The organism is Clostridium sp. DFI.1.208 (assembly GCF_024463855.1).
Lineage (GTDB): Bacteria > Bacillota_I > Bacilli_A > Erysipelotrichales > Erysipelotrichaceae > Clostridium_AQ.
Genome location: NZ_JANGCA010000021.1, coordinates 1 through 57,671 on the forward strand (window position 1 = coordinate 1; position 57,671 = coordinate 57,671).

Sequence of the window (57,671 nt, forward strand, 5' to 3'; positions counted from 1 at the left end):
TCATAGATATAAAAAAGGATATATGAAAGACTAAATGCAATTGTAAGTGTAAATTCAACTAGATTGTTGTGTAAGAGTCTTTTCTACTTAGCTACTTTGAAAGTGGAATTTAACTTTTCACTTCAGCTCAAAAAGATTCTTGTTTCTTTGCTTTTACTGGTAAGAAATGGTATATTATTATTGGAAATTCGACAATGCAGGATATGAAAGAAGGTTAAACATGGCAAGAAAAATTGGAATTGACTTGGGAACAACAAATTTATTGATTTGTGTAGATAACAAAGGGATCCTGGTGGATGAACCTTCCATCATTACAGTAGATGCCTCAACAAAAAAATGTATAGCAGCAGGTCTTGATGCAAGAGATATGCTGGGGCGTACACCGAAAAACATGATTTGTATCCGTCCGTTAAAGGATGGTGTGGTTGCGGACTTTGAAGCAACCGACATGATGCTGAACTATTTTCTAAAGAAATGTGATCTAAAGGGCATGTTTAAAAAGAACGTGATTTTAATATGTCACCCGACAAAAATCACCTCTGTAGAAAAAAATGCAATCCGTGACTGTGCATACCGTGCCGGAGCAAAAAAGGTATATCTGGAAGAAGAACCGAAGATTGCCGCTCTTGGTGCAGGTCTGGATATCGGAAAGGCAAGTGGGAATATGGTGCTGGATATCGGTGGAGGAACCAGCGATATTGCGGTGCTTTCTCTTGGTGATATCGTATGCTCTACCTCTATCAAGACTGCAGGAAATAAGATTACGCAGGATATTCTGGAAAATGTACGTATTCAAAAGAAAATGTATATCGGAGAACAGACGGCCGATGAAATTAAGCGCCGTATTGCGAATGCGCTGGTTGTTAAAGAACCGGAAACCATTACCATTTCAGGACGTGATGTGGAAACCGGTCTGCCGCATTCCATTGAAATTAACAGCAATGAAGTGGAAAGCTACATAAGAAGCAGTTTGCAGGAAATCGTTCATGCCACGAAAACAATTCTGGAGGTTACACCGCCAGAGCTGGCTGCGGATATCGTTCAGCATGGACTTGTCCTTACCGGAGGCGGGGCACTGTTGAAAAATCTGGATCAGCTGATGCGTAACGAGCTTCAAATTCCTGTATATGTTGCTGAAAATGCATTAAAATGCGTTGTAGACGGCTGTACCATCATGCTTCAGAATTTATAATTACAAATGCTTTAAGAATCGCTAGACTGCGGTTCTTTTTTGTTTGCCTTTGACTGTTCGCATAAAAGCGTTATCAAGTATTCGTTACGAATGCTCATAAAAGTACGATTAATGTATATGCAAAGCACTTTAAAATACATAGGAGTGCTATCTGTCTGCTGTTCCATATGCCAGCAGATTCCTTTAGATGATGTGATTACAAGCTTTTTTCTAAATCCATGGTGAATCGCAGCTCTGCACAGCGCAATGCCCGCGCATCTTTTGGCGGCGAAGGTTTAAAAATGGAAGGAGAATGTGTATAATGGAGATAAAGGAAGTGATACGATGTTAAGTAAAGCATATATCGTTCCGCACCCTCCGATTATCCTGCCGGAAATCGGCAAGGGACAGGAACGTGTCATTCAGAATACAGTGAATGCCTATCGCATGATTGCCCATGATATAGCATCGACGAAGCCGCAGACAATCATTGTGTTTTCTCCGCATGCCCCAAGCTATCGGGACTATATACAGATATCCGATGGTGCGCAGGCCGTTGGCAGCTTTGAAGCCTTCGGTGTGAAGGATGTGGATATGAAGGTGTTGTACGATGAAGAATTTGTTGATCTGCTGTGTCATGCGGCAGCTACGCTGGGCTTGCCGGCCGGTACGCTGGGCGAGCAGAAGCAGACGCTGGACCATGGAACCATGGTGCCGCTGCATTTCATTTTGCAGGAATATACCGATTTTCGGCTTGTGCGTATTTCAGTCAGTGGATTGGATCGTGAAACGCAGGTGGCTTTTGGAAACTGTCTGCGCAGAGTCATCGATGAGTCGCAGCGCAATGTTGCAGTGATTGCCAGCGGTGATTTATCTCATAAGCTGAAGGAGGATGGTCCGTATGGCTTTCATCCCATGGGTCCTGTATTTGATGAACAGCTTGTAAATATCATCAAAAGCAATGACTATGCGCGCTTACTGACGATGGACGAGCAAATTGTTGAGGACAGTGCAAACTGTGGCTTTCCTGCATTCCTGATGCTATACGGTGTACTGCAGGCGTATCCGATTGATTCTCAGTTCTTGTCCTATGAGGGGCCGTTTGGTGTCGGCTATGCAACGGCGATCATCAGCGTATTGAAAAAGGATCCGTATGTCGCACTAGCACGGGAATCTCTGGAGGTATACATTCGGTCACGCACGGTGCTGCCTTTACGAAAATCTCTGCCGAAAGACCTGCTTACCCGGCAGGGTGGCGTCTTTGTTTCCCTGAAAAAATTCGGAGAGCTTCGTGGATGTATCGGTACAATCGCACCGGTACAGGAAAATCTGGCACAGGAAATCATATCCAATGCGATATCTGCAGGAACCAGAGATCCGCGGTTTCTGCCGGTTGAGGAAAAGGAGCTCCCATATCTGGAATACAGCGTGGATGTATTGAAGGAGGCTGAGCAGATTGACAGTCTGGAGGAGCTGGATGTCAAGCGCTATGGTGTGATCGTCAGTGATGAGCATCGGCGGGGCTTACTGCTGCCTGATCTGGAGGGTGTGGACACACCGCTTCAGCAAATCAGTATTGCCCTGAACAAGGCCGGCATGGACCCGGATGAGCCGTTTTTGCTGGAACGCTTTGAGGTCGTCCGTCATCATGAGTGCGGTATGTGAGCTATGTCCGCATACCTGTCATATACCGGAGGGTAAAAGCGGATTTTGTGGTGTCAGAACCTGTAGAAACGGCAGTATTGTTTCCTCTTCCTTTGGGAAGATATCGTCCATGGCTCTGGATCCGATTGAGAAAAAACCACTTCGCCGTTTTCACCCTGGCTCACAAATCCTTTCAATCGGCAGCATGGGCTGTAATCTGCGCTGTCCGTTCTGTCAGAATTATGAGATTTCGATGCAGGAGGATGCTGCATTTTGTGTCCGACTGCAGCCGCAGGAGATTGTGGATATCGCTCTGCAGCAGAAGCAGCTGGGAAATATCGGCATCGCTTATACGTATAATGAGCCGCTGATCAACTTTGAATTTGTTCTTGCGGTTTGCAAGCTGGCACGCCAGCATGGGCTGAAAAACGTCATTGTCACAAATGGCTGTATACAGGAGCATAAGCTGCTTGAGCTGCTTCCCTTTGTTGATGCAATGAATATTGATGTGAAGGCCTTTCATGAGGAAGGCTATCGCAGACTGCTGGGAGATTTTACAACCGTATGTCGCAATGTGGAGCTGGCCGTTCAGCATACACATGTTGAAATCACCTCGCTCATGGTGCCGGGATTGCACGACGATGTTGATCGGATCGAGGAGGAAGCGGCTTGGCTTGCCTCTTTGCATCCGGATATTCCGCTTCATTTGACAAGGTTTTTCCCCATGTACCATATGCAGGGGGAGCAGGCAACGAAAAAGGAGCTGATTCTGGAGGCTGTTGCGGCAGCATCCAAATGGCTGCGGTATGTCTATGCTGGAAATATATGACAGGAAACAAACGTAAAAAAATGCATATACTACTATGGAACAAGGGTGTTCTTCTGTAACGGGGAGGACCCCCTTTTTTAAGGAGGATGGCTTATGTGTGGTATTGCAGGAATCGTAGACGGGGAGCACCGGACGAAGTATAGAAATCAGCAGGCGGTGGAAGCCATGCTGCATACGATGAAACGACGAGGACCTGATCAGCAGCATATATATACAGATGAGGCGGTAACGCTGCTGCATGCACGACTGAGTGTTATGGACTTGCAGCATGGAAGGCAGCCAATGCAGTTGAAAAGTGATTCACGCTATGTAATGGTCTATAATGGGGAGCTGTATAACACGGAGGAGCTGCGCAGTAGGTTGCAGGAAAAGGGATATACATTTCAGGAAACCAGTGATACTGAGGTACTGCTGCAGGCTTTTATAGAATGGAAGGAGGCAGTGGTGGAAAAGTTGAACGGTATCTTTGCCTTTGCTATATGGGATAAAAAAGCGCACAGATTGTTTATGGCAAGAGATCGTATGGGAGTAAAGCCGCTGTTTTATACGCTGCAGGACGGGGCAATGCTGTTTGCTTCAGAGATCAAAGCACTGCTGGCACATCCCAACATCCCTGCGATTCTGCACGCGGATGGCATTGCGGAAATCATGCTGCTTGGTCCGGGCAGAACACCGGGCTATGGTGTATTTCATAATATACGGGAGATAAAGCCGGGGCAGTATGCGTGGTATGATCATAAGGGAATGCGGCTCACAACCTATTTCCATTTACAGGATAGGGAGCATCCGGATGATTTTGCGACTACGGTACAGACGGTACATGATCTGGTGACAGATTCCATACGGCGGCAGCTGATCGCCGATGTGGATGTTGCAACGTTTCTCTCAGGAGGTCTGGATTCCAGTATCATATCAGCAATAGCAGCTAAGGAGTTCAGAAAGCAGGGGAAAACGCTGCATACCTTTTCGGTAAACTATGAGGATAATGAGAAATACTTCCACTCAACGAAATTCCAGCCCAATTCTGATCAGCATTATATTGAGGTTATGCAGAGCTATCTGCAAAGTGAGCATCACAATATTATCCTGAAAACTGAGGATTTGGTGGATGCTCTGTATACGGCAGTGGATGCCAGGGATTTACCGGGAATGGCAGATGTGGACAGCTCCCTGCTGCTGTTTTGCAGTGAAATCCGTAAATACTGTACGGTTGCCTTATCCGGAGAGTGTGCGGATGAGATATTCGGTGGGTATCCGTGGTATCGTGATCCGAAGATTCGTGCCACCTATGGCTTCCCATGGGCACAATCCACAAAGTATCGTATGAGTTTTCTGAATGAGGAGCTTGCGGAACAGATCAACGGCATCACCTATGTCGATCAGCGTTATCAGGAGACACTGAAGCAAAGTGATATCCTGTGCGGACGGACTAAGGAAGAAAGGCGTCTGCGTGAAATGGTCAATTTGAACATGAAATGGTTCATGCAGACGCTGCTGGATCGAAAAGACCGTATGTCCATGTACAATTCTCTGGAGGTGCGGGTGCCCTTCTGCGATATGCGCATTGCGGAATATATGTACAGCGTTCCCTGGGAGTACAAGGATTATCAGGGCTATGAAAAGGGACTGCTGCGGGAGGCGGTCAAGGGTCTTCTTCCGGACGAGGTGCTCTGGCGGAAAAAGAGCCCGTATCCGAAGACCTGGCATCCGAAATATCGTGAGCTTGTCAGTAAACAGATGGAGGAGCTGCTTGCACAGGGAAATGAGCCCCTGCTGCAAATCGTAAAAAAGGAAAAGCTGCAGGAGCTGCTGCATGAGGACCGTTCGATTCCATGGTATGGACAGCTTATGAATACACCGCAGACGATTGCATACCTGCTGCAGGTGAATTACTGGATGAAAGCATATCACGTCCAGATTCAGGTTTAGAATCTGTATACATGAAGGATGAGGAAGCAGTGAGGAAGAGGAATCCGAATCACTGTTTTTCTATGCTTATTTCTATAAAGTGAATGAAAAAGGCTTCTTATAATAATACTGGGGAAGTTCTTTAAAAGGAAAAAGTACATCGTTACCAAAGGGAAGTATTTTTATAAGCAGCTGCATACAAGGATACCCATAGGATTCTACAGCATAAAAACGCATTCACATACAGGGAATGCGTGCACGATTGACAACGTGATTCATTTGTGTGAGCGAATCTGATGAATAATCAGGTATAAAAAAGCTACTGCACACAAGGCGATAAGTATGTAGGAAATGATTTCACTTCGATGCGATGTGTATTTACCGCCGATTTCTGCTATACTGGCAAGGTTCAATGGTTCCATGGGACTCCTTCATAATTAAGCTGTTTTTCTGTTTTCATTATATCATAGTTTTTACCGATTCCCATATCATCATGCAAAATCGAGTAAATTTTAAGAAAACTTAAGAGGTAGGAGCTTTCTTCTGTTCTCTGCTCATGATGATCAGTGCTGTAAATATAATGCAGCATCCTATGACCTTTGCCGGTGTCAGGGCTTCCTGCAGAAACAGCGTTCCACAGACAACAGAGGTGATCGGTTCAAACAGACAAAACAGTGATGCTGTACTGGAGCCAAGGTATTGAATCCCCTTCTGCAAAAGAACAACCGCAAGAAAGCTGGAAACCAGCGACAGCAGAAGAATTAGCCCGTATGCATTCCATGGCAAAATAAATTGGATAGAGGAAAACAGGAAATGATAGACAAGTGTTTCAAGCAAGATAAAGACGGCAAGATAAAAGGATATCTTATAAGCGTTCTGATGAGAAAGCCGTGTTTTCTCCAGCTGTACCATGTAAAAGGCATAGGTAAGTGCCGAGCCTGCTGCCAGCAACAGACCCAGCATGCTGCCGGCATTGCTTACATCAAAAAAGCATAGTGCCCCCAGCATTGCCAGAGAGAGAGCTATCCGCTTCCGTCTGCCAAGCAATTCGTGATATACAGCAAAGCAGAGCAGGGAAACAAATACCGGATATAGAAAATGCAGTGTCGTGGCACAGCCGACATCAATATAGGAATAGGAGGTGAACAGCAGAATGGTCGTCAATCCGCTTCCGAATATGGCGATGATGGCGGTATTGCGCAGATCGCGTGCAGAAATGGAAAAGGAAATATGTCTGCCCTTCATGATTGTGGCAAGCATGGGGATAACAAACAGAGACCGATAGAATACTACGGTCATGGAATTGGCTCCGTATCCGTAAACCGCTCTGGTAATCAGCGGTGTGATGCCGAATAAAACAGCAGATAAGACCGTATATAGAATACCTTTTGTATGCATTGTATCACCCTCACGTTATCCTATTATATATCATATGGTATTTGTGTGGAAGTATTTTTCAACTTATGGTATTCTAAAAATGTAAAGAAAGGATACGAAAATTATGTTTGAACTGAATAATGTTACATTTAAGCATATTCTTCATATACAGCATGTGTGTCTGGATCGCTGCGTTACCTGCATCACCGGTCCTAGTGGCAGTGGAAAAACCACGATGCTGCGTCTGTTGAACCGGTTGAATGAGGCAGAGCAGGGAACGATTTTGTACAAGGGGGAGGACATTCAGAAAATGAATCCCATGGAGCTGCGAAGAAGGGTCGTCATGCTTGGGCAGACGCCGGTGATTTATCCGGGAGATATCGAGGAAAATCTGCAAATCGGTTTGAGACTGAGCGGGCGGCTTCCGGCTACAAAGCAAAAGCTGAAGGAGTACCTGGAAAAAGTGGATTTGCATAAGGAGCTGCAGGAGAGCTGCGGGCGTCTGTCAGGGGGAGAAAAGCAGCGGCTTTGTCTGGCGAGGGTGATGCTGATGGATGCTGAGGTTTATCTGGTGGATGAGCCAAGCTCGGCTCTGGATAAAGAAACAGAGAGCTTCGTCATCGAAAATCTTGTACGCTTTGTGACGGAGCGAAATCGCCAGCTGATTATGGTAACGCACTCCGCAGAGGTATCGGCAAAGTATCCGAAAAGTCTTTTGCGCATTGAAAACGGAGATACGAGGGGGTATGTATATGAATGATTCCGTTATGGATCTATCCATTGTTAATCTGGCTATCGCCTATATCTTCGTATTGGTTCTGCTCATCATCTTCCGTGCAAGAGGTATCCGCAGAGAGAAAATGATTCTGATCGCCACAACGCGAATGACAGTACAGCTGACAATCATGGGCTATATTCTGCTGTATGTATTTAAAAATCCAAGCTGGTGGCTCACACTTCTCATGCTGGTAATCATGCTGGGCTTTGCCATCTACAATGCCGCAAAACGAGTCCGCTATGATATGAATCATGATTTAAAGCGGCTGATGGGTGTTTCTATGACGATCGGCTATCTCTGTACCGCAGTCGTTTTTATGCTGCTGGTATTGCAGGTTCGTCCCTGGTTCAATCCGCAGTATTTTATTCCGATATCCGGTATGATCATTGGCAATTCCATGACCGGTATCGCATTGGGCGCCAATCGTCTATGTGCGAATATGCAGGATCATCGTGAGAAGATTGAAAATTCTTTAATGCTTGGGGCTACTCCGAAGCTGGCTGCTCATGATGAAGTGAATGACGCCTTTGACAGTGCCATTCTGCCGACGATGAACAATATGATGACGATGGGGATCGTGTCACTTCCCGGTATGATGACCGGTCAGATGCTGTCCGGAACCTTTCCCTTGACAGCAATCAAGTATCAGATTGGAATCATGCTTGCGATTCTGGGCTGTACAGCTGTTACCGTTGTTGTTTTTGTAACGCTGGGATATAAGACCTTTTTTACCCGTCATGCTTCTTTGAAGTGATTCCTGCCGGATGCATTGTCCTTTACAGAGCATTCTGTGGAAAGCGAAGGCTGGTGTGTTTGCGGTATACTCTTCGTGGAGGTGATGCTTATGCAGGCATGGGAAGCAATACAGAGAACCGTGGATTATATGGAGGAGCATTATGAGGAGGAGCTGACAATCGAGCAGCTATCAGCGATTGCACATCTGTCAAAGTTTTATTATCAGCGGCTGTTTTACCGACTGACAGGATATACTGTCAGTGAGTATCTGCGCAGCGTACGGCTGAAAATGGCGGCAGGATTGTTGAAGGCGGGTAACGAAAAAATCATGGACATTGCCATGCGCTGTGGATTTTCCAGTCACAGTGCCTTGACCAGAGCATTTCGACAGTGCTATGGGATATCTCCGGCAGATTATCGTACATCAGATATCCATCTGGATCATGTGATCAAGCCGGAGCTGCGCATGCAATATACGCTGGTGGATGAAGGCGTACCTTTGATTTGCGACGATATGGTTCTTGAAATTCAGCTAAGAGTTCAACAGGAGGCACTCTGGTTCAGCGGCTACACGAAAGAGGATGAAAGTGCCAAAATTGCACATCCGAAGGAGAATATGCTGGTGGCGCTCTGGGATCGGTTGGAGCAGGATGAGGTACTCCAGCATGCGGCACTGGATGAAGGAAATGATATTCTGACACCTTCACAGACTCCGGGAGCTTTTACGTATATGGCTGCTGTTCAAACAGCTGCGCCTGTAGAGGGATATACCGCCTTTCAGATGCCGAGGGGAACCTATGCGGTCTGTGAATATGAGGCAGAAAGCTTTGAGGACCTCGTACAAAAGGCATTGTATAAGGCAAGTGCCTATCTGTTTGAGGTATGGCTGCCAAGACATGGCTATGCATGTGAGGCATTTCTCATTCAGCGCTATATTCATCCCAAGCAGGAGGATTGCAGGCTGCAGCTGTGGGTGAAGCTATCCGATTCTTCAACCCGGTGAAAAAGCGCTTCGGAAGATGTCTGAAAGACACTGTTTTTTCAGCCTGATACAGGCGGGAATCAGCAGTGTTTTTTCTTTACTTTTTAAAGTGCTTACGTTATCATATACATACAGGCGGTATAAGCTTACATATCTGAAGTTCAGGTAGGGAGGTATGCGAAAATGAAAAAGAAATATGCAGCTCTGTTCGTCAGCGGTGCATTGCTGATTAGTAATGCAGGCCTTCTGAAAGCAGAGAGCTTTGAAGGAAGAGAAAGTGAAATGAATGCCAAATGTGCAGTCATCAAGGATACGAAAACACAGGAGGAGTGCAGCAGATACAAGGAGTATCTGCAAAGCAAATCCGATAATCTGGATAAGGAAATCAGCGATATCAAGAGTCAGATTGCCAGTGTTAAGGGGGACGTGGAAAAGGTCAGCCAGCTGATAGCCGACAACAATAAGAAGATCGCAGGCTATGAAAAAGAAATCAGCAGTATACAGGCAAGTATCGATCAGACACAGAGCTCGATCAGTGACTTAAAGGCACAGATCAAGGAAAAAGAGGAAAGCATTAAGGAGCGCGATAAGCAGATGCGTGCGCGTCTTTTGGAAATGCAGGCCTATACCGGCAGTAATTATTATATCGATTTTTTGATGGGCTCGACCAGCTTTACGGACCTGCTGAGGAGAACGGAAATCGTCGGCGAGCTGAACAAGTATGAAAATGATCAGATCAAAACGTTGAATAAGGAAAAGAAAAAGCTGGATCAGGATCGTAAGATCGTTGAGGAGCAGAAGGAGCTTCTTGTTGTTCAGCAGAAGGATGTAAAATCCAGTAAGGCCAAGGTGGAAGCGCTGAATGAGGTAAAAAAGGATTTGCTGAGTGATTATCACGCAAAGGAAGCAAATCTGGCTACACAGAAACGTGAGGCACAGATGGCACAGGCAAATCTGCCGAAGGTGGATCTGTCACTGGCTGCTGATTTTGATGAGCCTGAGCAGAAGCCGGAAAAACCGGATACTCCACAGAATGGCGGAAATGAAGCAGGCAACAGCGGGAATACCGATTCCGGTGATGGGAATACAGATAATGGAAATACCGATTCTGGAAATTCCGGCAGTGATAACAATGGGAATTCCGGCGGGAATAGCGGAAATAATTCAAATAACGGCTCTTCCGGCGGTACTGCACAAAGCTCCAGCTTTATTGCCCCGCTGCAAAGCGGCTGGCATTATGAAGCAGGAACCTGGTCCTATCCGGGCGGTGGCGGTCATATGGGAATGGATTTCTCTACCGGCTCAACGACAGGAATCCCGGTAGTTGCACCGGCAAATGGTATCATCATTCATACATATCAGGGCTGTGGCTATGGTGCCTTGAATAACTGGTGTGGTATTCCGGCAGGCGGTGGAAACAACGTTGCGCTTTTGACAAGAGTGGACGGTGTCGTATATGCTATGCCGTTCTATCATTTAAGCTCTGTTGCGGTAAGCGTGGGGCAGCGTGTGAATCAGGGACAGGTGATGGGATATTCCGGAAGCTCCGGTAACAGCTCCGGTCCGCATTGCCATGTTGAAATCATTCGCGTTGGTTCCATGACGATGACCGCAGCACTGAATCAGTTTAACCGCACGGGAGATTTAACATTTGGTACCGGCTGGAATGCAGATGCACCGAATGCATGCGGCTCAGCACCGTGCCGTGAGAAACCGGAATATTTCTGGCTGCGTTAGATATAAATGAGTGACAGCTTACGATAGGCTCGTTCTTACTTTCGGGTAGTTTATAAAAAAGATTTCAAATCCATTGGAGAGTACAATAGATTTTGAAATCTTTTATTTTTGTTTGCCCAAAATCGAGTAAGAGCCTTACGCTATAGGCTGTTTTTCTGCTTTTGACACCTCTTCTTATATTTTACTACACGGTTCTTCATGTGGCTTTCCAGCATAGCGTTATGGAGGATATTTGATTTTGATCTAGCTTTTTCTATCTCGCTGGAAAGCCTCCGGTGTCATGGGGGGACCCGTTATTCGTAAATATGGCGATGCAGCTAGGTTCGATGTTAATTTCATAACGACTAGCTCTCTTTTTTTTGTAAAAGCTGCTTCCCACCACCTTATGATTGCGTTTTCTTTCAGCCGCTTCATACAAAACAAGGAGGGTTTCAGAAAAAAAGGAGTTCTGTAAGTAAACTAATTTTCAAATTTTGGTTTACAAATATAAAAAAGTTTGATACTCTAAGTATCGAGAAAAGGAGCTGTTACGATGTCGATACGTAGTGAATTGATACGAGAACTGGAGTTAAACAGAACAAAGCCGGTTTCCGGACAGGAGCTGGCACAGCGACTGCATGTCAGCCGCAATGCCGTATGTAAAATGATTCATACCCTGAACGAGGAGGGGTTTGAAATAGAATCCTTTCCCCGCAAGGGCTATCGGATGGCAGAGACTTCAAACAAGCTGTCCGCTGAGGCAATCTCGGTCTATCTGAAAAAAAAGCTGCCAGTGTATACCTTTGAACAGGTAGATTCCACCAATCAGCTGCTGAAAAAAATGGCTATCGATGGCAGTGAGCATCTGACACTGGTTGCTGCGGAAGAACAATGTGCGGGCAGAGGCAGATTTGGAAGACCGTTTTATTCTCCGGCACGCACCGGAATCTATATGAGTCTACTGCTGCGCATGCCGCAACAGCTGTCCGATGCTTCGATGATTACCATTTATGCTGCGGTTGCTGTGCATCGTGTATTGAAGCAGCTATATCAGGCAGATACACAGATAAAATGGGTGAATGATATCTTCTATGAGGGAAAAAAGCTATGCGGAATTCTTTGCGAGGCTATCAGTGATTTTGAAAGCGGCAGACTGGAGGCTGTCGTTGTCGGAATTGGTCTTAATACCACCACAATGACATTTCCAGAGGAGTTGAAGGAGATCGCAACATCCCTGCGCATACAGGCGGTGAATCGAAATGAGCTGATTGCCTGCATCGTGAATGAGCTGTTAGCCTTACAGCGCGAAGAGCAAAGCATTGTGCTTGCGCAGTATCGGGAAGCCTCTCTGGTTTTACATAAAGAAATCACGTGGTTGCAGAACGGGAAGCAGCTCTGCGGATATGTGAAGGATATCAATGCTGTGGGAAATCTGATAGTAGAAAGTGAAGATACAACCTATATTCTCAGCTCAGGTGAGGTTTCTGTAAAGGCGGTGACCGCATGAAGCAGATGACAACTGCTAAACTGGCTTTGTGCTCGCTGTTCACAGCACTGATCGCCATTGGAGCCTTTCTGCAAATTCCCCTGCCGAATTTTGATTATTTCACGCTTCAGTTTTTCTTTGTCCTGATGGCAGGCATGCTTCTGGGAGCACGTCTGGGTGCCCTATCCGCTGCGTTGTATGTGCTGATCGGCTTGCTCGGTCTTCCGGTATTTGCAGCAGGTGGTGGAATTTCCTATGTTCTGCGTCCCAGCTTTGGCTTTTTGCTTGGCTTTATCGTCACAGCATTTTGCAGTGGCTGGATTATGGAGCATGGACAAAGAAACTGGCGGACATGCTTTCTGGCATCGCTGGTGGGGCTTTTGGCAACCTATGGCATCGGCCTGGCATATAAATACATGCTCTTAAACTATTACACGGGAACAGAGATTTCATTTTATCTTCTGCTGTTATCCTGCTTTCCTCTGGATTTGCCGGGCGATATCATGTTCAGCGTCCTTGCGGCTTATGCGGCATTGCGTTTTCCCGTGTCTGTACGCCATGGAATAAAGCGGGAGGGTGTCTATGCTAAGCAAATACAAAAATAAGGTTCTGCAGGGAGGAATGCTTACCCGGCAGGAGGCTTTGCAGCTGGTGGATGCGGAACTGCAGGAGCTAAGCAGTGCAGCGAATGAGATTCGTGCATATTTCTGTCAGAATCAGGTAGATCTTTGCTGTATTATCAATGGGAAAAGTGGAGCCTGTTCGGAAAACTGTCGTTTTTGCGCTCAATCTAGGCATACACAGCATGCAGCTCGCAAGCATGGTCTATTGCTTGAAGAAACCATTTTACAGGATGCCATAAGACGCGAAGGGGAAGGTATTCGCCGCTATTCCATCGTGACCAGTGGACGGCGCCCTACCGAAGAGGAGCTGCTGAAGCTGGAGCATATATATCGTAGGCTGCACATGCACACCAATCTGGCTCTATGCGCATCGCATGGGCTGCTCACATATGCAGATTTCAAACGGCTGAAAGCAGCAGGGCTGACGCGCTACCATAATAATCTGGAAACAAGCAGAGCGTTTTTTCCATCCATCTGTACGACCCATACCTACGATGATAAAATCCGTACCCTGAAATCAGCAAAACAGGCCGGGCTGGAAATTTGCAGCGGCGGGATTCTTGGAATGGGAGAGAGCTGGGAAGATCGCATTGATCTTGCGTTGGAGCTGCAAGCACTGCAGGTGACATCCATTCCTCTCAATTTTCTGACCCCTATTCCCGGTACGCCCTTGCAAAATCAGCCGGTGCTGCAGGAAACGGATATGGAACGCTCTGTTGCTATCTTTCGATTTCTCCATCCACGTGCCTTTCTGCGTCTGGCGGGGGGACGGGGATTGATACAGGATAAGGGAAAGCGCCTGCTGGAATGTGGTGTGAATGCCATGATCAGCGGAGATATGCTGACAACTGCAGGCGTTCAGACAGCGGATGATTTGGAAATGCTGAAACAGCTGGGGAAAACGGTGGCCGCAGTATGAACAAGGGAGTCTTTATCACCGCGACTGCCACAGATGCCGGAAAGACCTATGTGAGTGCAGGACTGCTCAAACAGCTGCTTGCAAACAATATCTGTGCGGGCTATTACAAGGCGGCGGCAAGTGATGCTTTTCGGCAAGGCAACCGCTGGATAGCCGAGGATTTGCACACGGTTTTAAAAATCAGTAAGGCGAATCCCCGTGACTGCTGCGTATCCTATACCTATCATTCCCGTGTTTCCCCGCATCTGGCAGCGGTTTGGGAACAGCAGCCTATGCAGCTGTCTGTGATTGCACAGGATTTGCAGAAAATGAAGGCATCCCATGATTTTCTCATAATAGAAGGGTGCGGTGGAATCGTATGTCCTTTGCAGCTGCATAAGGATGCGATCATGCTGCATGATGTCATACGTATGAGCGGCTTTCCAATCGTCATTGTAGCAGATGCCGGGTTGGGTGCCATCAATGCCTGTGTTCTGACAGCCGGCTATGCGCGGTCCTTGCAGCTTCCGGTTGCCGGTTTTCTGCTGAATCACTTTGATGCCGCCAGCTCTTTGCATCTGGATAATAAAGCCGTAATAGAACAGCTGAGTGGTCTTCCAATCTTGGGCTGTATCGCGGATGATCAGCCTGTCAGCTTGGATTTACCATACTTTTTTCACCACCTGAGCACATGCGGAAGGAATACCTCCTTTCCATATGAAGAAATTTCAAATCTTACAAATTCTTAAACTGCTTTACATTCCACTTTTGCTAGGGTATCATTATTAGGTAAGAGAAATATGAGTGATGAGCCTATGAAAAAACTTTACAGATATATTAAATTCCATCTAAAAATGACCTATAAAAATATCGTCCGGCATTTTGGCCTGACATTTTCCGCATCGGTTGCAGTAGCGATAACCCTGATTCTGATATCGGTATTCATGCTGTTAACGAGCAATCTGAACAGCTTTACGAAGCATATTGAAGAGCAGGTTACCATACGGGCAAGTATTGATACCATTGTAAAGGATAAGCAAAAGCAGCAGCTGCTGCATGCAATCGAACAGATGGATACCGTTAAGCATGTGACCCTTTCCACCGGAAAAGAAGAGCTGGAAAATTACAAAGCGGAATTTCAGGAGGATTCCTCCATGTTTGATATGTATGAGGGAAAAGCCACGCCGATTCGCGACACCTTTCTGATTGAGGTGAAAAACGGAAAGGACATCCAAAAAACTGCGGATTTGATCAAGGAAATGAAGGGAATCGTATCTGCGGAATATGGCGGTGACTCCACCAGCAGCATGATTTCCACCTTTGAGAAAATTCGGGAGGGTGGTATGCTGTTCATCGTCTTCCTGATTGTAATTGCAGTTTTCCTGATCTCTAATAAAATCAAGATGTCCATTTATACGAGAAAACAGGAAATTGCCATTATGCGTTTTGTCGGTGCCAGTAACTGGGCAATCAAATTTCCAATGATGCTGGAGGGTGTGTTCATTGGCTTACTGGGAAGTCTTGTCCCTGTACTGCTGACGATCTTTGGCTATCAGTATGTATTTGACACACTGGGCGGTACCTTCATGAGCAATATGTTTGTACTGCAAAAGGTATATCCAATGACACTGGAAATATCAGGCGTTTTAATTCTGATTGGCGTACTTGTCGGTCTTGTGGGAAGCTTTTTCTCCACTACCAGATATCTGCATTGGAAGCGCTGATGCATGCACAGCAGAAACATAGCGGATCATCATAACAGAACGTACACTCGAGCCTGTCTTCCTACTGACTATAGAAAGCTTATGAAAAAGGAAATCCGAATTTCTATTGCGTTATACAATGGATTGGATTTCCTTTTATTTATTCATAAAGCAGGTGCTTCTTCAACCATTTATCTGCTGCTGTACGCTGAGTCTTCATATAATGATCCATATCCTGTCAAAGGCAAGGCTATCATGATAGCCTATAAAGTCAAAAGGGCACTGGAATATGTTTCTCATCCTTATCCATCCTACGTTCATTTCCATATCCTTTCATTTTACCCTGTGCTTTTATGCGATGACTTATATCCTGAAGCCGGAATCTGCGCTATTCGGTGGCTTTTTCTTTGCCTGCCATCTTTGCCATGTGCTATAATAAACGCATGAAACTACAACATGATAAAAAGAAATTTACAGAACAGCTGTTAAGCTGGTACGATCACAATGCACGTGTCCTGCCATGGAGAGATGATGCTTCTCCTTATCGCGTCTGGGTGAGTGAGATAATGCTCCAGCAGACGCGCGTAGAAGCAGTAAAGCCTTATTTTGAACGCTTTTTACAGGCATTGCCATCTCTGGAGGCTTTAGCGCAGGCAGATGAGGACACACTGCGTAAGCTGTGGGAGGGCCTCGGCTATTATAACCGTGTCCGCAATATGAAAAAATGTGCAGTGGAATGCATGGAGCACCATAACGGTGTACTTCCGGATACCTATGAGGAGCTGTTGAAGCTTCCGGGAATCGGTGCCTATACAGCTGGAGCTATCGCTTCGATTGCCTATAAGCGCTGTGTTCCGGCAGTAGATGGGAATGTTCTGCGTGTGTTCAGCCGTGTGCTTGTCAGCGAGGATGACATTTTGAAGGAGCGCACAAAGAAAAAATTTCAGAGCATTATACAGGAATATATACCGGGAAACAGAAGTGATGCCTTTAATCAGGCTCTGATGGAAATCGGCGCACTGGTATGCGTGCCAAATGCGGCTCCCCGCTGTAATATTTGTCCGCTGGCAAGTGAATGCATGGGCTATCAGAGCGGAGCGGCACACCGGCTGCCCAACAAGACGGCTGGAAAAGCCAGAAGAATTGAAAAAAAGACAGTGCTCGTGCTTTTGTGTAAAGATAAAATTTATCTGCATAAACGAGAAGAGCAGGGACTGCTTGCAGGGTTGTATGAATTTATGATGCTGGATGAACAGAAAAGCAAAAAAGCGGTAATGCAGGAATTTCAGGACCATCTTCTCCGCGTGGTCCCCTTGCGAAAAGCAAAGCACATTTTCTCTCATGTGGAATGGCATATGAACGGATTTCTGTTGGAGCTGGAGCAGGAGGTCGTGGAGGGGATCTGGTGCACGAAGGATGAGCTACTGGAAACCTATGCGATACCTACGGCGCTCAGGGTGTACAAGGAAGCCCTGCTGGCATGGATGGGAGGTAATTCTTTATGACGCTATATGAAGAGCTAAATACCTATACGCCCTGCAATATGCAGGAGGAAGCAGATCGAAAGGTTATGCTGCGCTATCTAACGGATTTTTCCAATGTCTACACAAGAGATAATGTATATGGACATATAACCAGCAGTCCATGGATTATCAATGCGGATACGTCAAAGGTACTTATGATCTATCATAATATTTATGATTCCTGGGGCTGGTGTGGCGGTCATGCGGATGGGGATCAGGATTTGATCCATGTGGCATTGAAGGAGGGAAAGGAAGAAACCGGACTGAAAAAGCTGCAGCTGTTAAGTGAATCCATTCTGGCAATCGATATTCTGCCGGTTCCTCCGCATGTGAAAAGAGGGGCATTTGTATCCTCTCACGTTCATTTGAATGTTACCTATCTGTGTCAGGCAGATGAGCAGGATACGCTGTGCAGCAAGCCGGATGAAAACAGCGGTGTCAAATGGATTGCAGTGGAGGAAATCGATCAGTATGTGACAGAGGAGGATATGAAGCCGGTATACCGGAAGCTTATGGAAAAAAGCCGCAGTCTTCTGCGTGCAGGTTTATGTGAATAAGCATGTACAAAAGAGCATGCGTATCCCAGCGAGTGCAGAAGCAGCTTATGAAAGCAAGGGATGGAACAGACCTTCACATACCGGGCAGCTGTTTGTTTTTCGATGAAAATGTTTAAAGATGACAGGGGAGCAAAAGCACTGAAAAGCATGAAAATCATCTAGGAAAGGGAAGACAAACATGTGGAAAAGGATTATACTGTATATGTATATCAGGAAAGGTTGGTCTTAATATGAACATGCTGGAACAAATTAAAGGTGGACTTGTTGTGTCCTGTCAGGCATTGCCTGATGAACCACTGCATTCTTCCTTCATCATGGGAAGAATGGCACTTGCGGCAAAGCAGGGAGGTGCCGTAGGAATTCGTGCGCAGAGCAAGGAGGATATCATCGAAATCAAAAAAGTCGTTGATCTGCCTGTCATCGGAATCGTAAAGCGCAGCTATCCGGATAGTGATATTTACATCACCGCAACCAAGAAGGAGCTGGATGAGCTGTTTGAAACAGGCTGCGAAATGATCGCTATGGATGCGACGCTTCGTGATCGTCCAAATGGGGAAAAGCTGGAGGATCTTGTGAACTATGTGCATGAACACGGCGTTCTCGCCATGGCAGACTGCTCAACATATGAAGAATGTGTGAATGCGGAACGCATTGGCTTTGACTGCGTATCTACAACCTTATGCGGATACACGCCATATTCCAAAAATGTGGATGGTCCAAATCTTGAGCTATTCAAAAAGCTGGCGGAAACGATCAAGGCTCCGATTCTTGCGGAAGGAAAAATCAATACGCCGGAGGATTTGGCTGCTGTGTATGAGGCTGGTGCTTACAGTGCAGTCGTCGGTGGTGCTATCACACGTCCAAAGCAGATCACCGAGCGTTTTGTGAAGGTCTTGAAAAAGTAAATAAGGAAGTATCGCGATAAAGATACCAGTGCTTATGTGCAAGCATGCACGTTTAAGCTCCTCGGTATCTTTTTCTTTATTGCTCGTATTTGGCTGAAATTATCTGAAGCAGGGGATAAAATCCAGGAAACTGGGCGAAAAAACCGCACATTCTGACAAACTTTGACATATGGTATAAGGAATGTGGGGTTATGCATATGAACATGAAAGTAATGAAATTTGGCGGTACCTCCCTGCGCAGTGAAGCGACCAGGAAATATGTGTACCGTCATGTGCTGGAAAGCAGCAAGACAAATAAAGTGATTGTTGTGGTATCGGCCATGGGCCGCTATCCGGATGCGTATGCTACGGATACCCTGCTGTCCATGGGCAGTGAATTTCTCACCAGACAGGAAAAAGCCAGACTGGTTTCTATGGGTGAGCAGCTATCTGCATTAAAGATATGCAGTGAACTTCTGGATATGGGAATACGGGCGTATGCGCTCCCTTTTTTCGATTGCGGAATCCTTACCGATGAGAACTATGACTATGCGAAGGTGCTGAAGCTGGATCATACCGGAATCCGCAAGAAGCTGAACAGCTATGATGTGCTGGTTGTCGGCGGCTTTATCGGTATCTCCCCCAGCGGTCATGTGACGACCCTTGGCAGAGGCGGCAGTGATTACAGTGCGGTACTGTTTGCGGATATGCTGGATCTCAAGGAAGTGGATATTTATACTGATGTGGATGGTGTCTATGACAAGGATCCCAAGCTGAATGAATATGCTATCAAATACGATAAACTGACCTACGACGAAATGCTGAATATGAAATCAAGGGTATTGCATGACCGCTGTGTCAACTATGCAAAGGACCATCATATCCGCATATATTTAAAGGGAACCTTCTCCACAAGTCTTGGAACGATCGTTGAAGATTAAATCTTCTTACAATTCACGAACAATCGTATCAAATATTGGATTGTTTATAGGGATTGTGTTACAATAACAACGAGGTGATCCGCTTGAAGAACATTATTTTGGTAAAGTATCTGGATGATGATACCAAGGCGAGAAGAATTGAAACGGCACTGGCTGAAACCAGAGTGGATTTTCAGGTAAATCTGGAAAAGCAATGCGTCATTGTGGAGGGAAACTCCGATATGGTAGCCGTTGCCAGAAAGGTTATCAATGACCTTGGCTTTATGATTATATAAGAAAGGGCAGCTATGTCGAGGTTGCCTTTTTTCTTGGATGGGAGCGTATATGATTGAGATAAAAACAAAGGATAATGAGCAGGACTACAGATATGTGCGTATTGAGGTATTCATGAAGGAACAGGGGTTTCAGAATGAATTCGATGAACTAGATGCGATTGCCGTACATATTACTGTTTATGTGGATGGCATTCTTGCGGGCTGTGCACGCTGTTTTCCAAAGGAAGATGAGAAGGCGTGGGTCTTTGGACGAATTGCGGTGCTGCCGCAGTTTCGACATCAGGGTCTGGGCGGTGTTCTGCTTTCCGAGATGGAGAAAATCGTTCGCAGTCAAAAGGGAAGCCGCTGTATTTTGGATGCACAATGCCGGGCCTGTGCGTTTTATGAAAGCTATGGCTACACTGTATGCGGAGAAGAGCATATGGATGAGCATGTTCCTCATGTTCAGATGGAGAAGCTGCTGTAGGCAGGTTTTGCAAGGGCTGTAATGGAAAATGGAGCATTGTATTTTATTGGATGCAAGCAATGAGGGGGCAAAGGAAAATGCGATGGAATTCAGGATATGCAGGAAGCTAGCGATGCGTTGCCATCTGTAAAAATACAGGGATGGAAGGAAGCAGAAGAGCCAGTGTTCTGTAACGGAGAAAGAAAAGCGGACCTGTTTTTATCCTGTGAAGGAGCAGGCAAGGTCTTGCTGTGATGCCGGTTTATGACTGCAAGCGTCTGTATGAATTTATACAGGGGAAGGAAAAAGCAGTCGCCTTGTGCTAATCATGCAAGGGAACTGTCATTGGGATGGAAAGCATTCCATTGCTACAGCAGCCATTCTGTTTACTGAAAAATATCACGCCGCTGTGTTTCGCTTTGTGCACTTCTGTGTTCGCAGGAAATTTGCCTTTTCAAAAAAGTTAAATATGCTAGTTTATTCACAAAGTTAAAAAAGTGTGCTATACTATGCAATAGGTGATAAACATGACAGAGAAAAATGTGCCAAAGGCAACGCTGCAGCGATATCCTGTCTATCTGAAGGCATTGCGCAAGCTGAAAAGTTCAGGTGTAGAAAGAATCATGTCCAAGGAACTGGCCAGTGTCGTCAATATTGAACCGACGACGATCCGCCGTGACTTTTCTTTTCTGGGAAATCTGGGAAAGCAGGGATATGGGTATGATGTCAATCGGCTGATTGAAATTTTTAATCAGCAGCTCGGTATGGATTTTGATGAAAAAATCATTCTGGTTGGAGCCGGAAATATGGGGCGGGCACTGATGAAGTATAATAAATGGGATTATGTGGTAGGTGAGATTGCCTGTGCATTCGATGTCAATCCAGACCGTCAGGGTGTACGTTTCGGTATACCGGTATATGATATTGCGGATTTGGAACAAAAGGTCCCGGATGGTTGCCGTATCGCTATTCTGGCGATTTCCGAGAATATCCAGCAGACGGTCGATCGCTTGATTGCCTGTGGAATCACAGGATTGGTGGATTTTACGCATGAGCATATACAAATTCCAAAAGGGGTTGTATTAAAGAGCGTGGATGTGGTATCATCTATACAGGAGCTGGTCTTTGAGACCAACAATCTAAATGTAGAGCGTTGAAGCAGAACAGAGTAAATTACGCGCAACTAGCGAATGCAGGAAGGTGGAAGCTGCATGCATACGGATTTATATCTGAACGGCTGTGGAGCTGAACCGGAGAATAACAGTAGACGGTTTCGTGTGGGAACGATATATCCCAGGAAAGATGCTCATGCTTTTACGCATGGGAATCAGGATGGCACCGCGTACAATACGTTCCTGAAAGGGAACGTTTTTTTGTGCCATAAACAGGAGGAAATGAATATGTTTGAATTTATGACAATACGCGAACTGTATGAGATCGTCATGAGCGGCTCTCATGTGGAACAGGACAGCATGGAATATGTGCAGCTGCAGGGCTGGGTTCGTACAAATCGCTGCAGCGGCAAGCTTGGCTTCATTGAGCTGAATGACGGAACGTATTTCCGAAACGCGCAGCTGGTGTATTTACAGGAGCTGAAAAACTTTGCGGAGGTGGAAAAATATCCAACAGGTGCCGCAATCACCGTAACCGGAAAATTCGTACTGACACCGCAGGGCAAACAGCCGTTTGAAATTCAGGTTACCGAAGCATCTCTGGAAGGGGACTGCGATCGTGATTACCCATTGCAGAAAAAGCGTCACAGCTTTGAATATCTGCGTGAAATAGCACATCTGCGTCCGCGTGCCAACTCCTTTTATGCAATTTTCCGTCTGCGTTCTGTATTATCCATGGCGATTCATGAATTTTTCCAGGATCAGGGCTTTGTGTATGTACATACACCGATCATAACGGGAAATGATGGCGAGGGTGCCGGTGAAATGTTTAAGGCAACGACACGGGACGATGCAGATTATGAACAGGATTTCTTTGGTAAGGAAGCATTTTTGACGGTTACCGGACAGCTGCATGTCGAAGCGTTTGCTATGGCATTCCGCGATGTCTATACCTTTGGCCCGGCCTTCCGTGCGGAAAATTCCAACACGAGCCGTCATGCCAGCGAGTTCTGGATGATTGAGCCGGAGATTGCCTTTGCGGATCTGGAGGATGATATGAACCTGATTGAGGATATGGTGAAATACTGTATCGATTATGTTCTGGAAAATGCTCCGGAGGAAATGAAATTCTTCAACACGATGATTGATAAGAGCTGCATTGAACGCATCACAAAGGTACGCAATTCGGATTTCAAGCGCATGACATATACGGAAGCAATCGATCTGCTGTTACAGGCAGATGTGAAGTTTGATAACAAGGTGGAATGGGGGATGGACCTGAATTCCGAGCATGAACGTTATATCTGTGAAAAAATCGTGGATGGTCCGGTTTTCCTGACTGATTATCCTAAGGATATCAAGGCATTCTACATGCGTGTCAATGATGACGGGAAAACCGTGGCAGCGTGTGATTTGCTGGTACCTGGGGTTGGCGAGCTGGTTGGCGGCAGTCAGCGAGAAGAGCGTTATGATGTTTTAGAGCAGCGCATGAAGGACATGGACATGACAACAGACAGTCTGCAATGGTATATGGATTTGAGAAGATACGGTGGCTGCAAGCATGCCGGCTTCGGTCTTGGCTTTGACCGTTTGTTGATGTATCTGACAGGAATGCAGAATATCCGTGATGTGGAGCCATTCCCGCGTACACCGAAGAATCTGTTATTTTAAAAGCTGCGGCCATGGATACGTCCATGGCTTTCTTGTGAGGGGAGGACTGTGCTGGTTTCACAGTCTGTGGGGAGGAAAGGAGCATCATGAAAACTATACGGTTTGCGCAGCTGTCGGATGCACCGGCACTTCTTTCCATCTATGCGCATTATGTGAAAAACAGTGTGATCACCTTTGAATATGATGTTCCCTCCCTGGAGGAATTTGAAGGACGCATGATGAAGATTCAAAGGGAATATCCGTATCTGGTATGTGAGCTTGATCAGAAAATCATAGGCTATGCCTATGCGCATCGTCATATGGAGCGTGCTGCCTATCAGTGGAATGTAGAATTATCGATCTATCTGTTGCCGCAGGTACAGCACCGCCAGATTGGAAAGGCACTGTATACGGCACTTTTGGAGGTATTAAAGCTGCAGGGTCTGCAGACGGCGATTTCCTGTATCACGCTGCCCAATGAGGCAAGCCTCGCACTGCATAAAAGCTTTGGCTTTACAGAAATCGGAATACTGCGCAATGCAGGCTATAAATTTGATGCATGGAGAGATGTAATCTGGTTGCAGAAGGCACTGCATGAACATCCTGTACCTGTAGCGGAATGGAGCAGCATTGAGCGTCTGGATTATATTCGCATCATGGAAATATTTCATACCGCATGTATGATTATCATATGAACGACCGCCAGCTATAGAGCAAGCGGCTTCTAATGAATGCATGCGCATTCATCAAAACGTTTTTTCGTGTTCAGATACACGTAACTGGTACGTTCACAGTACCTCTACAAATCCAAACTTAAATAAAAAGCTGCCGAATCAATTTCGGCAGCTTCATATTTGTAGTGTTTAATTTTTACAGCTGCTATCCAGCAGCAGTTCGATCAGCTTCAGGATGGCCTGCTTCTGATCCTTTGTCAAAAGTCCCCATTTCTTTAATAAATTCTGTTCTTCCAGCTCGTGCTTTTTCATAAGTGCTTCATCGTAGAAGAACTCACTCAGTGTCATATCCATTGCGATCAGCAGGGATTCCAGCGTAGGTATCGTCGGAAGATTATTTTTGCGGAATAAGGAATTGATCGTGCTTTGTGCAACATCCGCTTTCTGCGCGAGCTTGTATTCCGTAAGATTATGCTGCTTCATCAGTACTTTTAGCTTCTCTAAATAATCCATGGCGACCTCCTGTCCTGTATCTATTGTAATACGATAAAACGTTGTAAAACTAACGCAAAGGCGTTATATATAACGTATAAACGTTAGTATTAACGGAAAAATGTTAAATATGTCATGTTAAATGAAAAGAATGCAGAAATTCAGGGATTTCGATTACTGGATGATCGCTATAGTGAAAATGGGCTTTTTATAGAGCATCTTACATACTCCTATACCATATCCTTTGCCCGTATATCATGCTTATACTGCGTTTCTCATGTGCCGGCTCGTGGTGTACATAATGATATCGGCTAATGAGCTGCACGAACTTCATTATGTACTGATACCTGTTGTGTAAGACTGCTTAGCGCAAACGGATGATGAGCGCTGTGGTATAGAATAGCTTGTATTCAGTGGCTGCATTCAGAATTTCATGGCGTTGCTTTACGAATTGTGTATATGGAATGTAAACAAGATGGAAAGGCGAATCAAGTAGGGCTTCTGTTTTTCTTTATTGCGTTATCCGAAGCAAGTGCTTTGCGTATTCCTTTCCCTTATACGATAAGCATGCAGTATCAGAAAAAGAATAACGCTTCTATATCCGGATCAAGGGAAACAGCAGGATGGCATAGCAGCCGTTGCACATCATCACAACGGTGGTGGAGAAAAGACAGGCTGTGTAATGGGAGTGCTTGCTTGCGACAACTGCTCGTGGATGTCTGTGCAGCACAGACACAGGATGCCGATAATGAAATGCATAGCAACGCAAAAAAAAATCACTGCCGGAAATCCTCGCAGCAGCAGTGGTCTTTTATCGTGCTTCTTTTATCAATGAGCCCTTTTAGAGCCGGTGTTTAACAGCAGATCAATAAGCAAGAGTACCCCGTTTTTCTGCTCTTTTGTCATGAAACTCCATTTACTCAATAAGTTTTGTTCTTCCAGTTCATGTTTCTTCATAAGCGCATCATCGTAGAAAAATTCACTCAGGGTCATATCCAGGGCTTCCAATAATGCCTCTAATGTTGAAATCGTAGGAAGGTTGTTTTTCTGGAATAAGGAATTGATGGTACTTTGCGGTACATCCGCTTTCTTAGCCAGTTGATTTTCATTGAGCTCATGCTGCTTCATAAGAAACTTTAGTTTTTTCAGATAATCCATGACAATCTTCCTCCCTCCATATGTATTGTAATACGTTAAAACGTTATAAAAATAACGAATAGACGTTATATTAAACGCATTACCGTTTGCATTAACGAAAAACCGATATATATGTCGAGTTATATGGAAAGGCTATATATGGAGGAAATACGGGGGATAACGATTGTATCATACAAGCAGAAATGTGAAAAATGAGTCATTACGGTTTCCTAACATACGTAAAAGAGAAAGCACCCATTATATAAGGTGGATGGTGTTGTTTATAGGCGGTTTTATGTATTATTTTTTACTTTCTACTTGACCCTTGAATTCCTGAAAAGTATCACAGGTTAAAATGAGATTGGAGATGTCTCAATTTATTCTGCTGTCAAAGTGCAAAGCCATGTCGTATGATCCTCATGATATTTCATTTCTATGAGTTTGTGTAAGCGTTGCCTGTCTTCTTCCATCTTTCCCGCTGCTTTTCTCTTTTCAAAGCTGTCCTCAAAGTCATAGCGGTAACGTGCTTCTCTCAATTGAATCGCCATTGCGGTTGACCACAGCTCGTCATTCTTCTGTATTTCCTCGTACTTGTTCACTTGGTGCCTTTGGGTATGAATACCTTCATCAGCCTCTCTTTTGACTTCAGCTTATCATTTTTTTCATTACTTTCAAACAGATACACCAGCTGTTCAAAGTCATTCAACCTTTGGATTTTCTTTACCTTTTTCAGTATATCAACCACATAGATAAAAATGATATTTGTATGAACCATATGAAAAGCCTCAGCACTTCATGTGCTGAGAACCTTTTGTTTACGGTATAGAAAAGAAATTCACAATTATTATGTATAGAATAACTTATTTCGCATCAGTTTTATTTAATTGCTTTTTGACAGCTTCGAAGGTGTCACATTCCAGAAGTAAGGTGGATACGATATGCATCTGTTCCTCCGTTAATGCCTGCAGCCACGTTGCACAATCCTCATGGTACTTGATTTCAATAAGTTTGTGTAAGAGCTGTCTCTCTCCTTCCATTTTTCCGGCAGCTTTTCCCTCTTCAAAGCTGTCACGCAAGCCGTTGCGATAACGTGCTTCTCCCATCTGAATCGCCATAGCCGTTGACCACAGCTCATCATCCTTCTGCATTTCCTCATACTTGTTCATGAATACCTTCACCAGCCTTTCCTTTGACTTCAGTATATCATTTTTTTCATTATTTTCAAACAGGTATACCAATTGTTCAAAGTCATTCAACCTCTGCATTTCTTTCTCCTTTACGATGTCATTGATCACCGGCATATGTACAAAGGTACGAAGGATGAGCGGATAGCCACTTTCCTCTTCTCCCTGCTCATTGCGCATCTGATATTGATTGATCAGATTTCTGTTGTTCCATGCATATTCATCGATGAATATGATTTGATAAACCGGCTTTAATTGATCATAGAATTCACCGCTTTTCAGCTGATTATTCAATGCTCTGGCTCCGTAAAATTCAAAGCGCATCATTTCCGCTATTCCCTTGTAGGTCGTCTGCATCTCAATATTGAAATGATGATTCTGTTCATCCTTCACATGGACATCCAGAATGATGCGCTTCTTTCCGATGATGCCCGGATCCAGATTGGGATTGAGTACGGTGCTTTCCTTTACCCTGATTCCGGTAACACGTTCAATAATGGTGTTGCGTGCGTACACGGAGCCTTCATCCTCACGGGAAAGGGCGTACTTAAAAAATAGATCGTTACGGTAGTTGAGTTGATTCATTGCATTTGACATTTATATGTCCTCCATTCTGTAAGGGCTCCTTACCCCCTTCTATACGTATGGAAACTGTCAAATTCCTAAAAAATCCGCAAATTTTTGATTTTTTGTTATATTTTTATGTAAAAGGGTATTTCATAGCAGATCGATAAACAATACGCTCCTCAGGACGGTTTAGCATGATGCGGATTCTCGTATTCATAGTGTTTACTTCACATGCTTTATGGTTGTTCTGCACTCCATGACGCATTTGGACTACAAAAAAAGTCCGGTTCTTTCAAATATTACCGATGACTCTGTTATTTTAGTGATCTCGCATCATGGTTTCTTACCTTTTTGTGATATTTTTTGAAAACCGTTGTGTTCGTTATCTTTATCTTCTATAATATAACATGGTGATTTATAATGAAAGAGTACATATTAAAGACAAAAGAAGATGGTACCAGCATTACCGTTCGGGATGTACAGCTCGTACTTCTGGAAATGCTGAAGAATATAGATGCATTGTGCAAAAAGCATAACATTCGCTACTGGCTGACCGGGGGAAGTGCCCTTGGGGCAGTCCGGCATAAAGGCTTTATTCCATGGGATGATGATGCGGATATCGGAATGCTGCGCGAGGACTATGAAAAATTCCAAAGGGTGGTTCATGAATTGGGCGATGCCTATATCACGCAGTGCTTTGAAACCCACAGCGAGTATAATGTGCTGGTTCCGCCGATGAAGGTACGAAAAAAAGGCACCTATTGTGTGGAATACAACGCTCTGTTAAAGAATAAATGCAAGGACAGTGACGGCTTGTTCATTGATATTTTCGTACTGGATCACGTAAGCGAAAACAAAGCAAAGGATTTTATATGGCGTGTGCGCAATGGTATTCTGATGGTTTTGATTGCCTTCTTTGAGAACCTGCACTGCAATCCGCTGCTTTTAAAGCGCCGGTTTGTACGCAACGCGAAAAAATACGGGGAGATCAATAAAAACTCCGCGTTGATTGGCTATGATCTGACTTGGACCTTTAATTCCTTTTTTCATCCGGTTGTATACAGTATGGAAAGTGTTTTTCCTATCCAGTATATGGAATTTGAGGATGCCATGCTGCCGGTACCGAAGCGGCCGAAGGATATGCTGGATGTTGAAGTATCTACTCAGCATATGAGCTATCCGCCGTTAAAGGATCAGGTACCCAAGCATATCAAGGATATTGAACTGCAGATTACGCTTGAACGATGACATCATTTAGAAAACGGAGGGATATTCATGGCATACGCACCTCGACAAAGAAAATATAAGGTACGCTGGAAAATTGCAGTACCGCTGATTCTGCTGGTTGCACTCGTTTTGTATGCAGTCGCAGGACTGCTGTTTCCGCAGAAAAAGGAAGAAGCTAAAAAATTCACTGTCTGCGGCTTGAACAGTGAAGAAACGATACATTTGTTAAACAAAAAGGCTGCCGATACGATGACGGTCAGGGACTATGTCTTTTATGGAGAATCCTTAGGGCTGTATACGCAGACATATGATGCGAAAAGCGATAAGGATGAGCTGGCAGGAAAAACAGTGGAGCTGCATAACCTGTGTACAGATGAAACCATTCCGATGACAATGGATTCCACAGCGGATCAGAAAATCACACTGGAGGATCTCAATCCCGGCTATTATGAGGTAACGGTTATTGATAATCTGGTGAAGAAGCGGGTTATCTTCGATCGCACGCTGCATTCGGATGCCTTTACCACGGTTCAGCGCAAGGGAAATGTCCATGAGATAAAGCTGATTGCAGATCAGGACCTGTTGAAGGATTACGATATCAGGCTGGATCAGAACTATCTGTTTTTATCTGTGGAAAAAGCCAAGCCCAAAGAGGGAGATATTGATGTTCTGCTGGACCCCTATGGAATGAATACGGATCTTACCTATGTCCCGGATGAGGGAAATAAAGGGAATGGAATCACAGAATATAAGGAAACCTACAAGGCAGCCGTATGGATGAAGGAAGAGCTTGAGAAATATGGTCTGCGGGTGGAAATAACGAAAAGCGAAGCGTCAAAGCAGCCGAAGCCTGCCTATGGAAAAGACGGCAGACTGGCTGACGGGTATCAAAAGCATGCACGCTATTATATTTATCTGCGATTCAATACGAATCCCGATGAGAGTGTGAGCGGTGTGGAAATCTGGCACAGTGCCTACAGCAGCCCTACACTTGGGAAAAACATTATGTACGGTCTGGAAAAGAAGCTGAAGATGAGCGGCAGTGCTTATACGGATGCGAACAATCCCGGTGTCGGAGCGAGTCCGCTGATCAGCGGCGGCTATGATATGTATTCCAATATCCGGGAAGCGGGTGGACGTGCAACCATGGCAGGAAAGGGCAGTGAAAATGCCCGTAAGGAAAACCAGACCTTTGTGGATGCGGACGGCATGCAAGGGCTGGAAATAGATTTTGCCTATGTATCAAATAAAGAGGATGCCGATAACTGGCGGAAGAACGGGGAGAAGATTTCACGACAGGCAGCTGCCTCCTTTGCCAGCGGTATCAATGCGGCCAAATAAATTTTACGAATCTAACAAAAGAAGGTGGAGATGATGAAATATCAGATTCATAAAGGAAGCAAATATTACGGTGCTACGACCGTATTTGAGAACATACAGTTTGAAGTAAGAAATACAGAGAAAATCGCCATTGTCGGAAGAAACGGCTGTGGAAAAACAACGCTGCTGCGTGTGATTGCGGAAACGGAATTGCTGGATGCCGGAGAAATTCATAAGGAAAACAAGCTGCGTATCGGATATTTGGCACAGACGACCTTTGCGGATGAGAATGTCATCGTTGAGGAGGAAATGGAGCTAGCCTTTGAACAGGTGAAGGCGGTTGGAAAACGGCTGGAGGAGCTTAGTGAACGGATGTGCAGTGACCACAGCGAGGCTGTGCTGAATGCCTATGCGGATGTACAGCAGCGCTTCGAGGAGATGGGCGGCTATACCTACCGCAGTGAAATGATGACGATATTCACGAAATTCGGATTTCAGGAGGAAGACCTCAAACGTCCGATTGCAACGTTTTCCGGAGGACAGAAGACACGGCTGGCATTTGTGAAGCTGCTGCTGAGCAAGCCGGATGTCCTGCTGCTGGATGAGCCGACCAACCATCTGGATATTGATACGATCGAGTGGCTGGAGGGCTATGTGAAACGCTATCCCAAGGCAGTTGTCCTCGTATCCCATGACCGTATGTTTCTGGATGATGTCGTGGATGTCGTCTATGAAATCGAATACGGCGTCATGCGGCGGTATCCGGGAAATTACAGCAATTACGTGAATGTGAAAAAAAGTGATTTGGAACAGCAGAAAAGCGCTTATATTCGCCAGCAGAAGGAAATTCAGCGAATGGAGGAGCTGATAGAAAAATTCCGGTATAAGAAAAACAAGGCTGCCTTTGCACAGTCAAAAATCAAATATCTGGATCGTATGGAACGTATTGAGGATCCCAAAAGCAATGAGAAAAGCTTTAATGCCCGCTTTGTGCCCAATGTAAAGGGCGGTAAACGGGTTCTGGAGGTACAGGATTTAACGATTGGCTATGACCGGCCCTTATGTACGGTGAATCTGGAGGTTATGCAATCTGCCAAGATCGCAGTGATCGGACCAAACGGAAAAGGGAAGTCAACCTTCATGAAAACGCTGATGAAGCAGGTGGAGCCGCTGTCTGGCAGCTTTCTGCTCGGTCATCAGATCGAGGTCGGTTATTTTGATCAGGAGCTTGCGCAGTTCAACAGTGCGAATACCGTGCTGGAAGAGGTGTGGAATGACTTCCCGGATTTGAATCGCACCGAGGTGCGTACTGCACTGGGATGCTTTCTCTTTACCGGTGAAGAGGTTTTCAAAACCGTTGACTGCCTGTCCGGAGGGGAAAAGGTACGGCTGAGCTTTGTGAAGCTGATGCTGTCGCACCCCAATTTCCTTTTGATGGATGAGCCGACCAATCATCTGGACCTCATCGGAAAAGAAGCGCTGGAGGAGTCATTGAAGGATTATGAGGGAACGATGCTGTTTGTTTCTCATGACCGTTACTTTATCAGTAAGCTGGCAACCGCAATTCTGGTGATCGATGACGGGAAAGCGGTCTATTATCCGCTGACCTATGAGGAATATATGAACCGGGATAAGGTTCCCCCGGTGGAAAAGAAGCAGCCGGTGAAAAAAGACAGTGCAAAGCCGGAGCGCTATATCAATTATGGTAAGGAAATCAGTAAGCTGGAAAAGAAGATTGCGGTGAAGGAGGAGGAGCTGGAAGGCCTTCGGGAGCTGCGCTTTGAACCGGAGTATTACCACGATTATCATAAAATGCAGGAGCTGGATGAAAAAATTGATCTTGTTCACAATGAAATTGAAAATCTGATGCAAAAGTGGGAAGAATACAGTGAGAAAGTAGAAAACTAAGAAAGAAGGGATTCACTTGAAGGTTTTTGAAAAAAACAAGCTGGGTCATATGGAGCTGAGCAATCGCATCGGAGTACCTGCCATGTGTACCTATATGGTGAAAACAAAGGATGGTGTGGGAAATCTGCATCATGTTGCGCATTACGATACCCTTGCCAAGGGGCGGCCTGCCTTTATCGTACAGGAAGCAACGGCAGTGAATGCCCATGGCTATATCAATGACGCGTGTCTGGGAATATTTACACCGAGACAGCGTCAGATTTTGAAGGACATCGTGGACTGCGTTCATGCCTATGGAGTGAAAATCGGTATTCAGCTGAATCATGCCGGTATGAAAAATACCTTTGGTAATCAGAAATACGGTGCAATGGATCAGGAGGATGTGATCGGTCTGGATGAGGCCGGTATCAATGAGCTGATTGTGAACTTTGAATTTGCAAGTCGCTGGGCGCGGGAGCTTGGGTATGATTTTGTAGAGGTACATGCTGCCCACGGCTATCTGATCAATCAGTTTTTATCACCGCTCACCAATCAGCGCAGTGATGCGTATGGAGAGGATAGAACGCTGCTGCTTCGCCGTATTGTGGAGGGCTGTCGGGATAATTTTGAGGGGGATATCATCGTTCGTATTTCTGCGGAGGAGTATGAAGCAGGCGGTCTGCATCCGGAGGATATGAAATCTGTGGTACAGGTGATTGAGGATGCCGGTGCTGCTGCGATTTCCGTATCCAGCGGCGGCTTGAACACAGGCGCTGTGCATGCGTACCCGCTGTATCAGATTCCGTATGCGGAAAAAATCCGTACCATGACGACGTTACCAGTCATGGGAGTCGGGTGTATTACAAGAGAATCGGAAATTGAGCAGATCCTGCAGGAGGAGCGCTGTGATTATGTGCTGCTCGGGCGAAAATTGCTGCGTGATCCGTTTTTTCTGTTGAAATGGCAGGATAAGCTGGGATCGCTTCGTGAGGAAGAAATCGGGCAGTGTCTGTATCGAGGAATCCATATGAAATAACATAGAAACAGTCTTCGGGCTGTTTTTTTCTGGGGAAACTGGCGGTGATGTTGGAATGTGTCAAATTTGAAACAACGGATATCGTAATATACAGGCAGGTGATGGTATGTATTTGATAAAACTGTGCGAATTTATAGATGCCCGAATGAGTATGATGGTACTGGGGAAGGAACAGGATTGGATACAAAATCAGCTGTGCAGATGGTGGATTTTTATTACAGGATGTCTTCCAGGGCATTGTAACAGGGAAATCAACAGTATGCACATCATGAAGAAATGTATGGTATATCGTAACCTGAATGTTGCTGTATTTGAAAATCTGGAATATTTTCTCTGGTATGAGGATGAACCTGTTTTTCTTATGCAAAAATCTTTTCATGAGGTATTTAGAGGGTATACATCATTTCTTGCGTATAAGATTACCATACAGGATGTCTACAGCAGGGCATCACAGCTGATGAGTTTGTTTATTAAGAAGCAATGTAAAATTTATGAACACGGTATGATTCTGCATATTGTGTGCGGTGACAGAGATATGGATTCCAACCTTTGCAGCAGCAGTATCCGCATTCTTTTGCGATACGCCTGCTTTCTGGCATTGTATGAACTTTGTTCTGCAGATCATTCTGTTTGGTTCATCAATCCTTTTGTGAAATTGTCGGCAGATCAAGCTGGCATTGTATTGAATCAGATAAACGAGACACATAAGTTGAACAACCGCATAGTCTTACTATATAGCGAAAGGTATGCGTCTAATTTACATCGTGTGTTATGATATCTGTCTGAAAGATAAAGGAGATTCTATGGGAAAGGTCACAATTAAAATTTTTGGTATCGGGGATGGCGGGAATAATGTAATTCGCCATATGCTGCAGCATAGACTGCATGGTGTGGAATATATTGCTGTCAATACCAATCAGCTTGCTTTGCTGCAGCTTTCGCAGGAACATAAACTATTGATTGGAGAAAAGCAGACAAAAGGATATGGTACAGGAGCAGATTCATTATTAGGAAAGCGTGCCGCCATCGAGGCGAAGGAGGAAATCTGTAAAAGAATGAAGGGGGCGGATATGATATTGTTATGCGCTGGTCTTGGAGGCGGTACAGGAAGCGGAGCACTTCCGGTATTTGCACAGCTTGCCAGAGAGCTGCATGCGCTGACCATTGCCTTTGTTACTTTGCCATTTCCCTTTGAAGGAAAAAAACGCATGCGCACTGCCATGGCATCCATGGAAGAAATCTATACGTACACGGATACCTGTATTACACTCTCTAACCGCCATATCCTTCAGCATCTTGGTAATGCCCCGATCACCTGTGCATTTTCCACAGCAAACAGCATCATTCAGCAGGGAATACAGGCACTATACGAGCTGATTACTATTCCTGTTTACATCAATGTTGATTATGCAGATATCTGTACAACCATGGAAAAACAGAAGCATGGGTTTATTGGTGTTGGATATGGAAGCGGTAATCGGAAAGGAGAAGCTGCAGTCAAAGAGGCTTTATCCGCAAGTCTTTTAGAATATGATATCAGGGGACTGCATCATGCAATCGTTCACATATGCGGAAACAGTGATCTGACATTGGAGGAGGTTCAGGAAATTGTCAATTTCATACATACGGAGGCTGGTAATGCACTGGATATCATATTCGGCATGGCAATCAACGAGAATTTAAAGGATGAGGTCATTGTAACAATTCTTGCGGCAGGCGATGATGAAGCTGGTGCGGTGATAAGGTAAGGTGTATAATGGAAAAAAGGGGTAATTATAATGAATAAGAAAATGCTTCCGGTATGTGTCTTGAAAATTCTTGAGGAATACAGTGATTTTTCTCACCCACTTCATCAAAGGGATATTATACGGCTTCTGGAAGAAAACTATCAGCTTGTGATTGCAAGAAAGGCGCTTGGTAATGTACTGCATGAGTTAGAGGAACTGGATTATGATATCCGTTATCAGAATGGATTTTATCTGGAAGAGCGTCAGTTTACGAAGAGTGAACTGCATTTTCTAATCGATAGTATTTTATCTGATGGAACCCTGACTGCGCGGCAGATGCGGGAGATGATGGAAAAACTGCTTGTGAAAGAAAGTGCTCATATGAGGAGAAGCTTCACACATGTACATACTGTTTCTCATGTATCGCATGGGGAAAATCCGGAGTTTTTTTTATCTGTTGAACTAATCGATGAAGCAATTGAGCAGAACTGTAAGATTTCCTTTGATTATTATTCCTACGGTCTGGATTTGAAGCTTCATAAGCGCAGGGAACGTCCATATATCGTGAACCCTTATGAAATGATGGTGTCGAATGGTCATTATTATCTGATAGGCAATTATGATGCCTATGACAATATTTCCCATTACCGAATGGATAAGATACGAAATGTAGTCATTCTGAAAGAAATCCGTAAGCCAATCACACAGATACCGGAATGCAGAAACGGCTTTGCATATCCAAAGCATTTATTGGAGCATATTTACATGTTTGCAGGAGTGAGTGAACATGTGAAAATTAAATTTAAGAACAGTATTATTGATCAGATTGTGGATTGGTTCGGGAATGAGTGCCGCATCGAACCAGTGGATGCGGATGTGTCTTTTCTGTATGTAAAGGTGAACCGCAGTGCCTTGAAATACTGGCTGAAGCAGTATGATGAATTTGCGGAGGAAGTGAAGGAGGATTCAGATAATGACGGTTTGCAAAGGAAATGATGTTTCACATAACTTGTTTGATTATGCAACAAGTGAACTATCGCAGGATGCTTTTTTCTGCTGGCTGTTGAGTTACTCAACGAAAGAGAGTAAGGAAGAACATGGTGATTTATTTAGGGTTTCGCAGCGATTTCTGAAAAGGATGTTGAATAAAGATGATAAAGAGGATCGTCTTGATTATTATGTAATGGATATTGAAAGACAGAGAAAGGTTAATATAGCAATACATGATGCAGATGGCTCGAAGCTTAAAAATAAGAAAGGCCTGGTAGATATCTTTGTGAAGGTGAAGGAAAGTGAGAATAACCTTTATCTTATCATAGAGGATAAGATTGATACATGGGAACACAACCAGTTAGAAGCGTATTATAAAGCAGTACTTGCAGAGAACCCCGAAATATATGATGAAAATAATCTCTACATTTCTTATGTGAAAACAGAATATATGAATAGAACAGAAAGAAATAAAATGTCAGAAATAGAAAAACAAAATATATTTCATGAAAATATAAGTATTATTGATTTCGAAGAGCTTTATAGGATTCTCTCAAAAGGGATCGTAACACAGGATGCTCACATTTATCTGTTTGATTTTATTGAAAAACTTGATCGTAAGATTGAACATACAAAAATAGATATAGATAATAAACAGAAGCTAGAATATATTGGGATTTATAATGGTGCGGTATATCGATTTTTTGATTATCTTTTTGAATCTAAACGTATTAAAAGGGAAAGCTTTGACTGGTGCGGATATGTGAATAATAAAAGAGGAGGCTTTGATTGTCTGACATGGAATAAGACTGAATATATATGGCTTAAACAAAGGGAATGGAAAATGTATTTATCCATGTATTTACAAATGGAAATACCCCGTTATACTAAACTTGATGAAGAAAGAGAATATCTTGTAGCAGTGAAAATGTCCTTGATTTACGAGAGAAACGTGAAGCTGAAAAAACCGGAATTAGAAATACAAAAAAATAATATATTAGATATTCGTGAAAAAATAAATAAGGAAATTAAAGATGAACAAAATAAAGACGTGAAATGGATAAAGTTTGATTATTCAGATAAAAATTTTCGTTTGGGGTCCTCGATGCGAATTGGATGTTTCAGGTTTGAAATTAATAATTTAGAAGATGCAATTACTTTTGGTGAGAAATGTCTTAGAATTAGTAAAAGGTGTTATGAAGAATGTAGGAAGGTGAAAGTTATTTAATTATGGTTTATTGATATCTGTATAACAGGTTCCTGCATAATTTCTTTCATTCTGCACACGATAACAGCAGGTGATGCAAATGAAAAAGGAATATGAGAAACTGAATACCCGCCTGAAAGAGCAAATGCAGACGGATTTAAATTTTGATATCGTCGTAAAACCGCTGCTCGTACAGGGAATCCATATGAATCTGTACTTTGTGGACGGCTTTGCGAAGGACGAAATACTGGAAAAAATGATGGAGTTTCTATTAAAGGCCGATTTGAAGGAATGCGTGCAAACACAGGATATTCAGACCTTCTGTGACTCCTGGCTCTCCTATCTCGAGGTTGATGTGCAGCCGGATTTTGCTGCGATGATTACGTCTGTTTTAAGCGGCAGTGTCCTGATGATCGTGGAAGGCTATGAGGAGGGTATCGTTATTGATGCCAGAACCTATCCCACACGAAGTATGCAGGAGCCGGAGGATGATAAGGTGCTGCGCGGCAGTCGGGACGGCTTTGTGGAGACACTGATTTTCAATACAGCCCTCATTCGGCGCAGAATACGGGATACACATCTGCGAATGGAATATCATACGTTAGGCTCTATGAGTAAAAGTGATATTGTGCTGTGCTATATGGATGGACTAGCTGATAAGGATTTGCTGGATGATATCCGCAGAAAGCTGTCGGAAATCCATGTGGAGGCGCTGACCATGGCACAGGAGAGTCTTGCCGAAGCACTGGTACCGCACAAATGGCTGAATCCGTTTCCCAAGGTCCGCTATACAGAACGCCCGGATGCGGCCAGCAGCAATATTCTGGAGGGAAAGGTTATCCTGATGATCGATAACTCGCCCAGCGTGCTGATCCTGCCAACCAGCTTTTTTGACTTCATACAGGAGGCACAGGACTATTATCTGCCGCCGATTACCGGAAGCTATCTGCGCATCGTGCGTATCATGGTGTTTTTTCTGACACTGCTTGTCACACCGATCTGGTACTATCTCAACTGCAATCCACAGCTGACACCTGACTGGTTGAGCTTTGCGATGATACAGGACCATATGAATCTGCCGATCATCGTGCAGTTTCTGGTGCTGGAATTCGGTATTGATGCGCTGAAGATGGCATCCCTCAATACCCCAAGCTCCCTGAACAGCTCCTTCAGTATCATCGGTGCACTGATTCTTGGTGATTTTGCAGTGAACGCAGGCTGGCTGGCACCGGAAATTATCCTATATATGGCCTTTGTAGCACTTGCGAACTTCACACAGCCAAGCTATGAGCTGGGCTATGCAATCAAATTTATGCGTGTGATGCTGCTGATACTTACCGCTATATCGCCGACCTGGGGATTCTGGCTCGGTATTGCTCTTATGCTGATCATTATGGCAAGCAACCGCACCGTGACGAAAACCTCCTATTTCTATCCGTTGTTCCCGTTTAATCCGCATGATTTCAAAATGATTTTCGCAAGAAAAAAGCTGCGCGGGAAAAGCAGCAGCCGATCCTGAAACTTTTTCTTCCATAATCTGTGAAACGTGATACCATATGCATGAGGATGTGAGTTGCATATGGAGAAAACAATACAGGATAATTTACTGGCGCACCTTATGGAGCTGGCGCTGATGCCGGCACTTCTATACAGCTATCGCGATGGCGGTGTGCTGTACTGGATCGTATTGATTTTGATGGATGACTATATATTGAAGCATCAGGATGTGAAGGGACTGCTGCCGTTGTGGCAGGATGGGCGTTATAAAAAGGATATCCGTCTGCTGTTGATTCTGGAGGGCTGTATGCTGGCCGGTATGATCATCATCGCCTTTAAAAACTGGCAGGTTTCCGCAATTCTGCTTGTGAATGACCTGATTCTTGATTTTATCGGGATTTTTGGGCAGTATAATACAAAGAAAAGCAAATAGGAACTTTAAAAATAGCGGATTATGTGCTAAAATAATGCCGTAATGTTAAATGTTAATAGGAGGAATTATAACATGGCAAATTGTTTAGTTGCACAGTCTGGTGGACCAACTACCGTTATTAACGCTTCTTTGGCAGGTGTGGTACGCGCAAACCAGTTGAACCCTGTATATGACCACGTATATGGTGGATTAAATGGTATTGAAGGAATTCTGGAAGACCGTTTATACGATCTGACAAACATGAGCGAGTACGAAAACAGACTTCTGCGTCAGACGCCGTCTTCTGCACTTGGAAGCTGCCGTTACAAGCTGAAGAGAAACGATGAAACAGATTACCGCAAGCTGGTTGAAATCATGGATAAGCATGATATCGAAATTCTGTTCTATATCGGTGGAAATGACTCTATGGATACGGTTGATGCACTGAGCCAGTGGGCGAAGGCAAACAATATCGACAAGCGTTTCGTTGGTATTCCAAAAACGGTAGACAATGACCTGATGGTTACTGATCACTGTCCGGGATTTGCTTCAGGAGCTAAATTTGCTAATGAAGTTGTAAACGCTACTTGGCTGGACTACAACGTATATACACGTGAAGAAGTATTTATTCTGGAAACCATGGGTAGAGATGCAGGATGGCTTGCAGGTTCTACTGTTGTAACCGGAAGAGTTGACCTGATCGTTCTGCCTGAGGTGGATTTCGATAAGGAAAAATTCCTTGCACAGGTTAAGAAATGCATGGATGAAAAAGGAAAATGCTACATCGTTACAAGTGAGGGTGCTCACTATGCAGACGGTACATACATTGCAGCTGGTGAGGCAGTAAATGACGGTTTCGGACACGCTGTATTAGGTGGTGCCGGGGAAAACCTGAAAAACATGATTCTGGAAGCTGGTATCGCTCCTCGTGCAAAGGTGCAGGATCTGAGCACTGCAGCGAGAAGCTCCAACTTCGCACAGTCTCTGGTTGACGTTACAGAAGCATTTGAACTGGGTATGTCAGCACACAGCAGAAGTGCTGATGGCAAATTTACAGGACACGTAGTTGCCGTACAGAGAGAATATGTGGATGGAAGATACAATGCAAAATTCATCTCCGGACCTGCTGAAAACTTCGCTAACCATGTAAAACATGTACCGGTTGAATGGATTCTGCCGGATTACCAGGGTCTGACACAGGAATTCTATGACTATATCACACCACTGATTCAGGGTGAGCCTACACTGATCATGGAAAACGGAATTCCTAAGACAATCGTTCCGTTCAACAAACGATAAGATTATAAATGAACAGCAAAGAGGATGTGTTCTCATATTGGGAGCATCCTTTTTTTCTGCTGTTGACAGGGTGCGAAAGGGTGTCCATATATAATGTACAAATTTATCATTTTGTCTGAAAATAAAGTGATACATAGCATACGAATGCATTTGGTTTCATAAAAATGACGGTTTTCTTTCATGAAAATGTAAACAAAAATGACATTTTCGTGTGAAAGTGAGGGTTAAAATATTGTAATTCTATGTGAATTACGATATAATAAGGTCATTATCAGGAATGATAGGAGGGAATTAGATGAAAAAGCTATTCAAAGTGATGGCCGCAGCAGCATGTGCGCTTTCACTGACAGCCTGTGGAGGGTCTTCTAAAAAAAGTGATACATTAGTTGTAGGAGCTGAGGAACTTACAGGAACATTTTCACCATTGTACTACACTGGTGCTTACGACGGATACGTAATCGATCTGGTGTACAACAAATTGATGGAGTATGACGTGGATGGTAATTTACAGCCTTCTCTGGCAGAAAAAACGGACGTTGCCAAAGATGGTAAAACAATTACATTCAATCTGAGAAAGGGTGTTAAATTCTCAGACGGAAGCGACTTCACAGCAAAGGATGTTGAATTCTCATACAAGGTAGTTTCAGATCCAAGCTATACAGGACGTTTCATCTCTACTTGCCAGTATCTGGAAGGATACAAAGAGTACAACAACAAAAAGAACAAGAAAGAACCAGATTATCCTGGTATTGAGGTGAAGGACGATTACACTGTCGTATTCCACTTCACAGAAGCAAGAAACGATAATCTGCAGAGTCTGATGAACATCAGCGTTATCAGCTCTAACCAGTTTAAGGATTCCTATGCTTACAAGAAAACAAAACCAATTCAGGATGCTGTAGGTAAACCAATCGGTACCGGACCATATGTATTGGACAAATGGGAAGCTGGTACAGGTGCTTCTCTGAAGAAGAATGAGAAATACTGGGGCGATGATTACAAGGGTATTCAGAATGTCATCATCAAGCCTGTTAAGATGGAAACGGAATATCAGGAGCTGAAATCCGGTAATATCGACCTGCTTGCAGGACAGATTGAACCTAAGAAAATCGGGCCTGCTTCCAACAACAAGGATCTGACAATCAACCACTACCCACGTGGTGGTATGGGTTACATCACTTACAACACGGTAAATGGTGCAACAAGTGAAAAAGAAGTACGTCAGGCACTGTCTTACGCATTTGACCGTCAGTCATTCGTTAATTCTTACTATGAATGCAAAGACTGCAAGGATCAGGATGGTGTAGAAATCGGTTATGTACCTACAACATGGAACAACCCAATCTCTAAGCTTGGTAAAGTTATCACTGGCGAGGAAAAGGTTGACGGCTTAACAAACTACAACTATGACATCAAAAAAGCAAAACAGATTCTGGATGATGCAGGATGGAAAGTTGGAGCTAGCGGATACCGTGAAAAAGACGGACAGAAGCTGGAAATCAAAATCATGGCAATCAAAGACCACGATATCCTGAACAACCTGATCCCTATGTGGAAAAAGGCTTGGGGCGAAGAGCTGAAAGCTGATGTTAAGGTTGCAACTGTTGACTTCAACACACTGATGGACAAAGTATACTATGACAAGAACATTGAAGAATGGAACGTTTACTTCATGGCTACTTCTTTCACAGACGATACAATGTCAGGTGCTGTAACAAACTTTGATTCCAAATATGTTGGTGATGGTCTGGACAACACAAGCCGTCTGAAAGATGAGAAGCTGGATAGTCTGATGGATGCTGCATTGACAGAAATGGATATGGATAAAGCAAAAGACAAATGGGTAGAGGCTCAGAAACAGGTAAATGAAGACGTTTCTGCACTGCCTGTATATGGTAACACTTACTTTGACTTCTACAACAAGAAGATCAAAAACCTGAAGACAAGTGCACTGTACCAGTGGACACACGGTCTGAGGGATGCTACAATCGAGTAAATTTAAGTAGTAAACTGTAAAGTGTTCAAATAAGAGCAAGGATACACTTGCTCTTATTTATGTTTTTATTTCAACTTCTATGTTTCAAAATAAGTTTTTTTGGAGGTGATCTCATGCTGAAATATATAGTTAAACGTTTGCTAAATCTAATTCCTGTCATATTTATTATTTCAATCGTCATTTTTGGGACCGTAAAGGGAATGCCAGGAGATCCAGTTGATGCTTATCTGGGAATGGGAAGCAAGGCTACCCCGGAACAGAAACAGCAGATTCGTGAGGAATTGGGACTTGATAAATCTCTACCAGAACAGTATGTAATCTGGGTTGGAAATCTTGCTAAAGGAGAACTGGGGACATCTACCAAGTTCAAACTTCCAGTTTCTGAAATCATTGGAGACTACGTATGGAATACATTCCTGCTGAATCTGGTTTCCCTTGTTATCGGTATTGGACTTTCTATTCCGATTGGAATTAAGCAGGCAACGAAAAAATTCTCTAAATTCGACAATTTCTGGACAGTATTCTCCCTGCTGGGCGTATCTGTGCCAACGTTCTTCTTTGCACTGATTCTGATTTTCTTCGTGGCGCTGCCTTCCGGAGTCATACCGGTCAATGGTATGCGAACCCCGGATCTCGCCGTCTTCGGATATGATAACATATTCCAGGAAGTCGGGGATGTTGCATTGCATATGCTGCTGCCGACAATCGTTCTTGCGTTCGGTAACTTTGCGACCTTCTCCCGTTATGTACGAAGCTCTATGATTGATGTTATCAATCAGGACTATGTACGAACTGCGCGTGCAAAGGGTTTGAAAGAGAAAACTGTTATTTACCGTCATGCATTTAAAAATGCGCTGATACCTCTTGTTACACTGCTGGGTCTGTACATTCCTTCCCTGTTCAGTGGAGCAATGATTCTGGAATCCGTATTCCTGTGGCCTGGTCTGGGTAAGATTTTGATCGAGGCGATCAGTGGACAGGATCAGAGTATTATCACGGCGTGTCTGATGTTCTCTGCCATTTTGATGGTGCTGGGAAATCTGCTGTCAGATATTCTGTATTCCGTTGTCGATCCACGTGTTAAAGTAGAATAGAGGTGATTAGAATGGCGAAAGAAAATGTAAATCAAACTGAAATAAAGCTGGATAAAAGCGATACCATGGGCCCTTGGCAAATTGCATGGAATAAATTCAGACAAAACAAAATCGCTATGGCTGGTCTGATCATTTTTATACTGATCGTTCTTGCCGTGATTTTTGTACCGATTATAAGCGGTGTTAATGTAAATGATTATAGCTTTGATACAAAAAATATTGGACCGAATGCTGAGCACTGGCTGGGTACTGACCAGCAGGGGCGTGATGTATTCTTCCGTTTGTTCCTAGGTGGACGTATTTCTATCATGGTAGGTATCATCGCTGCCCTGATTACGGTGTTCCTTGGCTGTGTAATCGGTGGTATATCCGGTTATTATGGTGGATGGATTGACAATCTTCTTATGCGATTTGCGGAGATTGTGTACTCTCTGCCATTTACACCACTGATTCTTGTACTGGCATATAATATGTTATGGACACCTTCAAATGTGAAAATGTATATCGTATCGTTTCTGATCGGTGTATTGTCGTGGCCGGGACTGGCGCGTCTTGTGCGCGGGCAGATTCTGTCACTTCGTGAACAGGAATTCATGCAGGCCTGTGAGGCACTTGGTCTGAGTGATTTTTCAAAGATATTCAAGCATCTGATACCGAATGTTTTATCCATGATCATTGTTAATGCGACATTGTCCATGGCGAGTGCTATTCTGACAGAGGCCGGATTATCTTTCCTTGGTATGGGTGTTACCGCACCTACGCCTTCCTGGGGAAATCTGATGGAACTGGCAAGGAATACCGAAGTCTTCCAGGATTATCCGTGGAACTGGCTGCCTGCCGGTATCATGTGTCTGCTGACCGTTATCTCCATCAATCTGATTGGAGAGGGACTGCGTGATGCGTTTGACCCGAAAGATATACGATAGGAGCTGGTGAGTATGGAACAAGTAAAGAATAAGAAAATATTGGATGTTGAAAATCTGAAAGTATATTTCTATACAAAAAAGGGTGTTTCCAAGGCGGTAGACGGAAACAACTTCAAAATGTACGAAAACGAAACACTGGCAATCGTTGGTGAATCCGGCTGTGGAAAGAGTGTTACGGCTATGAGTATCCTTGGTTTGGTGGATGAACCCGGTAAAATTGGGGATGACAGCAAGATCATGTACGGGGATAAAAACCTTGCGACATTAAAGGATGATGAAATCCGTAAAATTCGTGGAAATGATATTTCTATGATTTTTCAGGAGCCGATGACTTCACTGAACCCGGTATTCACCGTAGGAAATCAGATTATGGAAAACATCCTGCTGCATGAGGATGTAAAAAAGGAAGAGGCACACGAACGTGCTGTCAAGCTTCTGGACATGGTTGGGATTTCCCGCCCGGAAAAGGTTGTGGACAACTATCCGCACCAGCTTTCCGGTGGTATGCGTCAGCGTGTTATGATCGCTATGGCACTTGCATGTAATCCAAAGCTGCTGATTGCCGATGAACCGACTACTGCGCTGGATGTAACCATTCAGGCACAGATTCTGAAGCTGATGAATGACCTGAAGGAAAAAACAGGAACCTCCATCATGCTGATTACGCATGACCTTGGTGTCGTTGCACAGATGGCGGATCATGTAAATGTCATGTATGCCGGCAAGGTAGTAGAAAGTGCTCCGGTATTTGAAATCTTCAAAAATCCGAAGCATCCGTATACGGTCGGCTTAATGAGCAGTATGCCTTCCCTGAACAGCGGAAGCAAACGCCTGAGTACGATCGAAGGGAATGTACCAAACCCAATCAATCTGCCAAAGGGCTGCTATTTCGCAGACCGTTGTCCAAAGGCGATGCCAAAATGCAGGGAATCACAGCCTCATGACGTAAAGGTCGGATCCAGACATCACGTTAGCTGTTTCCTGTTTGATGATGCGAAAGGGGAGGAATAAAAATGGAAGACAAGAAAGTAATTCTCGAAGTCAAAGACCTGAAAAAATATTTCCCTCTTGGAAAAGGTAAGCTGGATAAAAATAAAAAATTTGTAAAGGCTGTTGATGGTGTATCCTTCAAGCTGTATGAAGGGGAGACGCTTGGTCTTGTTGGAGAATCCGGCTGCGGAAAATCCACCCTAGGACGTGCTATTCTTCGTCTGCATGAACCGACAAGCGGAGAAGTACACTTCAATGGTGAAGATATTCTGAAAAAGAACCGTAAGGAAATGCGAAAGCTGCGTGAGGAAATGCAGATTATTTTCCAGGATCCATACAGCTCTTTGAATCCCCGGATGAATGTATACAACATTTTGAGTGAACCGCTGGTTGCGCATGGCTATTATAAAAAAGGTGACGAGCTGAAGCAGTATATTCTGAATCTGATGGAAAAATGCGGATTGCCGCCATACTACTGCTACCGTTACCCGCATCAGTTCTCCGGAGGACAGCGTCAGCGTATTGGTATTGCCCGTTCACTGGCACTGGATCCAAGCTTTATTGTATGTGATGAGCCGGTATCCGCACTGGATGTATCCATTCAGTCTCAGATCATCAACCTGATGATGGATATGCAGGAGGAACGTAAGATTTCCTATATCTTCATTTCTCACGATTTGAGTGTTGTGAAGCATATCAGTAACCGTGTTGGTGTTATGTATCTTGGTTCTCTGGTAGAGCTTGCAGATAAGAATGAAATTTATGAGAATCCTCAGCACCCTTATACAAAGGCGCTGATGGCTGCAATTCCAAAGCCGAATCCTACCCAGCGTTCCAGCATGGAAGCAATTCATGGAGAGATTCCAAGCAATGTCAACGTACCAAGCGGATGTAAATTCCACCCACGTTGTCCATATGCCAAGGATATCTGTAAAACACAGGAGCCGGCTGCCAAGGAAATCAAACCGGGTCATGTTGTTCTCTGCCATTTTGGCGGTGAGTTCTAGTGTTCATCAACAAACCGAAATTTAAAGACCTGTTGAAGAAGAAGGAAGTGCGGGAAGGGAAGGAAGCAAATCTTGAAAAAGGTGACTTTCTGGCTCTCATTATGGCTGCATTCTCGGTGTTTGTACCGGTAATTCTGCTGTTCTGTGCCGTACTCGGTATATTTATCTGGCTCTTTCTTCTGTATTTTCACTAAGCCGTAAAAAGAAGTAAGCATAGGAGTTTGCGAATTGTGCAGGCCCTGTGCTTTTTTTGTTTCGGACATTTTGTCTGCTCCTTGATGGGAAAAGATTACAGCTGCTGATAACAGTGGCAAGGACAAGCGCATGAGGCAGGGCAATATCGTTTTTTCTTTATCGAAAAAAGCGCTTTGTAATGCATTCTTCCATTGCTTATAGGCTCAAAAAATGTTATTATTTTAGGTAGAGATAGACTCATGGAAGCGTTGTGATTCTATCAGATAAGGACTACTTTTAATAAGTATTACATGAAGTAAGAGGAGGACATACTTATGTTAAAAGGTATTGCAGCATCCGCAGGGATTGCGATTGCAAAGGTTTACAAGCTGGAAACACCGAGCTTCGAGATTGTTAAGACAGAAGCAACACCTGCAGAAGAGGTAGCGAAATTTAACGCTGCTTTGGAAAAAACGAAATCCGATATTGAAGGTATCAAGGAACGTGCCGCAAAACGTCTGGCACCGGAAGAGCTGGCTGTATTTGATGCTCATCTGATGATGGCTGGGGATCCTGAGCTGGCAAGCCAGATTATCTCAATGATTGAAAACGACAAAGTAAATGCAGAGTTTGCAACCAATGAAGTTGCGAATATGATGGTTGCCATGTTTGAATCCATGGATAACGAATACTTTAAAGAAAGAGCAGCTGATGTTAAGGATGTTACATTCCGTTTGAAATGTAATCTGCTGGGTCTGACAATTCCTGATCTGAGTGCAATCAACGAGGATTCTGTAATTATTGCGCATGACCTGACACCTTCTGATACAGCACAGCTGAATGAATATGCAAAGGGCTTTGCGACGAATATCGGTGGTAAGACAAGCCACTCTGCTATTATGGCAAACTCTCTGGAGATTCCTGCAGTTGTAGGCTGCAGTGGTGTTCTGGATGCCGCAAGCAATGGAGATACAGTAATTCTGGATGCATTGGATGGTGTTGTACTTCTGAATCCAACTGCTGAGGAAATCAAGGAATATGAAGGAAAACGTGCTGCTTATATGGAAGAAAAAGAAGCACTGAAGGTATTAAAGGATGCAAAATCCATCACAACAGACGGACATGAGGTTGAACTTGCCGGAAATATCGGTACACCGGATGATGTAGAGGGTGTATTGAATAATGGTGGTGAAGGTATCGGTCTGTATCGTACAGAATTCCTGTATATGCACTCTGATCATTTCCCTACAGAGGATGAGCAGTTTGAAGCTTATAAAGCAGTTCTGGAAGGTATGGGAGGACGCCGTGTTGTCGTACGTACACTGGATATCGGTGGTGACAAGAAGCTTCCTTACTTCACATTCGATCCTGAAATGAACCCGTTCCTGGGATATCGTGCAATTCGTCTGTGTCTTGACAGAACAGAAATCTTCCGCACACAGCTGCGTGCACTGATTCGTGCTTCTGTTTACGGAAGACTGTGCATTATGTTCCCGATGATTGCTACGGTTGATGAATTCCGTCAGGGTAAGGCAATCTTTGAAGAAGAAAGAGAAAAACTGATTGCAGAAGGTGTTAAGGTTGCAGATAAAATCGAAGTAGGTATGATGGTAGAGATTCCTGCTGCTGCAGTAAATGCAGATAACTTTGCGAAGGAAGCAGACTTCTTCTCCATTGGTACAAACGATTTGATTCAGTACTCCATGGCAGCTGACCGTATGAATGAGAAGGTATCCTATCTGTATCAGCCATATAATCCATCAATTCTGCGTCTGATAAAAATGACGATTGATGGAGCACACAAGGAAGGCAAATGGGCTGGTATGTGTGGAGCAATGGCTGGTGAAGAGTATGCAGTACCTGTACTTCTCGGTCTTGGACTGGATGAATTCTCCATGTCTGCTACACAGATTCTGAAGGCTCGCAAGATGGTTACAAACCTGAGCAAGAAGGAAATGGAGGGTCTTGCAGAAGAGGCTCTGCGTCAGGCAACAGCAGAAGACGTTCTTGCACTTGTAAAAAAGGCTGTAGACTAAATCAAGCATAAGAAACCGGATTTCAGAAATATATCCGGTTTTTTTCTCTTTCAACAGGGGTGCAAGAGCTGTGCACACTTTTGCTGACAGGTTCCACTGCTTCCGGGATCCGTGATACTGTTTTACGGTGAAGCTTGTTTATCTCAGGACTTTTAGAAACAGAGGAGAAGCATTGCAGAAAACCAATATACTTCGTGAGCAGCAGTCATCGGCAGGGCGGATGCAAGCTGTCTACATATGCATGGTAAACTGGGACTATATCAAAATGACAGATAGAAGCTGCCTGTTAGCCGCTATTTTTCCTGCATTGATATGTGCGAACTGCGGCTTTCTCATGCAATGCTTACGGGGCTATGAAGACCTGAAATGTACTGCCTGAGAACTGATTGTATTGTATAAAATCCGCATTTATAGACACTCAAGGACGGAAGAGTGTTTAAAAAACGGTATGAATGTGGTATGATGTTGCTATGATGAATACAGATACGTTGAAAAATCTATACACAGAGATTGAGGAATATAGAGTCCTTCGTGATTTTGAAGGGATTTTTCATTGTGCGACACAGCTATACGATCTCAGTATACAGCTCAAGAGCGCGCATTATGAAATTATTGCCTGTTATTTCCTGGGGAACTACTACTTCAATAAAGGACAATACGAGACCTCTATGACGTATTTGCAGGAGGGAATCCGCATCGGCGAGGAATCACCCTATCCGTTTTTTCAAATGATGTGTTACAATGTGGCGGGTATGGTGAGTGCAACCATCGGTGATGAAATCATGTCAGTGGAATACATGCTGAAGGCCTATTATATTGCATTCGATCATCAGGAGCTGGGCTACCTGTATATCATTCTGAATAATCTTGGCGTTTTATTCCTTGATCTGGGGTATTATGAAATAGCAGAGGAATATTTTGAAAAGGCGATTACAGAGCGAGGAATCAATGGCTTTGACGACCTCATGATAAATGACGGCTATAATATCATCAATCTGCTGGGAATCAGCGTGTTTCTGAGAAATGAGGAAACCTACACCCACTGGCTCACCTGGTATCGTGAATACCACAAGCGCTTTGATGACGCTACCGTCGATAATGATTATCAGCTGTATCAGGTACTGCGCGCTGCATACCAACAGGATATAACAAGCGTGAAGAAAGAGGTTACTATCCTGCTGGCTATTGCCGACAGTGAGCAGGATCGTCTGCATACCTTTAAAAATCTTATCAAGGTATGTAAGGTCTGCATACAGTTTCAGGAGCAGCAGCTATCCTCGCAGGTGCTGGATAAGCTGTATCAGATTTTGCAGGATTATCCCGAATATCAAAAGCATTCTGAGCTGAAGGAATGCCAGGTTCTTTATGCAAACAGCTTCTGCAATGAGCAGGAGCGCTTAACGGCACTGCAGGAGTATTATGAAATACGGCAGCTGGAGCTGTCTGCAACACACAACAATATGAAGAATACGCTTTTATTGAAAATAGATATGGAGCAGCTGCTCTATGAGCGCAATCAGATTTTAAAGAAAAACAGAGAGCTGGAGCGCCGTTCGGAAATTGAGGAGTTTACGAATGTCATGAATAAAACGGCATTCCGGGCACATGTAAGTGCTGAGCTTGAGGCAATGCATCAGGATCAGTATATCTGTCTGCTCGTTATCGACATTGATAAATTCAAAAGCATCAATGATACCTTCGGCCATTTGGTTGGTGACCAGGTCCTTCTGCATGTTGTAAAGGTTGTGAAGGAGGTTCTGCGCAGCAGTGACTTCATCGGACGTATCGGCGGTGATGAATTTTGTGTATTTATGAAGAATATTCTTTCCCTGCCTTATCTGCATGAGCGTTTGGATGAGCTTTTAGATCGTCTGGTAAACACAAGAATCGAGAACAAGCAGGTATTGAGTGCCAGTATTGGTGTATGTATGAGTGATCATGTATGCAGGTATGATGAGATATTTCAAAAGGCGGATGAAGCGATGTATCGTGCAAAGCATGCCGGTGGAAACCGTTATGATATTACGGAATTGAGCACATGACAAGATATTGCTAAAAATGACAAGATATTTTATATTTGATACTGTATACTATGTACTGTAGTCGGCAGCTATGCCGCTTAATCACAATGTTATCAGAGAAGAAAACAGCCGCAGTAAACCCCGGACATGAATGCAGTTCAGCGGTTCTTCACTGATGGAGCGATATGAGGATCGTCTCTGTGACTGATAATTTTGTATAAAGAAATGATTCTTATGATCCCTTTCAAGAATCATTTTTTTTATTTTTCACGCGTTTTCAATTTGTCTGTGATATGATAGAATGATTCCATGAGAGCAGGGATGAGAATGAGAAAAAAGAGTCTGTTACAATTATGCCTTTGTCTGATACTATGCAGTGGCTGTAGTACAGCGGAGCCGGCAGAGGAGAAAAAATCCTCACAGTACTTTCTGTTTGCCACACCGTTATCCACGCACACGCTCTGGCAGAAGGCCAGAGAGGGGATGCAGGATGCCTGTACCGAGCTGGAGGTGCATTGCGACTGGAAGGGTCCTATTAAAATATCTACGAATGATATGGTGGATGTCATCAATACAGGTCTTTTAAAAAAGGCGGATGGTATCATCACACAGGGTGTCATCAGCAAGGAGCTGATTCAGAAGGGAAATGATAAGGATATCCCCTTTGTACTGGTGGATTCTCCGGTTGAGGGAAGCAGGCCTTTAACGACAATCAGCAAGGATTTCGATGAGCAGGCAAGACTTCTGTTAGCTGATATCGAGGAGAAGCTGGGGAAGAATAAAAGGCTTCGCATCGGCATACAGGTCAGCGATTTAAGCTTTGACCTTGCAAAGGATCAGATTGCCTCCATTGAAGCTGTTTTTGCACAACATCCCGGTGGTTTTGAAATTGTCGCAAAAAGTGAATCGCGCAGTGATCAGCTCACCTCCCGTAACGAGTGGGTCAAGGTACTGCAAAAGGATACCGGTATGAATGTTTCCATCAATCTGGCTGGTGAGAATGCAATCGGTTTTGTGGATGCCAGCGAGTATATGAACAATCACGATCAGATCCTTGTATATGGTGTTGATGACATGAAGGAAACGCTGGAGCTGATACGCAAGGGAAAGGTGGAAGGAAGTATTGTGACATCCTTTTATCAGTACGGATACGAATCCGTGCATATACTATATGACTATGTCACAAAGGGAATACGGCCAAAGAAGGAGCGGATTCCTTCCTATCTCATGCTTGTCAACAGGAAGAATCTGAAAACGTATGCATCCACGCTGCAGAAGGAGAAAATGCATGTGGAATAAATCGAAGAGCTTTCGCAGCAAAATCATGAATTACAATCTGATGCTGATCGTGGTGATGGTGTTAGTCTGTACGACCTATGTGCTCATCAATGATCGAACGATAAAGAAATACAATTCCACCTATACCACCTATAATGAGCTCAATCAGTTTTATGACAATATGAAGAATCTCAATGATGCTTTACAGGTATACCTGTATTCTCCGGATGATCAGAATTATAAGGATTTTCATAGATATCGCTCCGTTTTGCAGCGGAATGTGGAAAAGGTGAAGACGAGTTTGAAAAATCAGGATCATGTCTGGCGCTTTGAATTACTGAACAATATGGTCGACGGCTATATGGCACAGGCAGAGCTTGTAATCGCCTCCGATCTGCAGCAGGAAAAGGAGTTCAGTGCAAAGTATCAGGAGCTGCTGTATGATTATGATCTGATCAATAAAACAGCAAGTGAATATTATGGTCTAGCGACTCAGGATATGCAGCTGCAAAAAGCGGCGGTCAACAGCAATCAAAAAACGATGCAGCTGGTGTCACTGTTCTTTATCCTCTATCTGATCGTGTGGATGATCTATTTTTCCATATCCACCATCAAATCCATAACCGATCCTCTGGAAAAGGTTATCAACAATATGAACCGTATCAAAAAGGGAGCATATGACCTCACGCAGATTTCCAATACGAATAAGGAAATGAATGTACTCTGTCTTGCGCTGGAGGATATGGCGGATAGTATTGAAAAAAATATCCAGTATGAAAATGAAAAAGCAAGACTGGAGCGTAGGGTTTTGGAACAGCAAAACGATAACCTGCGCAAGGATGAGCTGCTTGCCCAAAGCGAGCTGCGCATTTTACAAAATCAAATCAACCCGCATTTCCTGTTCAATACACTGAATATGATTTATAAAAAGGCGTACAGCGAGGGAGCCTATGAGACCAGCGAGCTGATGGAGAAGACGAGTCAGCTGCTTCGCTACGGGCTGGATAATGCAAGCAAGATCAGCTCTTTGAAAAAGGAAATAAAAGCAATCCGCAATTATAATTATATACAGGAAAAGCGCTATGGAGACAGAATTCGCTTTCTGATGGATATCGAGGAGAAACTGCCGGATATTCCTATGCCCTCTATGGTTCTGCAGCCGCTTGTGGAAAATGCGGTATCGCACGGCCTACAGGACACCATCGAGGATGGAGAGGTGGTCATCGAGGTGAGCCGCCTCAATAATGAACTTATGATTTCCGTTAGTGACAATGGTGCCGGTATGCCTGCGGATGAGCTGGAGAAGCTCATTCTGAACGATTTTCGCATGAGCAGCGATGAACGCTCTCATCTGGGACTTTATAATGTTACAAGGCGTCTGAAGGCCTTCTATGGTGACGCCGTGCGCATAATTGTCAACAGTCTGGAGGATTGCGGGTTTGAAATCAATATACAGATTGATTTGAAGGAGAATGGATATGTATAAAATCATGATCATCGAGGATGAGCAGATTGAGCGGGAAACGCTGTATAAAATCATTCAGGAGGGATTTCCGGAATGTCAGGAGCTGTATGCTGCAAAAAATGGAAAAGAAGCGCTGACGCTGTTTGAAGCACATCATCCAGACATCGTACTTGCTGACATCAACATTCCCGGAATCAATGGTCTGGAGGTGATTCGCCGCATTCGGCAAACCCGTCAGGAGGTGGAATTTCTGATTTTGTCCTCTTACAATTATTTTGAATATGCACAGGAGGCGATTCGCCTTGGGGTAGAGGATTTCATCTTAAAGCCGTATACGATTGATCACCTAAGGGATGCCCTTCAGAAAACAATGGAGCACCTACAGCAGAAGCAGGATGAAAAAAGGCACCAGAGCGATTTGCTGGAAAAAATAGAAAGAATTACACCGGTGGTGGAAAACGAATGCCTGTTTGCCATTCTATCGAATGAGGATGAGCTGGTACTGCGCAAAAATCTGAGACTGCTCAGCCCGCGCATTTGCAGCGGCTTCTGCTTTATCATCCGTTCCTCCCATTACGATCAAGCCTACATGGAAAAGGTAGCCACAGGCTTCATACAGCTGGGCTTTCGCTGCCTGAAGGAGCTGTTTCATGAGCTGCAGATCTTTTACATTCTGGCGGAGCGGGCGATCGGACAGGAAGAGTTACAGCAGCTGGAAGACTATATCACTGCATTGCAGTCGGACAGCTTTGCTTTTGGTATCGGTCCGATTGTGAATGATATCGCACTGTTTCACCATTCCTTTCAGATGGCAAGAGATCGCATCGGCGCGCAGGAGCCGCTTTGCTTTCAGCTGCTGCAAGACAGTAACAATGCCTGCAGAGCTGATATCGATCTGGATAAGATTGTCGCACAATTTGTGTCCATCTTTCAGAAAATGGATGAGGAGGGGCTTAAAAAGGCAGTCCATCAGCTCTGTCTGACACTGATTCCCCATGAGCGTAAGCAAATTGTTCAGGAGGTGGCCGACCTGTTTGAAAAACTGCGCGATACCCTGCAAAGGGAATATGCACATATCGATCTGCAAAAGATTGCAATCGCACCACTGCAAATCAGTACGAATATTCATCAGGAGGTTCCTTTGTATCTTCATATGCAGATGCATCGGCTGTATGATCCCATCGTTGAAGAGCGTTTTCGCAATACCAATCAGCTGGTACGTCAGGCTGTCCGCTATATCGATGCCAATTACCGTAAACAGATTACGCTGGGGGACATGGCAGATGCCCTGCAGATATCCCCGTTCTATCTGAGTAAGCTCTTGAACAATTCTCTGCACAAAACCTTTACGGAGCTTGTCAGTGAGCGGCGGGTTGAAGCGAGCAAGGAGCTGCTGAAAAGCGGTAAGCGAATCAAGGAAATCGCTTATGAGGTCGGATTTCAGGGGCAGAATTACTTCACGAAGATCTTTAAGAAGTATACCGGAGTTACCCCGAAGATGTATAAGAATTCCTTTGACGATAAATAGGAAAAAAAAGGAAACTGCAAATAATTGCTAAAGATAACAAGAATTTACTATTTTAACAGTTATATAATAACATTGCAGATAAAAGACCAATTTAACTATCATAATTACTATCTGCAATACCATAATGGTAAGGCTGTTACCAGCCGGCCTTACTTTAATCCTTTTTCTTTAAAAAAACCATGTTTCTCCCAGAACATGGTTTTTTTATCATCAAATAACAGCAAACCGGGAGCATCTGCATATTTCAACCCATACTGCATGGATACCAAAGAGCAACACTATGCAAGCGGGCATTGAAGAAGCAAATCCGCAATCAGCCGGTACAGAGGCGGGCAGTGAAACACTGTTTAAGGAAGCCCTTGCGGGCTACTCAGATTTTCCGGCATGCCAGCACTGTTACAGGTATTTTGTGTGCATAGAGAGAAAAGCAATGCCCGTGGAATTTTCTTACGGATATTGCTTTTTCTGTTCTATTTGGTCAGCTCCAGAAATTCATCAATACGCTGTGCGCATGTATCCAGACAGCTTGTCCAGAATGCTTCATCACACAGATCGATATCAGCCATCGCTGCGACATCCTCGACACTGGATATGGTTGTTGCTTTTAAGAGCTCGCGGTATTTTGGAACGAAGGCATCCTTTTCCTGTTGATATTTTACAATCAGCCCGCGTGCGAACAGGGCACCGAATGCATAAGGGAAGTTGTAAAAGCTCAAGCCGCTGGAATAATAATGAGATTTACAAATCCACATATACGGATGCAGATAGTCAGGGTCCAGACCGTCACCATATGCCTGCTTCTGTGTTTCGATCATGATGGCTTCCAGCTCATCCGCAAACATAAAGCTGTCTTTGCGCTTTTCAAATACTGTCTTTTCAAACAGGAAGCGGGAATAGATATCACAGATAACCTGCGTCAAATCCTGTAGCTGATTTTCAATCAATGTGATTTTTTCCTGACCCTTTGCCTCCTCGATTGCGGCATTCATAATGATATTTTCATTGAATGTGGAAGCTGTTTCCGCAACCGGCATGGAATAATCGGTATTCAGAGGACGATGATTCTCAATCATCATTCCGTGATAGGCATGTCCCAGCTCATGGGCAAGTGTAACGATATCACCAAGCGCACCATCATAGTTCGTCAGAACACGGCTCTGCTTAACGCCGCTTAAATTAGCACAGAAGGCACCGCCGACCTTTCCTTTGCGTGGGAAGAAATCGATCCAGCTTTCGTCAAAAGCACGCTCCATCATATCTGCCATATCCTCTGCGAAGGGACGGAAATGCTTCAACAGGTATTCCTTTGCCTCCTCTACACGATAGGTTTTTGTTTCCTCACCGAGTGGCGCAAAGAGCTCATACCATGGCAGACCGTTCTTATATCCGAGAAGCTCTGCCTTGCGTTTGAGATAGGCATGAAATTTCGGCATATAGGATTGCATGGTATGCAGTAGTGCATCCAGCGTTTCCTGCTTCATGTGCGCATTGTGCAGTGTCATGGCAAGTGGAGAAGCAAATCCGCGCAGATCACATTCTGTCAAAACCTGTGCCTTGATGCTGTTTAAGGAAAAGGCAACAGCATCGCGTATTTTATCATAGGCCTTCAATTCTGCCTCATAGGCACTCTTACGGACCTGCGGATCGCTGTCATAGGCCATATTGCGTATCTGAGAAAGCGTGGTGGCTTCCTTCTTATAGTCCACCTCTACGATACTGGTCAGATATTCCTGCAGATTAGCCCAAGCCTCACCACCGCTGATATTCATTTTGGATAATACATCCTCAACATCATCACTGAGCAGATATTTGCTGTCCTCTTTTATGGTGTGCAGCAGATAGCTGTATTCCTTTAGCAGTGCATCCTGTTCGATACACGCATCCAGATCCTCAATTTCTGCCACGTAGCGGTTAAACCTTGCATTTGCTTTCGTGATGCCGCTGAATTTCTGTGAAAACTGATTCATCAGCGAAACCGTCCTTCCATCAGATGTATTTGTGGACTGCTTCAAAGAGATAAAGTGTCCGACACGATCAGCAAGTGTGTGAAATTCCTCCAGCAGGGATAGCATGCTATGCAGAGCTGCTGTTTCGTCCGTGTGGCTCAGCTGGTCGGCTGCCTGTGTACAGCGCTGAATCAGCGTATCCATTTTTTTGAAGTCGTTGCGAAAGGCTTCATCATCGTATCCCTTGTATAAAACATCTAAAGACCATTCATTCATAAGTATCTACCTTCTTTCCTCCTTTAGACAATACCCATATTATATCCCATCTATACAGGAAATGCACAGTTTTACAAAGCTTATTTCAGGAAACCACACAGACAGACAGAGGATAGGATAAAACAGGCATCCCTTCTGCAAAGAAAACGCAGGGATACCTGTTGCGATAAAAGCAAACAGTGCTATGGGCAATCAAACAGCGTTCGTGATAAAGCAATGTGCAAGGCATGTTATCCGCGGGAATCCACACGCCGGCGGGAGGCTGTGAAAATAGCGTAGGCGCATAGCATAAGCACTGTGCTGTAGCCGATGAATATTAAATTGTTTCCGGGAATGGCTTCAAACAAGGTAAGCGAGCCAAAGAGGAAAAAGATGAAGGAGCTTCCCACCTTGACCGTATCCTCACGCAGATGAGAGAAAATCAGCTTGCCTGCAAAGATACCGAGAATATTCGCCATAATCAGCCCCAGCGAGGCGCCGAGGAAAATCGGGAAATGCTCGCTCATGTGATCTGCGGCAAGTGCAACGGTTGCTAGCTGCGTTTTATCACCCAGCTCTGCGATAACAAAGGTAAAGGCGATTGACACTACGGGGATTTTTAATGCAAAATGATGCCCTGCCTCTTCCTTGGCACTGCAGCGAAGATTCATCAAACCGAAAAACAGAAACATGGCACTAGCCGCCAGCTTGATCAGACGCATGGGAATCAGATCACCAATCAGATCACCGGCCAATACCGACACACCACTGATGGCAAGGACACCGAGTATCATACCGGCAATTACGGTTTTTACAGAGTAGCGGTTTGTCAGCGCCATAATCATGAGCTGGGTTTTGTCCGCCATCTCCGCCAGAAAAACAAATAGAAATGTATGAAACAGCATAGGTTCACCTCTTTCAACTATATGCAACGGAAGCAGACGGTATGTCGAGTATATAAAAAAAGATTTTCTTCAGAACCGTCAATTCTGAAAAAAATCTGAGATGCTAGGATATATATGCCAGAATCAGCTTCATGGTGTTTTCCACACCGTCATAATG

The 57,671-nt window shown here is 44.3% G+C and carries 54 protein-coding genes (1 of these 54 running past the window's edge); 43 read left to right on the forward strand and 11 right to left on the reverse strand.

The features are described from left to right. Nucleotides 1-220: 220 nt before the first annotated feature. The 4 genes from NE665_RS12045 to asnB all read left to right on the forward strand — a co-directional run bounded on the left by NE665_RS12045 (nucleotide 221) and on the right by asnB (nucleotide 5,573). The gene (locus NE665_RS12045; RefSeq protein WP_117443586.1) at nucleotides 221-1,192 is read left to right on the forward strand and encodes a rod shape-determining protein; all 972 of its coding nucleotides are present in this window, start codon (nucleotides 221-223) and stop codon (nucleotides 1,190-1,192) included. A gap of 324 nt (nucleotides 1,193-1,516) precedes the next feature. Beyond that, nucleotides 1,517-2,836 carry an AmmeMemoRadiSam system protein A gene (amrA, locus tag NE665_RS12050; RefSeq protein ID WP_117443585.1) on the forward strand — a complete coding sequence of 440 codons (1,320 nt, stop codon included), beginning with the start codon at nucleotides 1,517-1,519 and terminating at the stop codon, nucleotides 2,834-2,836. Then, the gene (amrS, locus tag NE665_RS12055; RefSeq protein ID WP_117443584.1) at nucleotides 2,820-3,644 is read left to right on the forward strand and encodes an AmmeMemoRadiSam system radical SAM enzyme; all 825 of its coding nucleotides are present in this window, start codon (nucleotides 2,820-2,822) and stop codon (nucleotides 3,642-3,644) included. The genes amrA and amrS overlap by 17 nt, the downstream gene beginning before the upstream one ends. Before the next feature lie 93 nt (nucleotides 3,645-3,737). Further along, nucleotides 3,738-5,573: an asparagine synthase (glutamine-hydrolyzing) gene (asnB, locus tag NE665_RS12060; RefSeq protein WP_117443583.1), complete on the forward strand. Its 1,836-nt coding sequence runs from the start codon at nucleotides 3,738-3,740 to the stop codon at nucleotides 5,571-5,573. A gap of 254 nt (nucleotides 5,574-5,827) precedes the next feature. On the opposite strand, the gene NE665_RS12065 is transcribed toward asnB, so the two are convergent. Further along, complete coding sequence (locus tag NE665_RS12065) at nucleotides 5,828-5,974, reverse strand: hypothetical protein (RefSeq protein ID WP_178760021.1); 147 nt, start codon at nucleotides 5,972-5,974, stop codon at nucleotides 5,828-5,830. Nucleotides 5,975-6,074: 100 nt separating this feature from the next. Next, the gene (locus NE665_RS12070) at nucleotides 6,075-6,950 is read right to left on the reverse strand and encodes an EamA family transporter (protein WP_117443582.1); all 876 of its coding nucleotides are present in this window, start codon (nucleotides 6,948-6,950) and stop codon (nucleotides 6,075-6,077) included. A gap of 103 nt (nucleotides 6,951-7,053) precedes the next feature. Here NE665_RS12070 and NE665_RS12075 point away from each other — a divergent pair, with 103 nt between their 5' ends. From NE665_RS12075 to NE665_RS12160, 18 genes are all read left to right on the forward strand, one after another. Beyond that, nucleotides 7,054-7,689, forward strand: a complete 636-nt coding sequence (locus NE665_RS12075; RefSeq protein WP_117443581.1) for an ATP-binding cassette domain-containing protein — start codon at nucleotides 7,054-7,056, stop codon at nucleotides 7,687-7,689. Then, nucleotides 7,682-8,461 (forward strand): iron export ABC transporter permease subunit FetB, encoded by a 780-nt coding sequence (fetB, locus tag NE665_RS12080; protein ID WP_117443580.1) that lies wholly within the window; start codon nucleotides 7,682-7,684, stop codon nucleotides 8,459-8,461. Before NE665_RS12075 ends, fetB begins: the two co-directional genes overlap by 8 nt. A 90-nt stretch (nucleotides 8,462-8,551) precedes the next feature. Continuing rightward, nucleotides 8,552-9,445, forward strand: a complete 894-nt coding sequence (locus NE665_RS12085) for a helix-turn-helix domain-containing protein (protein WP_117443579.1) — start codon at nucleotides 8,552-8,554, stop codon at nucleotides 9,443-9,445. A 162-nt stretch (nucleotides 9,446-9,607) separates the two neighbouring features. Beyond that, entirely contained in the window at nucleotides 9,608-11,161 is a 1,554-nt protein-coding gene (locus NE665_RS12090) for a peptidoglycan DD-metalloendopeptidase family protein (RefSeq protein WP_117443578.1), read from the forward strand. Nucleotides 11,162-11,693: 532 nt separating this feature from the next. Next, nucleotides 11,694-12,647 (forward strand): biotin--[acetyl-CoA-carboxylase] ligase, encoded by a 954-nt coding sequence (locus NE665_RS12095; RefSeq protein ID WP_117443577.1) that lies wholly within the window; start codon nucleotides 11,694-11,696, stop codon nucleotides 12,645-12,647. Next, complete coding sequence (locus tag NE665_RS12100; RefSeq protein ID WP_117443576.1) at nucleotides 12,644-13,231, forward strand: biotin transporter BioY; 588 nt, start codon at nucleotides 12,644-12,646, stop codon at nucleotides 13,229-13,231. Before NE665_RS12095 ends, NE665_RS12100 begins: the two co-directional genes overlap by 4 nt. Further along, nucleotides 13,203-14,168 (forward strand): biotin synthase BioB, encoded by a 966-nt coding sequence (bioB, locus tag NE665_RS12105; protein ID WP_117443575.1) that lies wholly within the window; start codon nucleotides 13,203-13,205, stop codon nucleotides 14,166-14,168. Before NE665_RS12100 ends, bioB begins: the two co-directional genes overlap by 29 nt. Beyond that, the gene (gene bioD, locus NE665_RS12110; RefSeq protein ID WP_117443574.1) at nucleotides 14,165-14,896 is read left to right on the forward strand and encodes a dethiobiotin synthase; all 732 of its coding nucleotides are present in this window, start codon (nucleotides 14,165-14,167) and stop codon (nucleotides 14,894-14,896) included. Before bioB ends, bioD begins: the two co-directional genes overlap by 4 nt. Before the next feature lie 66 nt (nucleotides 14,897-14,962). Next, the gene (ftsX, locus tag NE665_RS12115; protein ID WP_220431400.1) at nucleotides 14,963-15,871 is read left to right on the forward strand and encodes a permease-like cell division protein FtsX; all 909 of its coding nucleotides are present in this window, start codon (nucleotides 14,963-14,965) and stop codon (nucleotides 15,869-15,871) included. Between the two features lie 422 nt (nucleotides 15,872-16,293). Then, nucleotides 16,294-17,355, forward strand: a complete 1,062-nt coding sequence (gene mutY / locus NE665_RS12120; protein WP_117443589.1) for an A/G-specific adenine glycosylase — start codon at nucleotides 16,294-16,296, stop codon at nucleotides 17,353-17,355. After that, nucleotides 17,352-17,930 (forward strand): NUDIX hydrolase, encoded by a 579-nt coding sequence (locus NE665_RS12125; protein ID WP_117443572.1) that lies wholly within the window; start codon nucleotides 17,352-17,354, stop codon nucleotides 17,928-17,930. Before mutY ends, NE665_RS12125 begins: the two co-directional genes overlap by 4 nt. A 236-nt stretch (nucleotides 17,931-18,166) precedes the next feature. Then, a complete protein-coding gene (locus NE665_RS12130) occupies nucleotides 18,167-18,835 on the forward strand; it encodes an N-acetylmannosamine-6-phosphate 2-epimerase (protein WP_178760023.1) in 669 nt (222 codons plus the stop codon). 197 nt (nucleotides 18,836-19,032) lie between these two features. Further along, a complete protein-coding gene (locus NE665_RS12135) occupies nucleotides 19,033-19,755 on the forward strand; it encodes an amino acid kinase (protein ID WP_021420106.1) in 723 nt (240 codons plus the stop codon). Between the two features lie 83 nt (nucleotides 19,756-19,838). Next, a complete protein-coding gene (locus NE665_RS12140; RefSeq protein ID WP_002608058.1) occupies nucleotides 19,839-20,030 on the forward strand; it encodes a hypothetical protein in 192 nt (63 codons plus the stop codon). A 49-nt stretch (nucleotides 20,031-20,079) separates the two neighbouring features. After that, complete coding sequence (locus NE665_RS12145) at nucleotides 20,080-20,496, forward strand: GNAT family N-acetyltransferase (protein WP_117443570.1); 417 nt, start codon at nucleotides 20,080-20,082, stop codon at nucleotides 20,494-20,496. 506 nt (nucleotides 20,497-21,002) lie between these two features. Continuing rightward, nucleotides 21,003-21,632: a redox-sensing transcriptional repressor Rex gene (locus tag NE665_RS12150; protein WP_117443569.1), complete on the forward strand. Its 630-nt coding sequence runs from the start codon at nucleotides 21,003-21,005 to the stop codon at nucleotides 21,630-21,632. A 285-nt stretch (nucleotides 21,633-21,917) separates the two neighbouring features. Then, nucleotides 21,918-23,258 carry an asparagine--tRNA ligase gene (gene asnS, locus NE665_RS12155; RefSeq protein ID WP_347285927.1) on the forward strand — a complete coding sequence of 447 codons (1,341 nt, stop codon included), beginning with the start codon at nucleotides 21,918-21,920 and terminating at the stop codon, nucleotides 23,256-23,258. 86 nt (nucleotides 23,259-23,344) lie between these two features. Then, nucleotides 23,345-23,932: a GNAT family N-acetyltransferase gene (locus NE665_RS12160; protein WP_117443567.1), complete on the forward strand. Its 588-nt coding sequence runs from the start codon at nucleotides 23,345-23,347 to the stop codon at nucleotides 23,930-23,932. Between the two features lie 168 nt (nucleotides 23,933-24,100). Here NE665_RS12160 and NE665_RS12165 read toward each other — a convergent pair whose 3' ends face one another. The 5 genes from NE665_RS12165 to NE665_RS12185 form a co-directional block, all read right to left on the reverse strand. After that, nucleotides 24,101-24,424, reverse strand: coding sequence for a helix-turn-helix transcriptional regulator (locus NE665_RS12165; protein ID WP_117443566.1), 324 nt, complete (start codon nucleotides 24,422-24,424; stop codon nucleotides 24,101-24,103). Nucleotides 24,425-25,231: 807 nt separating this feature from the next. Further along, entirely contained in the window at nucleotides 25,232-25,561 is a 330-nt protein-coding gene (locus tag NE665_RS12170; protein ID WP_117443564.1) for a helix-turn-helix transcriptional regulator, read from the reverse strand. Nucleotides 25,562-25,917: 356 nt separating this feature from the next. Then, nucleotides 25,918-26,139, reverse strand: coding sequence for a hypothetical protein (locus NE665_RS12175; protein WP_256302545.1), 222 nt, complete (start codon nucleotides 26,137-26,139; stop codon nucleotides 25,918-25,920). Beyond that, nucleotides 26,136-26,315: a hypothetical protein gene (locus NE665_RS12180; RefSeq protein ID WP_117443563.1), complete on the reverse strand. Its 180-nt coding sequence runs from the start codon at nucleotides 26,313-26,315 to the stop codon at nucleotides 26,136-26,138. Before NE665_RS12180 ends, NE665_RS12175 begins: the two co-directional genes overlap by 4 nt. A gap of 85 nt (nucleotides 26,316-26,400) precedes the next feature. Further along, a complete protein-coding gene (locus tag NE665_RS12185) occupies nucleotides 26,401-27,321 on the reverse strand; it encodes an Rpn family recombination-promoting nuclease/putative transposase (protein ID WP_256302546.1) in 921 nt (306 codons plus the stop codon). A gap of 390 nt (nucleotides 27,322-27,711) precedes the next feature. Here NE665_RS12185 and NE665_RS12190 point away from each other — a divergent pair, with 390 nt between their 5' ends. From NE665_RS12190 to NE665_RS12265, 16 genes are all read left to right on the forward strand, one after another. Continuing rightward, nucleotides 27,712-28,539, forward strand: coding sequence for a LicD family protein (locus tag NE665_RS12190; RefSeq protein ID WP_117443561.1), 828 nt, complete (start codon nucleotides 27,712-27,714; stop codon nucleotides 28,537-28,539). A gap of 27 nt (nucleotides 28,540-28,566) precedes the next feature. Further along, nucleotides 28,567-29,859 (forward strand): N-acetylmuramoyl-L-alanine amidase, encoded by a 1,293-nt coding sequence (locus NE665_RS12195; protein WP_117443560.1) that lies wholly within the window; start codon nucleotides 28,567-28,569, stop codon nucleotides 29,857-29,859. Between the two features lie 33 nt (nucleotides 29,860-29,892). Further along, nucleotides 29,893-31,746, forward strand: a complete 1,854-nt coding sequence (locus tag NE665_RS12200) for an ABC-F family ATP-binding cassette domain-containing protein (RefSeq protein WP_117443559.1) — start codon at nucleotides 29,893-29,895, stop codon at nucleotides 31,744-31,746. Between the two features lie 16 nt (nucleotides 31,747-31,762). Then, nucleotides 31,763-32,761 (forward strand): NADPH dehydrogenase, encoded by a 999-nt coding sequence (locus NE665_RS12205; RefSeq protein ID WP_117443558.1) that lies wholly within the window; start codon nucleotides 31,763-31,765, stop codon nucleotides 32,759-32,761. 106 nt (nucleotides 32,762-32,867) lie between these two features. Continuing rightward, nucleotides 32,868-33,536, forward strand: a complete 669-nt coding sequence (locus tag NE665_RS12210) for a hypothetical protein (RefSeq protein ID WP_117443557.1) — start codon at nucleotides 32,868-32,870, stop codon at nucleotides 33,534-33,536. A gap of 28 nt (nucleotides 33,537-33,564) precedes the next feature. Further along, nucleotides 33,565-34,509, forward strand: coding sequence for a cell division protein FtsZ (gene ftsZ / locus NE665_RS12215; protein ID WP_117443556.1), 945 nt, complete (start codon nucleotides 33,565-33,567; stop codon nucleotides 34,507-34,509). 30 nt (nucleotides 34,510-34,539) lie between these two features. Beyond that, a complete protein-coding gene (locus tag NE665_RS12220; protein WP_117443555.1) occupies nucleotides 34,540-35,484 on the forward strand; it encodes a WYL domain-containing protein in 945 nt (314 codons plus the stop codon). Beyond that, the gene (locus tag NE665_RS12225) at nucleotides 35,462-36,706 is read left to right on the forward strand and encodes a PD-(D/E)XK nuclease family protein (RefSeq protein ID WP_117443554.1); all 1,245 of its coding nucleotides are present in this window, start codon (nucleotides 35,462-35,464) and stop codon (nucleotides 36,704-36,706) included. The genes NE665_RS12220 and NE665_RS12225 overlap by 23 nt, the downstream gene beginning before the upstream one ends. 79 nt (nucleotides 36,707-36,785) lie before the next feature. Next, entirely contained in the window at nucleotides 36,786-38,204 is a 1,419-nt protein-coding gene (locus NE665_RS12230; protein WP_118654715.1) for a spore germination protein, read from the forward strand. A gap of 60 nt (nucleotides 38,205-38,264) precedes the next feature. After that, entirely contained in the window at nucleotides 38,265-38,615 is a 351-nt protein-coding gene (locus NE665_RS12235; RefSeq protein WP_117443552.1) for a hypothetical protein, read from the forward strand. Nucleotides 38,616-38,687: 72 nt separating this feature from the next. After that, a complete protein-coding gene (locus tag NE665_RS12240) occupies nucleotides 38,688-39,893 on the forward strand; it encodes a diphosphate--fructose-6-phosphate 1-phosphotransferase (protein ID WP_008819701.1) in 1,206 nt (401 codons plus the stop codon). Between the two features lie 295 nt (nucleotides 39,894-40,188). Continuing rightward, nucleotides 40,189-41,889, forward strand: coding sequence for an ABC transporter substrate-binding protein (locus NE665_RS12245; RefSeq protein WP_233104717.1), 1,701 nt, complete (start codon nucleotides 40,189-40,191; stop codon nucleotides 41,887-41,889). Nucleotides 41,890-42,002: 113 nt separating this feature from the next. Then, a complete protein-coding gene (locus tag NE665_RS12250) occupies nucleotides 42,003-42,983 on the forward strand; it encodes an ABC transporter permease (RefSeq protein ID WP_117443550.1) in 981 nt (326 codons plus the stop codon). A gap of 11 nt (nucleotides 42,984-42,994) precedes the next feature. After that, nucleotides 42,995-43,909, forward strand: a complete 915-nt coding sequence (gene opp4C, locus NE665_RS12255) for an oligopeptide ABC transporter permease (RefSeq protein WP_117443549.1) — start codon at nucleotides 42,995-42,997, stop codon at nucleotides 43,907-43,909. A 12-nt stretch (nucleotides 43,910-43,921) separates the two neighbouring features. Then, the gene (locus NE665_RS12260) at nucleotides 43,922-44,920 is read left to right on the forward strand and encodes an ABC transporter ATP-binding protein (RefSeq protein WP_118654714.1); all 999 of its coding nucleotides are present in this window, start codon (nucleotides 43,922-43,924) and stop codon (nucleotides 44,918-44,920) included. A 2-nt stretch (nucleotides 44,921-44,922) separates the two neighbouring features. Beyond that, nucleotides 44,923-45,906, forward strand: coding sequence for a dipeptide ABC transporter ATP-binding protein (locus NE665_RS12265; RefSeq protein WP_269836510.1), 984 nt, complete (start codon nucleotides 44,923-44,925; stop codon nucleotides 45,904-45,906). Here NE665_RS12265 and NE665_RS12270 read toward each other — a convergent pair. Then, the gene (locus NE665_RS12270; RefSeq protein WP_256302547.1) at nucleotides 45,903-46,169 is read right to left on the reverse strand and encodes a hypothetical protein; all 267 of its coding nucleotides are present in this window, start codon (nucleotides 46,167-46,169) and stop codon (nucleotides 45,903-45,905) included. The two genes, NE665_RS12265 and NE665_RS12270, sit on opposite strands and share 4 nt — an antisense overlap. Nucleotides 46,170-46,415: 246 nt before the next feature. Between NE665_RS12270 and ptsP the strand changes: the two genes are divergently transcribed. From ptsP to NE665_RS12295, 5 genes are all read left to right on the forward strand, one after another. Then, the gene (gene ptsP / locus NE665_RS12275) at nucleotides 46,416-48,116 is read left to right on the forward strand and encodes a phosphoenolpyruvate--protein phosphotransferase (RefSeq protein WP_117443545.1); all 1,701 of its coding nucleotides are present in this window, start codon (nucleotides 46,416-46,418) and stop codon (nucleotides 48,114-48,116) included. Between the two features lie 470 nt (nucleotides 48,117-48,586). After that, nucleotides 48,587-50,158 carry a GGDEF domain-containing protein gene (locus NE665_RS12280; RefSeq protein WP_233104716.1) on the forward strand — a complete coding sequence of 524 codons (1,572 nt, stop codon included), beginning with the start codon at nucleotides 48,587-48,589 and terminating at the stop codon, nucleotides 50,156-50,158. Between the two features lie 306 nt (nucleotides 50,159-50,464). After that, the gene (locus tag NE665_RS12285; protein WP_117443543.1) at nucleotides 50,465-51,436 is read left to right on the forward strand and encodes a substrate-binding domain-containing protein; all 972 of its coding nucleotides are present in this window, start codon (nucleotides 50,465-50,467) and stop codon (nucleotides 51,434-51,436) included. Then, nucleotides 51,426-52,901: a sensor histidine kinase gene (locus tag NE665_RS12290; RefSeq protein ID WP_117443542.1), complete on the forward strand. Its 1,476-nt coding sequence runs from the start codon at nucleotides 51,426-51,428 to the stop codon at nucleotides 52,899-52,901. The genes NE665_RS12285 and NE665_RS12290 overlap by 11 nt, the downstream gene beginning before the upstream one ends. Then, nucleotides 52,894-54,408, forward strand: a complete 1,515-nt coding sequence (locus NE665_RS12295; RefSeq protein WP_117443541.1) for a response regulator — start codon at nucleotides 52,894-52,896, stop codon at nucleotides 54,406-54,408. The genes NE665_RS12290 and NE665_RS12295 overlap by 8 nt, the downstream gene beginning before the upstream one ends. A gap of 470 nt (nucleotides 54,409-54,878) precedes the next feature. Here the strand turns inward: NE665_RS12295 and NE665_RS12300 are convergent, their stop codons facing one another. The 3 genes from NE665_RS12300 to NE665_RS12310 form a co-directional block, all read right to left on the reverse strand. Further along, nucleotides 54,879-56,630, reverse strand: a complete 1,752-nt coding sequence (locus tag NE665_RS12300; protein ID WP_117443540.1) for a M3 family oligoendopeptidase — start codon at nucleotides 56,628-56,630, stop codon at nucleotides 54,879-54,881. Nucleotides 56,631-56,860: 230 nt separating this feature from the next. After that, a complete protein-coding gene (locus NE665_RS12305) occupies nucleotides 56,861-57,514 on the reverse strand; it encodes a TMEM165/GDT1 family protein (protein WP_117443539.1) in 654 nt (217 codons plus the stop codon). A 103-nt stretch (nucleotides 57,515-57,617) separates the two neighbouring features. Continuing rightward, a protein-coding gene (locus NE665_RS12310) for a M42 family metallopeptidase (protein WP_117443538.1) crosses the window boundary here: on the reverse strand, nucleotides 57,618-57,671 show its end. It continues 969 nt past the right edge of the window; only the last 54 of its 1,023 coding nucleotides appear in the window; the start codon falls outside the window, past its right edge; the stop codon is at nucleotides 57,618-57,620.

Bases quoted from the DNA above. Each gene is read 5' to 3' on its own strand.
- NE665_RS12045 (WP_117443586.1), top strand. From the start codon at position 221: ATGGCAAGAAAAATTGGAATTGACTTGGGAACAACAAATTTATTGATT.
- amrA (WP_117443585.1), top strand. From the start codon at position 1,517: ATGTTAAGTAAAGCATATATCGTTCCGCACCCTCCGATTATCCTGCCG.
- amrS (WP_117443584.1), top strand. From the start codon at position 2,820: ATGAGTGCGGTATGTGAGCTATGTCCGCATACCTGTCATATACCGGAG.
- asnB (WP_117443583.1), top strand. From the start codon at position 3,738: ATGTGTGGTATTGCAGGAATCGTAGACGGGGAGCACCGGACGAAGTAT.
- NE665_RS12065 (WP_178760021.1), bottom strand. From the start codon at position 5,974: ATGGAACCATTGAACCTTGCCAGTATAGCAGAAATCGGCGGTAAATAC.
- NE665_RS12070 (WP_117443582.1), bottom strand. From the start codon at position 6,950: ATGCATACAAAAGGTATTCTATATACGGTCTTATCTGCTGTTTTATTC.
- NE665_RS12075 (WP_117443581.1), top strand. From the start codon at position 7,054: ATGTTTGAACTGAATAATGTTACATTTAAGCATATTCTTCATATACAG.
- fetB (WP_117443580.1), top strand. From the start codon at position 7,682: ATGAATGATTCCGTTATGGATCTATCCATTGTTAATCTGGCTATCGCC.
- NE665_RS12085 (WP_117443579.1), top strand. From the start codon at position 8,552: ATGCAGGCATGGGAAGCAATACAGAGAACCGTGGATTATATGGAGGAG.
- NE665_RS12090 (WP_117443578.1), top strand. From the start codon at position 9,608: ATGAAAAAGAAATATGCAGCTCTGTTCGTCAGCGGTGCATTGCTGATT.
- NE665_RS12095 (WP_117443577.1), top strand. From the start codon at position 11,694: ATGTCGATACGTAGTGAATTGATACGAGAACTGGAGTTAAACAGAACA.
- NE665_RS12100 (WP_117443576.1), top strand. From the start codon at position 12,644: ATGAAGCAGATGACAACTGCTAAACTGGCTTTGTGCTCGCTGTTCACA.
- bioD (WP_117443574.1), top strand. From the start codon at position 14,165: ATGAACAAGGGAGTCTTTATCACCGCGACTGCCACAGATGCCGGAAAG.
- ftsX (WP_220431400.1), top strand. From the start codon at position 14,963: ATGAAAAAACTTTACAGATATATTAAATTCCATCTAAAAATGACCTAT.
- mutY (WP_117443589.1), top strand. From the start codon at position 16,294: ATGAAACTACAACATGATAAAAAGAAATTTACAGAACAGCTGTTAAGC.
- NE665_RS12125 (WP_117443572.1), top strand. From the start codon at position 17,352: ATGACGCTATATGAAGAGCTAAATACCTATACGCCCTGCAATATGCAG.
- NE665_RS12130 (WP_178760023.1), top strand. From the start codon at position 18,167: ATGCTGGAACAAATTAAAGGTGGACTTGTTGTGTCCTGTCAGGCATTG.
- NE665_RS12135 (WP_021420106.1), top strand. From the start codon at position 19,033: ATGAACATGAAAGTAATGAAATTTGGCGGTACCTCCCTGCGCAGTGAA.
- NE665_RS12145 (WP_117443570.1), top strand. From the start codon at position 20,080: ATGATTGAGATAAAAACAAAGGATAATGAGCAGGACTACAGATATGTG.
- NE665_RS12150 (WP_117443569.1), top strand. From the start codon at position 21,003: ATGACAGAGAAAAATGTGCCAAAGGCAACGCTGCAGCGATATCCTGTC.
- asnS (WP_347285927.1), top strand. From the start codon at position 21,918: ATGAGCGGCTCTCATGTGGAACAGGACAGCATGGAATATGTGCAGCTG.
- NE665_RS12160 (WP_117443567.1), top strand. From the start codon at position 23,345: ATGAAAACTATACGGTTTGCGCAGCTGTCGGATGCACCGGCACTTCTT.
- NE665_RS12165 (WP_117443566.1), bottom strand. From the start codon at position 24,424: ATGGATTATTTAGAGAAGCTAAAAGTACTGATGAAGCAGCATAATCTT.
- NE665_RS12170 (WP_117443564.1), bottom strand. From the start codon at position 25,561: ATGGATTATCTGAAAAAACTAAAGTTTCTTATGAAGCAGCATGAGCTC.
- NE665_RS12180 (WP_117443563.1), bottom strand. From the start codon at position 26,315: ATGGTTCATACAAATATCATTTTTATCTATGTGGTTGATATACTGAAA.
- NE665_RS12185 (WP_256302546.1), bottom strand. From the start codon at position 27,321: ATGTCAAATGCAATGAATCAACTCAACTACCGTAACGATCTATTTTTT.
- NE665_RS12190 (WP_117443561.1), top strand. From the start codon at position 27,712: ATGAAAGAGTACATATTAAAGACAAAAGAAGATGGTACCAGCATTACC.
- NE665_RS12195 (WP_117443560.1), top strand. From the start codon at position 28,567: ATGGCATACGCACCTCGACAAAGAAAATATAAGGTACGCTGGAAAATT.
- NE665_RS12200 (WP_117443559.1), top strand. From the start codon at position 29,893: ATGAAATATCAGATTCATAAAGGAAGCAAATATTACGGTGCTACGACC.
- NE665_RS12210 (WP_117443557.1), top strand. From the start codon at position 32,868: ATGTATTTGATAAAACTGTGCGAATTTATAGATGCCCGAATGAGTATG.
- ftsZ (WP_117443556.1), top strand. From the start codon at position 33,565: ATGGGAAAGGTCACAATTAAAATTTTTGGTATCGGGGATGGCGGGAAT.
- NE665_RS12220 (WP_117443555.1), top strand. From the start codon at position 34,540: ATGAATAAGAAAATGCTTCCGGTATGTGTCTTGAAAATTCTTGAGGAA.
- NE665_RS12225 (WP_117443554.1), top strand. From the start codon at position 35,462: ATGACGGTTTGCAAAGGAAATGATGTTTCACATAACTTGTTTGATTAT.
- NE665_RS12230 (WP_118654715.1), top strand. From the start codon at position 36,786: ATGAAAAAGGAATATGAGAAACTGAATACCCGCCTGAAAGAGCAAATG.
- NE665_RS12235 (WP_117443552.1), top strand. From the start codon at position 38,265: ATGGAGAAAACAATACAGGATAATTTACTGGCGCACCTTATGGAGCTG.
- NE665_RS12240 (WP_008819701.1), top strand. From the start codon at position 38,688: ATGGCAAATTGTTTAGTTGCACAGTCTGGTGGACCAACTACCGTTATT.
- NE665_RS12245 (WP_233104717.1), top strand. From the start codon at position 40,189: ATGAAAAAGCTATTCAAAGTGATGGCCGCAGCAGCATGTGCGCTTTCA.
- NE665_RS12250 (WP_117443550.1), top strand. From the start codon at position 42,003: ATGCTGAAATATATAGTTAAACGTTTGCTAAATCTAATTCCTGTCATA.
- opp4C (WP_117443549.1), top strand. From the start codon at position 42,995: ATGGCGAAAGAAAATGTAAATCAAACTGAAATAAAGCTGGATAAAAGC.
- NE665_RS12260 (WP_118654714.1), top strand. From the start codon at position 43,922: ATGGAACAAGTAAAGAATAAGAAAATATTGGATGTTGAAAATCTGAAA.
- NE665_RS12265 (WP_269836510.1), top strand. From the start codon at position 44,923: ATGGAAGACAAGAAAGTAATTCTCGAAGTCAAAGACCTGAAAAAATAT.
- NE665_RS12270 (WP_256302547.1), bottom strand. From the start codon at position 46,169: ATGTCCGAAACAAAAAAAGCACAGGGCCTGCACAATTCGCAAACTCCT.
- ptsP (WP_117443545.1), top strand. From the start codon at position 46,416: ATGTTAAAAGGTATTGCAGCATCCGCAGGGATTGCGATTGCAAAGGTT.
- NE665_RS12280 (WP_233104716.1), top strand. From the start codon at position 48,587: ATGATGAATACAGATACGTTGAAAAATCTATACACAGAGATTGAGGAA.
- NE665_RS12285 (WP_117443543.1), top strand. From the start codon at position 50,465: ATGAGAAAAAAGAGTCTGTTACAATTATGCCTTTGTCTGATACTATGC.
- NE665_RS12290 (WP_117443542.1), top strand. From the start codon at position 51,426: ATGTGGAATAAATCGAAGAGCTTTCGCAGCAAAATCATGAATTACAAT.
- NE665_RS12295 (WP_117443541.1), top strand. From the start codon at position 52,894: ATGTATAAAATCATGATCATCGAGGATGAGCAGATTGAGCGGGAAACG.
- NE665_RS12300 (WP_117443540.1), bottom strand. From the start codon at position 56,630: ATGAATGAATGGTCTTTAGATGTTTTATACAAGGGATACGATGATGAA.
- NE665_RS12305 (WP_117443539.1), bottom strand. From the start codon at position 57,514: ATGCTGTTTCATACATTTCTATTTGTTTTTCTGGCGGAGATGGCGGAC.